General features: G+C 62.0%; 35 protein-coding genes (1 of these 35 only partly in view). 13 read left to right on the plus strand and 22 right to left on the minus strand.

The window, feature by feature from the left end; translation table 11 throughout:
• Positions 1-272: 272 nt before the first annotated feature.
• Positions 273-2,033, plus strand: a complete 1,761-nt coding sequence (locus PLL20_05590; protein HPD29446.1) for a hypothetical protein — start codon at positions 273-275, stop codon at positions 2,031-2,033.
• Between the two features lie 178 nt (positions 2,034-2,211).
• Positions 2,212-5,034 carry a hypothetical protein gene (locus tag PLL20_05595; protein ID HPD29447.1) on the plus strand — a complete coding sequence of 941 codons (2,823 nt, stop codon included), beginning with the start codon at positions 2,212-2,214 and terminating at the stop codon, positions 5,032-5,034.
• Positions 5,035-5,208: 174 nt separating this feature from the next.
• Here PLL20_05595 and PLL20_05600 read toward each other — a convergent pair whose 3' ends face one another.
• The 6 genes from PLL20_05600 to asnB all read right to left on the minus strand — a co-directional run bounded on the left by PLL20_05600 (position 5,209) and on the right by asnB (position 14,094).
• Complete coding sequence (locus tag PLL20_05600) at positions 5,209-6,243, minus strand: hypothetical protein (protein HPD29448.1); 1,035 nt, start codon at positions 6,241-6,243, stop codon at positions 5,209-5,211.
• A complete protein-coding gene (locus tag PLL20_05605; protein ID HPD29449.1) occupies positions 6,240-7,871 on the minus strand; it encodes a hypothetical protein in 1,632 nt (543 codons plus the stop codon). The genes PLL20_05600 and PLL20_05605 overlap by 4 nt, the downstream gene beginning before the upstream one ends.
• Before the next feature lie 224 nt (positions 7,872-8,095).
• Positions 8,096-10,768, minus strand: coding sequence for an AMP-binding protein (locus PLL20_05610; GenBank protein HPD29450.1), 2,673 nt, complete (start codon positions 10,766-10,768; stop codon positions 8,096-8,098).
• Positions 10,755-11,099 (minus strand): hypothetical protein, encoded by a 345-nt coding sequence (locus PLL20_05615; GenBank protein ID HPD29451.1) that lies wholly within the window; start codon positions 11,097-11,099, stop codon positions 10,755-10,757. The genes PLL20_05610 and PLL20_05615 overlap by 14 nt, the downstream gene beginning before the upstream one ends.
• Positions 11,096-12,214 (minus strand): N-acetyl sugar amidotransferase, encoded by a 1,119-nt coding sequence (locus tag PLL20_05620; GenBank protein ID HPD29452.1) that lies wholly within the window; start codon positions 12,212-12,214, stop codon positions 11,096-11,098. Before PLL20_05620 ends, PLL20_05615 begins: the two co-directional genes overlap by 4 nt.
• Entirely contained in the window at positions 12,211-14,094 is a 1,884-nt protein-coding gene (gene asnB / locus PLL20_05625) for an asparagine synthase (glutamine-hydrolyzing) (protein ID HPD29453.1), read from the minus strand. Before asnB ends, PLL20_05620 begins: the two co-directional genes overlap by 4 nt.
• A gap of 352 nt (positions 14,095-14,446) precedes the next feature.
• Here asnB and PLL20_05630 point away from each other — a divergent pair, with 352 nt between their 5' ends.
• Positions 14,447-21,223, plus strand: a complete 6,777-nt coding sequence (locus tag PLL20_05630) for a C10 family peptidase (GenBank protein ID HPD29454.1) — start codon at positions 14,447-14,449, stop codon at positions 21,221-21,223.
• A gap of 59 nt (positions 21,224-21,282) precedes the next feature.
• On the opposite strand, the gene PLL20_05635 is transcribed toward PLL20_05630, so the two are convergent.
• From PLL20_05635 to PLL20_05655, 5 genes are read right to left on the minus strand one after another with little or no spacing between them, the layout of a single operon-like run.
• Positions 21,283-22,320, minus strand: a complete 1,038-nt coding sequence (locus PLL20_05635) for a hypothetical protein (protein ID HPD29455.1) — start codon at positions 22,318-22,320, stop codon at positions 21,283-21,285.
• A 24-nt stretch (positions 22,321-22,344) separates the two neighbouring features.
• Positions 22,345-23,229 carry a hypothetical protein gene (locus PLL20_05640; GenBank protein HPD29456.1) on the minus strand — a complete coding sequence of 295 codons (885 nt, stop codon included), beginning with the start codon at positions 23,227-23,229 and terminating at the stop codon, positions 22,345-22,347.
• Positions 23,226-24,329, minus strand: coding sequence for an SUMF1/EgtB/PvdO family nonheme iron enzyme (locus PLL20_05645; protein HPD29457.1), 1,104 nt, complete (start codon positions 24,327-24,329; stop codon positions 23,226-23,228). The genes PLL20_05640 and PLL20_05645 overlap by 4 nt, the downstream gene beginning before the upstream one ends.
• A gap of 42 nt (positions 24,330-24,371) precedes the next feature.
• Entirely contained in the window at positions 24,372-25,427 is a 1,056-nt protein-coding gene (locus PLL20_05650; GenBank protein ID HPD29458.1) for a hypothetical protein, read from the minus strand.
• Positions 25,428-25,430: 3 nt separating this feature from the next.
• Positions 25,431-26,129 (minus strand): hypothetical protein, encoded by a 699-nt coding sequence (locus tag PLL20_05655; protein ID HPD29459.1) that lies wholly within the window; start codon positions 26,127-26,129, stop codon positions 25,431-25,433.
• Between the two features lie 656 nt (positions 26,130-26,785).
• Here PLL20_05655 and PLL20_05660 point away from each other — a divergent pair.
• The 8 genes from PLL20_05660 to PLL20_05695 all read left to right on the plus strand — a co-directional run bounded on the left by PLL20_05660 (position 26,786) and on the right by PLL20_05695 (position 40,169).
• Positions 26,786-27,223: a hypothetical protein gene (locus tag PLL20_05660; GenBank protein HPD29460.1), complete on the plus strand. Its 438-nt coding sequence runs from the start codon at positions 26,786-26,788 to the stop codon at positions 27,221-27,223.
• An 880-nt stretch (positions 27,224-28,103) separates the two neighbouring features.
• Positions 28,104-29,231, plus strand: a complete 1,128-nt coding sequence (locus tag PLL20_05665; GenBank protein HPD29461.1) for a hypothetical protein — start codon at positions 28,104-28,106, stop codon at positions 29,229-29,231.
• 60 nt (positions 29,232-29,291) lie between these two features.
• A complete protein-coding gene (locus PLL20_05670) occupies positions 29,292-30,527 on the plus strand; it encodes a hypothetical protein (protein ID HPD29462.1) in 1,236 nt (411 codons plus the stop codon).
• Positions 30,528-30,632: 105 nt separating this feature from the next.
• Positions 30,633-31,466: a hypothetical protein gene (locus PLL20_05675; GenBank protein HPD29463.1), complete on the plus strand. Its 834-nt coding sequence runs from the start codon at positions 30,633-30,635 to the stop codon at positions 31,464-31,466.
• A 502-nt stretch (positions 31,467-31,968) separates the two neighbouring features.
• The gene (locus PLL20_05680) at positions 31,969-33,456 is read left to right on the plus strand and encodes an NADH:flavin oxidoreductase (GenBank protein ID HPD29464.1); all 1,488 of its coding nucleotides are present in this window, start codon (positions 31,969-31,971) and stop codon (positions 33,454-33,456) included.
• Between the two features lie 13 nt (positions 33,457-33,469).
• Positions 33,470-34,072 carry a CDP-alcohol phosphatidyltransferase family protein gene (locus PLL20_05685; protein ID HPD29465.1) on the plus strand — a complete coding sequence of 201 codons (603 nt, stop codon included), beginning with the start codon at positions 33,470-33,472 and terminating at the stop codon, positions 34,070-34,072.
• Positions 34,073-34,132: 60 nt separating this feature from the next.
• Positions 34,133-35,944 (plus strand): FAD-dependent oxidoreductase, encoded by a 1,812-nt coding sequence (locus PLL20_05690; GenBank protein ID HPD29466.1) that lies wholly within the window; start codon positions 34,133-34,135, stop codon positions 35,942-35,944.
• A gap of 73 nt (positions 35,945-36,017) precedes the next feature.
• Positions 36,018-40,169, plus strand: a complete 4,152-nt coding sequence (locus PLL20_05695) for a PQQ-binding-like beta-propeller repeat protein (GenBank protein HPD29467.1) — start codon at positions 36,018-36,020, stop codon at positions 40,167-40,169.
• A 23-nt stretch (positions 40,170-40,192) separates the two neighbouring features.
• Here the strand turns inward: PLL20_05695 and serA are convergent, their stop codons facing one another.
• From serA to PLL20_05720, 5 genes are all read right to left on the minus strand, one after another.
• Positions 40,193-41,776, minus strand: a complete 1,584-nt coding sequence (serA, locus tag PLL20_05700; protein ID HPD29468.1) for a phosphoglycerate dehydrogenase — start codon at positions 41,774-41,776, stop codon at positions 40,193-40,195.
• A 347-nt stretch (positions 41,777-42,123) separates the two neighbouring features.
• A complete protein-coding gene (locus PLL20_05705; protein ID HPD29469.1) occupies positions 42,124-44,331 on the minus strand; it encodes a GreA/GreB family elongation factor in 2,208 nt (735 codons plus the stop codon).
• A gap of 257 nt (positions 44,332-44,588) precedes the next feature.
• On the minus strand, positions 44,589-45,251 hold the full coding sequence (locus tag PLL20_05710; GenBank protein ID HPD29470.1) for a TrkA family potassium uptake protein: 663 nt from the start codon (positions 45,249-45,251) through the stop codon (positions 44,589-44,591).
• Between the two features lie 10 nt (positions 45,252-45,261).
• Positions 45,262-46,632, minus strand: coding sequence for a potassium transporter TrkG (locus tag PLL20_05715; GenBank protein ID HPD29471.1), 1,371 nt, complete (start codon positions 46,630-46,632; stop codon positions 45,262-45,264).
• Between the two features lie 111 nt (positions 46,633-46,743).
• Entirely contained in the window at positions 46,744-48,510 is a 1,767-nt protein-coding gene (locus PLL20_05720) for a peptidylprolyl isomerase (protein ID HPD29472.1), read from the minus strand.
• Positions 48,511-48,643: 133 nt separating this feature from the next.
• On the opposite strand from PLL20_05720, the gene folK reads away from it, so the two are divergent.
• Positions 48,644-49,210, plus strand: coding sequence for a 2-amino-4-hydroxy-6-hydroxymethyldihydropteridine diphosphokinase (gene folK / locus PLL20_05725; protein HPD29473.1), 567 nt, complete (start codon positions 48,644-48,646; stop codon positions 49,208-49,210).
• Positions 49,211-49,537: 327 nt separating this feature from the next.
• Here the strand turns inward: folK and ruvB are convergent, their stop codons facing one another.
• The 6 genes from ruvB to PLL20_05755 all read right to left on the minus strand — a co-directional run bounded on the left by ruvB (position 49,538) and on the right by PLL20_05755 (position 55,908).
• On the minus strand, positions 49,538-50,593 hold the full coding sequence (gene ruvB, locus PLL20_05730) for a Holliday junction branch migration DNA helicase RuvB (protein ID HPD29474.1): 1,056 nt from the start codon (positions 50,591-50,593) through the stop codon (positions 49,538-49,540).
• A gap of 6 nt (positions 50,594-50,599) precedes the next feature.
• The gene (locus PLL20_05735) at positions 50,600-51,235 is read right to left on the minus strand and encodes a helix-hairpin-helix domain-containing protein (protein HPD29475.1); all 636 of its coding nucleotides are present in this window, start codon (positions 51,233-51,235) and stop codon (positions 50,600-50,602) included.
• An 8-nt stretch (positions 51,236-51,243) separates the two neighbouring features.
• Positions 51,244-51,786 (minus strand): crossover junction endodeoxyribonuclease RuvC, encoded by a 543-nt coding sequence (locus PLL20_05740; GenBank protein ID HPD29476.1) that lies wholly within the window; start codon positions 51,784-51,786, stop codon positions 51,244-51,246.
• 222 nt (positions 51,787-52,008) lie between these two features.
• A complete protein-coding gene (cysS, locus tag PLL20_05745) occupies positions 52,009-53,520 on the minus strand; it encodes a cysteine--tRNA ligase (protein ID HPD29477.1) in 1,512 nt (503 codons plus the stop codon).
• A gap of 238 nt (positions 53,521-53,758) precedes the next feature.
• On the minus strand, positions 53,759-54,259 hold the full coding sequence (gene ispF, locus PLL20_05750; GenBank protein HPD29478.1) for a 2-C-methyl-D-erythritol 2,4-cyclodiphosphate synthase: 501 nt from the start codon (positions 54,257-54,259) through the stop codon (positions 53,759-53,761).
• Positions 54,260-54,522: 263 nt separating this feature from the next.
• A complete protein-coding gene (locus tag PLL20_05755) occupies positions 54,523-55,908 on the minus strand; it encodes a Gfo/Idh/MocA family oxidoreductase (protein ID HPD29479.1) in 1,386 nt (461 codons plus the stop codon).
• Between the two features lie 548 nt (positions 55,909-56,456).
• Between PLL20_05755 and PLL20_05760 the strand changes: the two genes are divergently transcribed.
• Positions 56,457-57,671, plus strand: partial view of a type IV toxin-antitoxin system AbiEi family antitoxin gene (locus tag PLL20_05760; protein ID HPD29480.1) — the 5' portion only. The gene runs 648 nt beyond the window's last position; 1,215 of the gene's 1,863 nt are visible here — the first part of the coding sequence; the start codon lies at positions 56,457-56,459; its stop codon lies beyond the right edge, outside the window.

Consider the following 57,671-nt stretch of genomic DNA (forward strand, 5'->3'; position numbering starts at 1 on the left):
GCGACGTCGACATGGATGATTTCAGCGCCTTCGAGGCTTGCGCCAGCGGACCTGGCATACCCACTGCGTGTCAGTGAGGTGTCAACCTGCGGAAACACCTCGCCGTGGTTACTGCCAACCGGCGTGTTGCCTGCGGACCCTTCACAGGCGGACGTTCTTCGGTGTTCGTTGGATACGGAGGGCCTTCGCGACCTCGGTGATGAGGCGACTCCGACCTGAGTCGTCCTTGTGTCGTGCGCGCCGGTCGCCCACGGCCGAAAAGGAGCGCTGAGATGAAACGGCGATCACTTCCGATTCTCGCGACACTCTGCTTGGTGCTTTCGGTTGAGGTGCTCGCCGAGACGTGGTGCAGCAGCGCCTATCCCACGGATCCGCCGGCATGTCGTTGTTCGGCTATTTGGTGCGAGGATCTCGACCGGATCTGCAATGGCGCGCCGGCCTGTCCTCCTGCTCCGCCTGAGCCTTGCACGGAGGATCAGGGCTGGAGTTGGAGCCTGATCCGTCAAGCCTTTCCGCGCACGTCCAGGATCAACGACACGGGTGACTTGTGTGGCGTGGAGTTCAAAGGGGAAGATGGGGGTGACTGGGTCAGTTCTCCGCCGCTGGCCGCCAGGTTCCCTAAAGGGCAACTCGGCCAGGCGACCGTTGATCTCATCGATGACATTCAATTCAAATGGGGATCCTCATACGACAGGGTAATCGGCACTGATCAGTTCCCCTTGGTGCTTCGCTTTGACATGTGCGGAGGCAACGAAGAAGGCGAAGTCATTTCCGGCGTGCACGTACAGTGGGACATCGGCGTGATGGAGCTGTTCCTGGACACCGGGTTGCCCAATGGCAACCGTTCGCCGATGGATTACATCCTGGTCGGCTTGGAGGAAGATCCGGTCAACAAACCCGGTTGCGTCAGTTGCTACAAGACATGCCCGGAGGGTTGGACGAACGTGCACAACCCCTGGCCGCACGTTTGCCAATCGTATGAGCCCCGGAGCGAGGCACCGGCCTGCCCGCCGCTCCAGACCAACGTGCGCACGGCAATCGCCATCGGAGCCAATGCCCTATTGGACAACAATCCCTGTCATTGCCAGGCTCCGGAGACCCCCGCCGAGGATAGGGTGAGGGAGGTTCCCACGAATCGCCATTTGTCTTTCTATGACGGCCTGAAATGGCGGATCATCAATCCGGATCACCCGGGGCCCGGAGGCGAAACCTTGGCATGGTGGACGGACCATCCCCATCCCAACAACAGTGACTATTTCGTCCTCGGGGAAAAGACCAACGAGATTATTCTCACGGTCAAGACCGGCACCGTGGATATTACTCACCGAACGAGAATCAGGATTGACGGCCAGTTGCAGTGGGTTGAAAGCCGAGTCACGGGCATTTCACGGAAGTACGTCGGGCCTTTCAACAAGCTCCACGCGGGCGCCTCGATCGGCTGCAGAATGGATAGCAGCGGTCATTGCGTGGGCAACAGATCCTGTATCGCGAACGCATACGATACCTGCAACAGCTCGGGCAAGCCGGAATGGGGTGCCAGGTGGCTGAGTTTTGACAACCTTAGTCTGCGCGGCGGGCTGCCTGACGGGCAGGGAGCATGTTGCTTTGGTGGCGGCAACTGTGCCGTGGGTACTCCCGTGGCCTGCGAGGGTGCCGGCGGGCGCTATGCCGGTCCCGACACCACATGTGAGGACTGCAGGGGGGCGTGCTGTCTGCCGAGCGGTGAGTGTCAGGACACGGATTTCGATGCATGTCCCGGCGTGTTTCGGGGGTTCGGGACCGACTGTGCGACGACCGTCTGTCCGTGCCCAACGCCTTTCGCAGACGCGGATGCGGACCGGGACGTGGACCAGGCGGACTTCGCCAGGTTTCAGGCCTGCTTCACCGGGCCCGGTTCGGAAAGCGTAACCGGCCTGTGCAGGTGCTTTGATCGCGACAACAACGGCCAAGGCGACGGCGACGTCGACATGGATGATTTCAGCGCCTTCGAGGCTTGCGCCAGCGGACCTGGGATACCGACAGGGTGCCAATGAGAGCACATTTCAGGGGAGAAAGCGGTCTGATGCGGCCAAGGTGTGCAGGCGCGAACGTTACGCAGATGTTCAGCAGGCCGAAAAGCCAGGCAGAGGCGTTTGCGGTGGAACGTTGCCGTTGACCGGCAGAAAAAGAGCAGTCGGCCCTGGCGGCCATCACGGAAAGGAGCGACTCGCATTGCGGCAGCGAAAGTTCTCCCGCCATCTTGCGTGCTTCATCGTGGTGCCAACGTTGCTGGTTCCGGGGGCAAGTCTCAAGGCGCAGTTCAACGACGTCCAGACATTTGACGGCACGGTGGGCAGCATCTTCAGCGCTACGTATTGGACCATTGATGGGGGGTGTTCCGGGGCCGTTGTCTTCCGCGATACGAAACGCGGGGACGAGGGATCGAAGTGTCTGCGAAGCCTGCATCCCGTGGGCGTGGGCACCCGCATGATCAGGGATCTCAATCCCGGCCCTGGCAGCTCGATCGTCGGCCAGACGGCGGTCAGCGGAATCGAGGAGGTGGTGCGTCTTTGGATTTCGGCCGATGACGGTTCCGGCGCCACGGGGCAGGAGTTCTACCGCGTCCAAGGGGCTTTGTACCCCGTCACGTCGGTGGAGATGGACATTAACCCCGGTGCGGCCGGCTCGAATCCCGCGAATTTGTTCCGCCAGGAACCGGGCGAGCAGGGTAACGTCTATTTCAGCGCCGACGACGGCGTGAACGGCCGCGAGCTGTGGTTGTGTCATACGACCACGGGCCTTGTAACCACGACGTATCTGCTTGCGGATATCCATGCGGGTCCCGGCAGTTCCGACCCCGGCGGGTTTGCGGTAGTCGGGAACAACATGATCAAGGGCGTGGTCTTCGCCGCAACGGACGAGACCCACGGTCGTGAACTCTGGTTCAGCGATGGGATCACCACAACCCTGCTGAAGGACATCAACACTGCCTCGGCAGGCGCTTCATCTGAGCCGCAGCTCTTGAACACGCTCCTCATTTCCTGGCCCTGGTCCGGACCCTATGATGCCAAGGTTTTCTTCACCGCCGACGACGGGGTTCACGGTCGCGAGTTGTGGAGGACTGACGGAACCCTGGCAGGTACCGGTTTGGTCAAGGATATCGTGGCGGGTCCAGCGGGCTCCAATCCAGCCAGTCTGTTGCCGGTAAAGTTGTATGCCGGTTCCCAACTGTACCCGAGCGCCCTCTTTACGGTGAACAGCGACGGGGTTAACGGTGAGGAGCTCTGGAAGACGGGCGGCGCCTTGGACGGTTCGGATACGGTGATGGTTTACGATCCGGGTCCTGCGGGAAGCCCGAAGAACCTCATTACGGCCGGCGCGCTCTATAAGGGTTTCTTCACCGTCGGCAACAGCTTGTGGAGAACAGATGGCACGGCGGGCGGTACCTACGTGGTCAAGACCTTCGCCTCTCCTCCCTCCAACTTCGTGGCCGTCGGCGACAAGTTCTACTTCACGGCGGATGACGGTACCGGCAAGGGGGTTGAGTTATGGGTGAGCGCCGGCACAAGCTCGTACACAAAGCTGGTCAAGGATATCAACCCTGGCACCGCCGGTTCCTCGCCTGCAAATCTGACCGCCGTCGGCAGCAACCTGTTGTATTTCTCGGCGATTGACGGCACGCATGGCCGCGAGCTGTGGAAGTCCTCCGTCAGCTCAGATTGGCTTACGTTCCCCACGAGCATGGTCCAAGATATCAATCCCGGCGCTGCCGGCTCGGAACCCGGCAACCTCACCGCCTTTGACGGCACCTTGATCTTCACAGCCGACGACGGCATTCATGGTCGCGAACTGTGGCAGACCGACGGTCTCGCCGCACCCAATTACTCCGGTATGAGCTATAAGTGGGATCTCTCTTCGCTGATTCAGTCGAAGGGTGATCCTGCCAGGATCGCAGTCGCGGGCACCGATGAAGCTCCCTTGTCGGTTTACTTGTTATATGATTTTCCCGCGATGGGCGGCCTGGATCTGGGGATGTCGGAGGCCGCTCACCAGGTGAACACGTACGTGGAACTCGCGGACGGTGCCGATCGCGCTCCGCTAGCCATTACTTATGTGGATTGCGGCGATGGCAATCTGCCTCGCCCCCGGGCTGCTCTTACCGACGGCGGCAACCACAACGCAATCGCCTTCGGCATGGTCGCCGTGCTTGACCAGAACCCGTGTGACACCGATCCGCGCGGCGGGGGCAGCCCCGGCGTGCCCTTCGCCTACGCGCCCGCGGTGTACGACGGCCGTGACTGGATTACGATGGACCTCGCTCACGTTCCCGCAGGGGTGCCTACCGATCCTCCCTCTGGCGCCAGCCTGGCGCAAGGTCCATATTCCGGCTTCTTGGCACGGGACGCGAGCCTCAGCACCGGCCTTTATCCCGCCACGATCGACCCGTGGACCACCAAGCGGTTCTGTCACACGAGGATCGACGTGTGGACCAACTATATTCGCGTGACCTGGGCCTCGAAGCAATTGGGCGTTCTCTGGACTGCGACGGTGCCGAGACGCTACCATGGGGCCTTCAAATCGCTTTACCTCGGGAATCGCGGCTGCGCGCAGCCGGCTTACCCGCTCTACCTGGATACCCTCCAGTTGAACGGAGGGTTATTCACGACGTCCATGGAAACTTACGGAGCCTGCTGCAATCATGACACGGGGGTTTGCGTCAGCACCGGCACGGTGCAGGAGTGTAACGGCCTGGGCGGCGAGTTCCATCTTTTCCGGATGTGCGGCGACATTGATTGTTACCGTAACCCGCCGATCCCATTTGCTGATGCCGACCGCGACCACGACGTGGATCAGAACGACTTTGCCGCGTTCCAGGCCTGCTTCACCGGCGAGTCAGGCGGTATCCTCAACCCGGACTGCGGTCTCTTCGACCGCGACGACGGCGGGGCGGGGGACGGCGACATCGACCGCGACGATCTGCTGGCATTTGAAGCCTGTGCTACCGGGCCGGGTGTTCCGTTTGATCCGAGCAATCCCGGGGATTGCGTTCCGTAGAGCCGCAGCGGGCGGGTGCGAGGGCGGCGATTCTATCGTGCAGATCTGCGGACTCAGATGGTCCTAGGCGATCCGGCGCGAGTGGGGGATGGCTGCTTCGGGCTTCAAGCTGACAATCAGATCCGCGACCATTGCCATCCTTGTCGCCCGGTGACGCCGAACGTAACGCACGCCTCAGTCAATCACCTTGATGTCGAACCCGGTGACGAACCGGATCTTCGAGGTGTCGCCGATCGCCGACCACTGGAACTTGCGCTCGTCGAGAATGTTGCACTGTTTGTCAAGCTCCAGCACGGAGAAACTCAGGTCGGCTCCGTATCGGCCGTCGACGGTGACGTACACGCGGTCGTCGGTGACGGCAATTCCGCGGCACCAATTCCGCTCTTTTTCGCCGAGGCGAAAGTGCTCGGCCTGGAGGTCGTAGTTGAAAAGGCCGACGTCGTGCTCGGGCGGTTCGCTGGCGACGATGACCTTGCCGTCGATGCTGGTGAACCAGTAGCGCCCGTCCACATAGTCCCCGTCGTGGATGCAACTGGTCGTGTGGTAGTTGAGCGTACGGAGCTCACAGCGATCGAGGCGCGGGTCCGCGACGATCAGAGCTCCGAGGTTTCTCGACGTCAGCAGGATCTTGCCGTCCAGCTTCTGGACGTGGTTCAGATGATAGAATCCCGTCGAGCCGGACCAGGGCTTGTTCATGAACCGCCAGTCCACCGAATCGCGATCGTCGCGAACGACGCGGAGCGACCGATCGATCCAGAAACGGTCCTCGATGCGGCCTTCATGGTCCATGATGACGACCATGTCCTTGAAAGGCATTGCCAGAATGATGTGTTGGTCATCCGCGTAGATGCGATGCATGTAGCAACTGTAGCGGTTGGAGATGAACCGGCTCACCTGTTTGCCGGCCAAGTCGATCTGGTAGATGCCGTTCCATGAACCGGCGAACAGCTTGTCGCCGACACGGGCAAGGCCCGTGAAGCCGAAACGGGCTCTCTTTTCGAGCACCGGCCGTCCGGCGGGCAGTTCGCCGAAAACGGGGTACGGCAGCTTCCGGAAATCCTCGCCGTCAAACGGAAACACATAACTGTGGACGCGCTCGCCGTCTGAGCGGATCTCCCACAGCGCCGGAACCGGCTTGTCGTTGGCGGCGTCGGCCGGATTGTGAAAGCCGTGCACGAATGAAACGACGAGATTGTTCTTGAAGCTCATATTGGGGCATGTTCTCCGGGATGACGTGATGAAGGGTCCTCGCAAGGTTCGTCACACAGAATCGAGCGGCAAATGGCGTCCATTGCCGCATCCTGCCCCGGACCCAACTCGGCCAGGCTGCGGATGTTGATCGAACGGACATTCAGGTCAAGGACCGTGACCCAGGATATTCGAATATTGGACCGAAAGAACAGGGCGTACGCGTACCGTCGGGCGAGATCCGTCCGCAGTTCCGGGTTCCAGGCGCCTGAGCAGATACCTTCGAGCTTCTCGAAGTAGTCCCGGGCCGAAGTGACGTCGTGGCTGAAGCCTCGCCCCGCATTCCAGCCGCCGCCGACCAGCATCACATGCTTGCCGAGGGCTGCGGCCTCGGCAGCCACCGTCGAAGTGTATACCAAAGCCCAGTCCGACAATCGGGCCACGGCGTGAGCGCTGACGTCCGACTCGGGTGGCAACACGTGGATGTTCGGCGGGAGGCTTGGAAACTCCCGTTCAATCTGTGGAAGCAGCGGGTCGCGGGCTTTCCACAGCTTCTCCGAAGGGTGGATCTTGACCACCAGGTGATGCTCAGGCCGGCGGCAGAAGAAGCGGATCGTCTCAGTGATCCAATCGTTGGCTGACTCGAATGCGGCGACCGTCTTGTTCCGGTCGGCATCGTAGCTGAGGTTCGGGAACATCCCGAACACCTTGCCCGCAATGCGGTCGGGCAGGCCGGCATGTCGGCGGGCTTCGCGAAGATCGGTGGTGTTGGTCTGCCAGTCGGCGCTGCGGTACTCGTAGGGCACGCGTTCACGGCGGAGCATATACTGGTCCAGCGCCTTTTCCTGTTCCGGTGTCAACGGGATGTGCTTCCATGTATCCCACTCCGGCATCATCGCTGAGCGGTTCGGCGGTCGATCATGTTCAAAGCGAATGCTGTAATAGCCCAGGCCTGACCGTATGACGTCCACCGGAATGCCCATCCTGCCGGCCACTCCGCGAATTACCCCCCAATCAACTTTCTTTCCGTCCTCTTCGATAACCTTGTCGACCTTCAACTGTTCGAGGGCTCGGAAGCCGACGGTGGTCATGTACAGAGCCGCCCGGACGAACTGCCGGGCCATGCCGGCGGTCTCGGGATCATTCGCGTCAAAGTAGCCGATCTTGTAGAAGCTTTCGATTGATTGCCGGACGTGCTCGCCGAGAGGAACGCCCCGATGCTCAAACGCATGCAGCGCGTGCAGGTCGACGTCGGCAGCGATCCGGTCGCATTCCTTGCGCTCGGCAGGCGTGATGAACTCGCTGTACCAGCGGCAGGGCAGGCCGATAGCCCTGGCGAAGGGCCCTGAGTTCTTGTGGCACCAGCGGGTGCAGGCGCTCTCGTAGTGGTCGACTTTTCGCATCGTGCAGGCCGGCAAGAACTCATCGCACTGCAGCAAGGTGACCGTTGCCCCCCGCATCCGCAACCCTTGGCCAATAATGCCCATCCGGGAGAAGTGAACCTCGCCCCCGACCACTCCGGCGATCAAGACGTTGCGGTACTTGAGGTCCGGCCAGGGATCGACCGGCAGCGGATCGCAGGCAATCTGCCGAAGCTTGGCGATGAAACCCGGGCCTTTCAGTATCGGAACGCCTACCTTGGTCTTCATATTTGCCCTGCAGGCCCTTTTTCGCAGTCACCTTGCCAGGTCCGCTGCGGCTGGCTCGTCGGGACCTGTTGGATGTAACATCTTGTTCGACAATGAGATACGGCCGCATTTGGGCAGCAAGGCGGTCTCATTGCCCTGGATGGTTTATCGGTCGTATTCCGGCCGTGGTTAAGCAAAGGTCTGTGCGCGGCTGCCCCGCAGGTGGGTCGAACAGGGCATCGGTTTCAAGTTCTGAAGCGCACGACCCGGGCGGGGTTGCCCATGACCACGGCCCAGGCGGGGATGTGGCCTCGGATCTGGGTGTTGGCGCCGATGACGGCGCCGTTACCGATCCGCGCGCCTCGGCCGACAAAGGTATAGGCCGCACCCCAGACGTCCTCGCCGATGTAGACGGGTTCGTGCCGGTAGCCCTGCCGCATGAAGGGCTCGCGGGTAAGGTAGTTGTGTTCCGAGGATATGATGGTGCAGTAACTGGCAAAGGCGGTTCGCCGGCCGATGATCACGTCGGCACCAGCGTTGACGATCGTGCCCATGCCGAGCTGGGCATTCTCGCCAAGAATGATACGGCCGTCGCGGGCGGCAACCAGCCTGACGTTGGTGTCGAGGACGACCCCGTCGTGCAAGATGATGCTGCCGTTCTCTCGGATCTTGAGGTCAACGCCGGGCATCAGCGTTACATCCTCACCGATGGTGATGTTTCTCGGATCGCCGTCAAATCGGAGCATCAGAGGCCCGAGGACGCGGAGGCCCTTGCCGACGCGTATGCCATGACGGCGGAAGACCCAGCGATAGTAGTGTGCCCAGAAGCCCTTGGTTCGCCGGGTGGTGCGAGGGGCCCCGATGAGCAATGGCACGTCGTCAGGACCGTGTGGGAAAGAGTCGAAATCCTTTGGCCCGGGAGCCCCCGTCCGCAGGCGATCGACCAGGTCTGCGATTCTTCGAATCGTATCGATGTTTAGAACGTCGGCCAGTATTGGCGTCGGTATCTGCACCCTGAAGCCGGTTTCGACGGCCGTAAGCAGCGAGACCAGTCCAAGCGAATCGATCAACCCGGAGGTGACCAGCGGCTCGTCGTCACCGACCCGGGCGAACCGACCGGCCCGAACCTGCGACAGGACCTGGGTCACGCAACGTCGGACCGCCGAGAGCGTCGATTCGGCGGTCGTGGCGGCATTGGGGGAGCACGATGCGGATTCCGGCGATCGTGAATCGGCGATCATCTCAATGTATCGGTCGCGATTGACGTTTCGCGAGATCTTTCCCGAGGTGCTCTTGCGCAGCCACATATGTTCGAGCAGGCAGACGTCGGCAGGGGCGACCTCGGTTGCCCGGGCGATACGGGCGAGCACGTCGCGTCGGATCGATTCCCGTTTCTCCGGATCGGTCTCCTGCGTCTCAGCAAGGATGATCAGATCTTCGGTTCCGGACCGCTCATTGGGCACGCCGATGGCCGCGCAACGGCCGGGGATGATGCCCGGCGTCGCGCTGACGATTTCCTCAATATCCTGCGGATAGATGTTCTGCCCGCGGATGATCAGCATGTCGTTCTTGCGGCCGGTAACATACAACTGCCCGTCCGCCACATAGCCCAGGTCGCCGGTGAAGTAGGCACCGTCGCGGAGGGCTTTAGCGGTCGCCTCAGGGTTGTTGTCGTAACGGGTCAGCAGACAGGGCGTGCGGAGAACGATTTCGCCAAGCCGGCGATCGGGCAGCGGCCGTCCCTGGTCATCGACGATAGTAATCTCGGTCTGCGGCAGGGGGGTGCCCGAGCTGATCATCCTGCGGCAGGTTGGCGAATCGGCAGGGGCAGGTATCGCCTGACCGGTTCCGGCGAACGTCGGTCCATCGATGCAGTCGTCGGCCAGCGGGCCGTCAAAGCCGCCCGAAGTGACGGCAAACGTGTTCTCGGCCATGGCATACGAGCTGCACAAAGCGGTATTGCTCAGGCCGCAGGCCGCGAATCGCCGCACAAACTGCTCATGGCTACGACTCAGAAGGGGTTCGGAGCAGTTCACGATGCCGCGAAGGCTCGAAAGGTCAATGCCCGCCAGCTCGGTATCCGTCACGGTCGTTGCCATGAAGCTGTAGGCGAAGTTGGGCAGCCACGACAGCGTGCCGCGGAAGTCGGAAATCGCTTGGAGCCACATGGCCGGACGCTGGACCCACTCGAAGGGGCACATGGCGACCAGAGGCACTTGCCTGATAAAGGGCAGCATGAAGCAGGCGATCAGACCCATGTCGTGATACAGCGGCAGCCAACTGACGATGCGATCGGACGAATCGAGGCGTATGGCATCCGCGTAATGGTCAACTTGCCAGAGCAGTGCCCGGTGCGATATGGCCACGCCTTTCTTGGCGCCGGTGGTGCCGCTCGAGTACTGGAGGAAGGCGATCGTCTCAGGATCGTCGGGCATGTGCCACGCGGGTGCCTCGGTAGTCTTGGGAACCTCGTCGACGACATACGACGGCACGGCCGCATCTCGGAACATCGTAAGAGCTTCCGGCTGATCGCCGAGACGGGAGTAGGTCAGCAGCAGTCTGGGTTTCGCTCCCGCCAGCAGCGAGGCGAGCATCTTGAGATACTCATGCGCTGAGATCTTGGGTGATGGACAAGACCAGAAGCTGGGCACGAACCCGCCCAGAATCGCGCCGATGAAGGATGCATAGGCGTCGAGCGAGTGCCGAAGGATAATGACCATTCGATCGCCGGGGACCAGACCGGCCTGGCGATAGAAACTTGTGTAGCGCCCGGCTTCATTGAGCACGTCGCGATAGCTGAACCGTTCGGGTTCGCCGTCCGCGTGCAGCAGGCAGAGGAACTCCGCGCAGTCGGGCGTTTCGGCGTTCTTTGCCAGCCGTTGGGGAATGGTCGCGGGCATCGTCTCAATGACGCTCATCAAGCCACTCACACAATTCCTGCTGATGGTCGCGGGCATACATCAGGAACCGTTCCATACGGTCCTTCTCGACCAGCATGATGTAGTATCGCCCCTGTTGATTCCTCACCAGGGCGGTCTTGAAGCCCTGGTCGCGAAGCCGGGCGTTTACCGAAGGCGTCGCATAGAAGCCCCAGTCCTTGGCAGTGACGTCATACTCGTGGCCGCGCGGGGTGACGAAGGTTACCATTTCATCGGGATCGAGGAAGACTCGCCCGCAGTCGGAAATCTCGATCGCCCCGGTCCTGCCGACACTGAACTTGCGGGGCGGATTGTTCTCCTCAAACTTCATGTCCACTTCCACTCCTTGATCAGGAAATCCTTGATGACCCAGCGGCCGTCTTCCCTCGTCCAGATGGCGGGGTTGCGGAAACGGTCCTCGATCTGCCGGAATTCATCGACGGTGATACCCAGATACTTGCAGAAGCCTTGAATATCGTCATGCGGCGTCTGGTCGCCGCGCTCGGCGATGATTCGGACGGCTTCCTCGCGCGTCAGGCGACCGTTGCGGATCTCGATGGCCAGGTTGTCCCACAGTCGGGTGAAACCGAACTTGAACCACTTGAAATGGTGATGAACGGAGATGAAATGGCAATCGATATCGGCATAGTCGTAGAGGCCGACGCGGGGTCCTCGAGCGTCGGCCTGGAATCCACGCGCGGTCGCGACCCGCTTGCTTTCCCATGGGTCCCAGGGCAGGTAGTAGCCGAGGAAGATCGACATGATCCGCTTTCCCGAGAACTGCTCCTGCGGCGGCAGGCGGTACGGTTCGAGGTCCTTGAGAGTGAGTTCTTCGTCGACCCAGTCCTCGGCCGTGGTGCCTTGCAGGATTCCATGGCGTCGAAGGGTGTCCGGGTCCCAGCGGTCGATCTCAATTTCCCGGTCGGTTCCGCCGTACTCCATGTAAGGGCTTTCGCCCCAGACGACCATCGGGATATCCATCGCTAGTGCGATCTTGAGCGGTATGGCATACAGGGCCATGTGCATGGGCACCGCCGAGCTGCCCGTCTTGCGCAGGGCCTTGAGCGTGAACCGCCGCTCCACTTCGGGATGAATCGTGAAATCGATATGATCGACGCCCAGGCGGATGAGATTATCCAGGTTGCGTTGACCGATCTCGGTTCGTCCGGGCGTTCGCCACGTGACCGCAAGGATGCGGAGGCCATATTCGAGGCAGACGATTGTCTGCCACGTGCTGTCCTTGCCGCCGCTGACGGGGATGACGCAGTCGTAGCCGAGGCTTCGCCGCTTGGCCTCCGAGATGATCTCTGCCAACCGTTGCTTTCTGCCCGCCCAGTCGATCTCTCGCTTGGCGGCGACTGATTTGCAGGCATTACAAACCCCCTCCGAGTCGAGAACGATTCCAGGGCGGGTGTCGGGCAGGACACAGCGGGTGCAGTACTTCATGATTGTGTGCTCCCGCAGAGTGCCGTATCGCGGTCGGGCGTCACGGAACCCGGAGTGCCGCGGGCCCATTGCTCCAGGAACAGCTTGGCGCTCACAAAGTTGAACAGGAACTTGCTGAAGCTGTTGCTGAGCGTCTCTTCGCCGAGCAGCGCCTCGATCCGGTCGCGGCGGATCAGATCGAAGATCGGCCCCTCCGAGAGCAGGAAATCTCGATCCTCCGGGTCGCGCGGGTCGAAAAGAGCGTGGAAACTCGCGTTGAAGCCTTTCTTCTGCCGGTCGAGGCGAACCTTGTCGTTGAGAATGCCCTTGACCGCCTCGCGCAGCACGTATTTGCCGTAGCCGTCGCGGATGAGGTGCTCGGGCGGAATCGAAAAGGCGAACTGAAACAACCGCGAGTCCAGGTAAGGGCTGCGGTTCTCAACGCTGTAATACATCGAGTTCAGGTCATCTTCGTGGAGGATGACCGGCGTTGCCTCGTGGAACAACTCATTGAGCATCCGGTTTCGCAACAGGGAATCGCAGAATCGCTCCTCGAAGAAGGCCTCCCTGAAGTCGCAGGTGAGCATTTCCGCGAATACGTGGTTATTGCGGTAGATGTGGTCGCGGAAATCCGGGTTGTCGAAGTAAAGTCCTGGGTTCTTGAGGTGCGGGTTGCGAACAAATCGTCCCGGGCCGTCATGCCAGTCGGCAAGCCAGGTGGCGAAGTCCGGATGGTGCCGAACCTCGTACAGGTGCAGGTTGAAATGGTCGTAATAGCCGGTGACCAGCTCGTCGGCGGCCGTACCCGAAACGGCCACCCGAAAGCCCCCGCGAGAGATCATCTCCGAAAGGCACGAGTGGATGCAATAGGTCAACGTGTAGACCGGGGCGTCATGGTAGCGCACCAATTCCTCGAGACGCCGCCGCATGTCCCGGTGCGGAATGCTCATGACGTGGTGGCGGCAACCGAGATCGTCCACGGTGGCCCGGATATTGTCGAACTCGTTGTACCGCTCGTCCTCGTCGCTGATGGAGAAAGTGGTGACGTCGTAGTTGAAGACCTTGGCGGCGATGGAGGCGATGGCCCCCGAGTCGATGCCTCCGCTCAGGCAAAAGGCCAGTGGCACATCTGCCCTCAGGCGTATGCGGATGCTCTCCTGCAGATAGTGACGAAAGCCCTCGACGGCCTCGCCCAGCGTCATGTCGCGAGGCGTGTACTGCGGCACCCAATAACGTTGCAGGCGCGGCCTGAGATCGTCCCGGATCTCCAGGTTCGACGCATACGGCACCTCGCGCACCTCTGTGAAAAACGTCTCCGGTTGCTTGTAGAGCGATTTGTAGCCGTTGACAAGGTAACGGAGGACCTGCCGCTGATTGATCGCCAGCGGTCTGTCGGCGAGGGCTTGAAGAAACTTGACCTCGGACCCGAAATAGACGCCGTCATCGTCGGCGATGTAATACAGCGGCTTCTCGGCAAAGCGATCTCGCGAAAGAAAGATGCGGTGCTCGCCTCGATCATAAATCGCGAAGCTCCACATGCCCTCGAACTTCTCGACGCAACCCGGTCCATAGGCCAGGTATGATTGAAGCAGGACTTCGGTGTCCGACTCGGTGTTGAAGCTGATCCCCCGTCGCTCGAGATCCTCTCGCAGCTCAACGTAGTTGTAGATTTCGCCGTTGAAGACCAGGTGGTGGTCGCCGATGCTGAACGGCTGGTTGGAGCGAGGATCCAGATCGAGGATGCTGAGCCTGGAGTGGAGAAGCACGACGTGAAGGTCGCCATCGCGGAAGACCGTATGGGCCTGATGGTCCGGGCCGCGATTGCGCATCAGGGCCAGCGTCCGGTCGATTCTATCAGGACCGATTTCCGACCGGCCGATGTATCCGGCGATGCCGCACATACGAGCGCTTCCGTGCAGGGCGGACCGCCCAGGCCGCGGGCCGCAAATGGGGGTCCTTTTGAGCAGGGCCACGTGCGCAAAATGCGCACTTGTCCCGTCTTAAGAGTTCACCGTCTTCCTGGCCGACGTCGGCGCAGGGATTTTGCCCCTATGTCCATCGGAACCGTTGGCGGTCTGTCTCCAATACGGCTCGGAAAGTCCCCCCGAACCCGGTTTCCGCGGCCTGCGGCGCCAGCCGAAGGCGAGGTTTGTCTGGCATTCGATGTCCCGGGTTGCTATACTGTAAGTATCGTGGCGGCCAAAGGTTGCGAAGAGGCGTTGCCGGGGACGCGGGGAATCGGGAGCACCAGGCTTGACTAACTCGAAGGACATTGCCGCCGCTGTTCTACTGAGCCTTGGATGCGGGGCCGGTGCCGTTCTTGCCGCACCAGTCGACAGGCCGCGGGCGGCCGTGACCGCCCAAGGCTGGTGGTCGCTTCGCGCCCAGACGACGCTGAAGGGAAGGGGATTGCCGGCGGATGGGCCGGGGGCCCTCAAATCGCTTCGATCGGCACTTTCCTCAAAGACCGCTTTTGCCGTGGAGCAAGGTCGATCTCTTCTGGACGAGCAGGGTGTCGTTCGCGCCTACCAGTTTGACCTGCCAGGCGGCGGGGCCGTCGTTATTGCGGCCGACGATGCCGTTTCCCCCGTTTTCTTCTACTCCTTGGACGGCAAGTTCGACCCCGCTGTGCCGCCGGCGGCGGCGATATGGGATGAGTTTTGTCGGCAGGTGAAGGAGAACGCGTCTCGGCCCGACGGCAACGCCCCCCATACTTCCTGGCGAGTAATCGAGCAGTCATTTGCCGGTCGGCTTGATCCGGCCTTCACAGCGGCGGCGAATCCTATTCCCGACGTCGGCTCATCGGCGATATCCCGCGGGCCGCTCCTGCGGACGCGCTGGCACCAGGATGAGCCATACAACCTCTTGGCACCCGAGCGGCTCGACTGTACTCTTCCGGCCCATTACTGCCGATGCCCGATCGGTTGCGTGGCGACCTCTCTTGCTCAGATCCTTGCTTTTTGGCAGAGCCCGCTTTTCGGCACCGGGGGTCCGGCCGGCGGAGAGTGCTACACCTGGAACAACGGAGATCCTGAATCCTCGCGTTGGCCCTCGCTGTGTTTCGACCGCTCGTGGTATGACGGCCGGTATCTGCCGGTCTGTGACGATGCCGACGCGCCCTTCTACGACTGGCACAACATGTCGGAAACGGTTTCCGCCACGGACCCGTCTGTGATGCAGGATGCGGTCGCCAAGCTGTGTTATCACTGTGCGGTGTCGCTAAAAACGGGTTTCTGCAGCGGCGGGGAGCAGCTATCGGGGGCGATTAGCGATCCGGCCGTGCCTGTTCGCTATTTCGGTTTTGCGGCCGGGGGCTGCCTCATCTCGAAATCAGGTTTCTCCGAAGACCATTGGTTTGAGGAGATCAAGCGGCAGATCGATTTGGGTTGGCCTCTGTGGTATGACGTTCCCAACCATAGCATCGTGGTGGACGGTTATGCCGAGGATATCGTCGGAGGCACGAGCGAACGCCGTTTCCATGTGAACATGGGATGGGGCGGCGCCTCAAACGGGTGGTATCTCATCGGCAGCATGCCCAGGATGCCCGGTTACGAGGGGGCAGTGGTGAACCTTCGTCCGGCCGGTTTCGGCGGGGGCCCGCGAATCAGAGAAGTGGACGCCGACGGTCGATCGGGTGAATACGCCACTATTCAGGCGGCCATCAACGCTTCCACCGACGGTGACGAGATCGTTCTGAGGCCGGGGGTTTACACCGGATGGGGTAATCGGGACCTGGATTTCTGGGGCAAAGCGATCACCGTCCGAAGCGTAAACCCGGACGATCCCGCCGTCGTGGCCGCGACGATTATCGACTGTCAGGGCGTGCAATCGCGACCGCGACGCGCCTTTCTGTTTCACAGTGGCGAGACGACCGGCTCCACCGTGGCCGGTTTGACCATTACGGGCGGGTACGCGCCGACGCATTTGATTGGCGATCAGATCGTCTCTGTGGGCGGTGCAGTTCTTTGCGCCGGAGCGAGTCCCACCATACGGCAATGCGTGATCAGGGCCAATTCCGCCGGGCTGGCCGGAGGCGGGGTCTTCAGCTTCGGCGAGGCCGGCCCCGTCATCCAGCGTTGCGTCATCGCGGGCAACTCGGCTGCCGGCGGTGGGGCAGTTGCAGCCTGGCTTGACAGCAGCCCGAAGTTGGAGAGTTGCCTCCTGACCGGCAACACCGCTTCAGAAGGAGCAGCGCTGCACTACTGGGAGGCCGGCCGGGCGGAGGTTGTCAACTGCACGCTCAGCGGCAACAGGTTGACCGACGACGACGGCCGGATCGTCGTTTGTCAGGGCGGCGACGTCGCGCTGACCAACTCACTTCTATGGAATGAAACGACCGGCGGAGCCCGCGAGATTGCCGTGCGAAACGCGCAGTCGTCCAGCCGGGTTTTGGTGTCACACACCGACGTCCGAGGTGGGCAAGCGGCTGTTGTGGTGGAGTCGGGAGCCGTTCTCGATTGGGCGGCGGGCAACATCGAAGGGAATCCGGGTTTCATCTCCGCGTCCGGAGCCGATGGGGATCCCCTGACGTGGCACGACAATGATTATCGGCTTCTTGATGGCTCTCCCTGCGTGGAGGCGGGTGACAACCTGGTGCTCGCGGGTGAAACCGCGAAGGATCTCGACGGCAACCCCCGCCGGGCCGGCTCCAATGTGGACATGGGAGCTTACGAGTTCGGCTCGTTCGCCGATTGCGACGCCGATGGCATTCCCGACCGTGACCAACAGGACCGCGATCACGACACACGGATCGATGCGTGTGACAACTGTCCCGACAGCCCGAATGCCGCACAAGAAGACTTGGACAGCGACGGTGTTGGCGATGCCTGTGACCCCGATATTGATGATGACGGGGTGAGCAACGGGAACGATAACTGCCCGCGGACGGGCAATGCCGATCAACAGGACACCGACACCGACGGCGTTGGAGATGCGTGTGACAATTGCCCGCTGGTGAGCAATCCCGATCAGGCTGACGCGGACGGAGACGGCACGGGCGACGAGTGTGCGGCCGCCAGACTCTATGTGGATGCGCGCGCCTCGACGCACGGCGACGGGAGGAGTTGGTCGACAGCCTTCGCCAGTTTGGAGAAGGCTTTGTCGTCGGCGGCCGCGTCCGCAGGCCGCACGACGGAAATCTGGGTGGCCGCGGGCGTTTATCGACCGTCTCGAAGGATCGTTCCTGAGATAGACGGTTCTGCCACCTTTGTGATTCCGCCCCGCGTCGGCGTTTACGGCGGCTTCGCCGGCTCGGAGACCGCCCTCGAGGAACGAAGGCCGCTGTTGAACCGCACCGTGCTCAGCGGCGACCTGAAGGCAAACGATGTTCCCGGTAGCGGACGCAGCGGTCCGAGTCGACGCGACAACTGTCATCACGTGGTGACGATCGAGGGGGGGGACGCGACAACCGTTCTGGACGGCTTCGTAGTCACGGCAGGAAACAGCATGACCCGAGGTGGCGGCATGGTCATCCTCGACGGGGCCCCGATCATTGCCGATTGCCGGTTCATTGACAACCAGAGCAGCGATGGCGGAGGCATCTACATCATCGGGGCCGCTCCCCGGCTGACCAATTGTCTCTTTTTGGGGAATCGCGCCGTGAACGGCGGCGGTGTTTACATCGGCAGCGGTGATCCGATTCTGTCCGGTTGCGTCTTCAGCGGCAATTCGTCTTCCTTCGGCGCGGGGGGCCTTTTCTGCGGGCTAGGCAGGACGACGCTGCTCAACTGCACCGTGATCGGCAACAGCACAAGCGCGTACGGCGGCGGGGCGTACATTGCTTCCGGCGCAGCCGCCAACGTCACGAACTGCATCTTCTGGGGCAACATGCGGCAAGGGGCGGCAAGTGCGAAGTCGCAGCTTGAGGTGGCCGGCACCGCAACCGTCGCGCACTGCGCGATCCAGGGTAGCCAGGGGCTTTGGGAAGACCAGAACAACACCTGGCGCAATCCGATGCTTGTAGATCCGGACGGTCCCGATGACGTGCCGGGTACCGAGGACGACGATTGGCATCTCCTGGCCTCATCGCCTTGCGTGGACGCAGGTACACCGCTTGCGCCCGATGCGGTCACGCCGCTCGATGTGGACGGCGAGGCCAGAGTGCGGAATTGTCGCATCGACATCGGCGCTGACGAATCGGCTTTCCATCGCGACTGCAACGGCAATGCGATACCCGACGCCTGTGAGGTCCTTGATGGAACCGGCTCCGATTGCGACGCAAACGGAGTGTTGGATTCGTGCGAGGTCTTCTCACGCTCGCGCCTGCTGGTGACCAGTGCTTGGGGGGATAAGGTGCTCAGCTTCGACGGCACAACCGGCGACTACTTGGGGCCGCTTGTTGATCGGCGGGCGGCCGATCTCCGCGAGCCGCGGGCGATTGCCATTGACAGCGATCGAAGAGTGTATGTGGCCGCCGCGGGCAGCGACAGGGTTGTCGAATACGCGGGCAACAATGGTCTGCCCGTCAGAAGCTTCGCCGGTCCCGACTTGCGTCGCCCGACGGCGTTGTTGTTGGTTGAGCCGACTCTCATGCTGGTTGCCAATGGTCAGGACAACAGCGTGGTGCAGTTCGACCTCGATAGCGGCCGGCCGTTGGGGATCCTCGTTCAGTCTGGTGAGGGGGGGCTGGCGGGGCCGTCGGCCATGCTTCGGTCGCCTGAGGGACATCTGCTGGTGGCCAGTCAGCAGACCAATCGGGTGTTGGAATACGATTGGAAGACCGGTGCGTTCCGCCGGGTCGTCTGCGAAGGCGCTGGTCTGTCCGGGCCGAGTTCACTGTTGCTCGAAAAGGGCCGCAATCTCCTCGTTGCCAGTCGCGATACCGGCGAAATTCTGAGATACGCGATGGACGGCACCTTCTTGGGATGGTTCGTGCCCAGCGGCAGCGGGGGGTTGACAAGGCCCGAGAGTATGGTCTGGGGTCCCAACGGAAGCCTGTTCGTGTGCAACCTGAACACTCACAGCGTGCTCGAGTTTCGCGGCCTCGACGGTTCGCCCGTGGACCATGATCCCGGACGCCCGGGTGTCCAGGCGGCGTTTGCCGTCGGCGTCGGTTCGTTGAGACCTACGGGCTTGGCATTCCTGTATGCCAATGAGTGCAACGGTAACGGCGTGCCCGAAAAGTGCGACATTGCCTCCGGAGCCAGCACCGACTGCAATGAGAACAAATGGCCCGACGAATGCGAAGGCGATTCCGACGGTGACGGTGTCATCAACGGCTGCGATGAAGACGACGACAACGACGGGATCCCCGATGACGGTAATCGCAGCGGCTATGTGGGCGATAAACCCTGCACCGGCGGCGTGCTGACAAAGTGCGATGATAACTGTCCTTACGATCCGAATCCCGATCAGGCTGACCGTGACGGCGACGGACGTGGCGATGCCTGCGATGTGACCGTGTTTGTCGACTCGCGAGCCACCGGGGCGAACGACGGCAGTGATTGGGCCAACGCCTTCACCGATCTGCAGGATGCTCTTGCCGCCGCCGCGGATTCGGATGGACGGGTTGATGAAATCTGGGTTGCCGAGGGCGTCTACCGTCCCGATCGAGGTACCGGCGACCGGTCATCGACTTTCATGCTGGTTCCGGGAGTGCGGATCTATGGCGGGTTTGCGGGAGGAGAGGTGAGCGTTGAGCAACGCCGTCCGCTCCTGCATCCCACGGTGCTCAGCGGCGACTTGGCGGCCAACGATACGTCCGCGTTTGAACCCGCCAGGGCAATCGACAACTGCTATCACGTGGTCACCAGCCCTTCGGCAGTGCTGAGGGGCAGGCCGGCACTCCTGGACGGGTTTGTGATTACCGGCGGTTGGGCGGACGGTCATCCTCCAAATGATCGCGGCGGGGGCTTGCTCGTCGTCAATAGCGGTCCCACCGTGGCTTGCTGCGAATTCAGAATGAATTACGCCCGAAAGTCCGGCGGAGCCGTTTTCAGCGGCTACTACGGCAACCCCGCCATTGCCAATTGCAGTTTCCTTATCAACCATGCAGGCGAAGGAGGGGGCCTGTGCACGGTCTTCGAGAGCAACGCGCAGATCACGAACTGCCTGTTGGCGGGCAACAGCGCCGGACAATTCGGCGGAGCCATACACAGCGAGGACAGTAGCCCCACTATCGTGAACTGCACGATCGCGGCGAACCACGCACGCCTGCGAGGCGGCGGAATCAGCATCGATCGCGGCAACCCGATGGTTGCCAATACCATCGTCTGGGGCAACTCGTTGACCGCCTCCTCCGGCGCCGGTTCGCAGATATTCAGCCCCAAAGGGGGTGAGTTCGTCGCCTACAGTTGCGTTCAGGACGACGTGCCGGGCGACGGTCGCACCTATCGCGGCGTCCAGAACATCGACATGGATCCGCTGTTTGTTCGGCCGGCCGGCGACGGCGGTGACGGCTGGGGCATCGGCGGTAATGACGATCCCGGCAATCTGCACCTGCGCAGCGGTTCGCCCTGCATCGACCGGGCGAACACACTGATGTTGACCGAGAACATGAGCGGTCTGAGCGGCAGCGGCGTTATGAGCGGGCAGGTGCTGCTCGATCTGGCCGGCTTCGAGCGAATCGTGGACGCCCCTGACAGCGAGTCCCCGGCGTCTTTTCCCGGCGCGACTCTGGACTTGGGAGCTCTTGAAAAGCACCCCGACTGCAATGCAAACGGCATTCCCGATGCGTGTGACGCAAGCTGTGGCACGCCCTACGGGCCCTGCGATGTCCCGGGTTGCGGAACCAGCCAGGATTGCACCGCCGACAGGATTCCCGACGAATGCCAGCCCGACACCGATGACGACGGTCTGGCCGACGTCTGCGAATGGTCTTATGGCGATTTCGACCTGGACGGGGACGTGGATCAGAGTGATTATGGCCTTCTGCAGCGTTGCCTTGGTGATCCCGCTTCCGTTCCCCTCGACCCTTCCTGCAGGGGTGTTGACCTCGACCGAGACGGGAAAGTCAACCGTAGCGACATCCTGGTTTTTGTGCGCTGCCTTGTCGGCCCGGACTGTCCGGCGGACCCCAACTGCTTGAAATAAGCATCTCGCGGGTGCGCCGCCTCGTTTAAGGTGGGGGAGGAACGATCGCCCCGACCCCGCTACGACACCTCTGCCGTCTGATGCAGACATGATCGGGCTTGTTCCGTCCGGCTGAGTAGTTGCCGGACGAGAGTTTGCTCGGCGGTTCCCTCGGCGCACCCCGACGTGTATCGTCGAGCGATTTCATCGACCATTTCCGGGTCGGCGACTGTGAGGCGATCGGCATCTTCACAGATAGCGGCCACGCGGCCCAGCGACTCAACCGCCGAGTCAGCGCAGGTCTCGCACGTCAGCCGGGCGATGTCCTCGAACCGACCCTCGCGGTGCCATCGTCTCAGCAACCCGAACCACGCCTGGAATTGAGCCGGCACCTCCGGCGGCGTCGAGTCACAGGCCCAAGCCTGCATCTGCGAGCCTGGCAGTTGCCGGAGCAATTGCGGATCTTGGCCTTCAATCAGGACCAGATGCATTCCGCGCGAAGGCGAAAACCGCAGATCGGTCGAGGCGTTCACGTGCTCACGAAGACTACGCGCCAGACTGAGCATGATCCAGTTCAGCATCGCCAGCGGTTTGCTTTCTCCGGTCAGCACCAACCGGCGGCCTTCAAGAAGCATCGCTGCCGCCGGCCAGATCCACCCAACCGCTTCCGGCGAGGCCAAGTCGCGTGTTCCGGGCGGCAGGACGAGCGGCTCGAGATGCGGAGGCGGTTTGAGCAGCGGTCCGGCCTCGCCAATTACCTTGCCGATGGCCGCGTGCACCGCGCCGGGGTTGCTGTCAAACGACCTGTATGCAGCCTCGTCCAGCAGGGCCATGTGCGTATAGACGCGCTGGCCGCCCCGACCGGTGTGCTCAACGCCGGCGTGGCAGACGTAGCCCACGCAGAACCGCCTGCTGGTCAGCCTGTAGCTCAGCAGGCCCACCGCGTCGGGCCTGCTTTCATACAGACTGCCGTGGGAAGGCGACCGAGCGGTGATCTCCGCTTTTTCGTCGGCTCGCACTCCGCGGCTGGCCGCGACGATGCGGTATCCCTGGCCCGTCGGCGTGCGGATCGAGGTGAAAACGGCCTGGTCGCACACCACCTGTGAAGCGGCGGACATTGCGTCACCTCCGTGTGAAACCTGCTACAGTTGGTCGACGACCCACTGGAAGGGCTCCAGGATACCCTGCAGCGCCGTGTGGAGCGGCACCGGAATCACGTAGTCTTCCTGCGGGGCCGTGGCGTAGCCCAGCGAGCCGACCACGCTGCACGCGAAAAACTCGAAGTTTGAAAGGCGGCTCTCACAGAGGTTCCACAACCGGTTCATGTTGGCCTTCACAAACTTGCGCGGGTCGTCAAAGCAATCGGGGCACTGGTCGGCTTTGCACAGCAGAATGGCCGTCGGCGTTCCGATACGTTGGTTGCGACCGGCGCCGTACATCGTGTCAATATAGCTCAGCATCCTCACCGCGAAGAAGTCGGGCTGCGAAGAGCCGTTGGCGGCCAGGGCCGCGTCCACCAGCAGCATCAACCCCGCCGACTTGTTCAGCAGGCTTCGGATGACCTTGAAGGTATTAGGCGCCGCCACCTCGGCGGCCAGCGATTCGCCCGCGATGTCGGGCATGATCAGATCCACCCACTTGGGTTGCGGGGAATGCTTGTATACCTGGTAGTACGCCCAGTACCACTGGTTGGCTTCCATCGGCGTCTTCGGTGGAAACATCCGCTGGGACATGTTGCTGATGACCGTCTGTTGAAGATCGATCGAGTATGCCCCTTTGGGGATCGCCTCAAAGTCGCCGGCCCGATGGGTCAGCATGTCGAGCAGAAAGCCCAGGTAGACCGTTTTGCCCACGTTGGTATCGCCGATGACGCTGACGATTTGCGGCTCGCGGTCCTGGGCGATCGAGTCGTGTACCAGGGCCATCGGGGCGGCGCACGACAGACACTGCGGCGTCTGAGCGGCATTGATCTCTTCGCAGATCATGCAGCGGTTGGGTGCGATGGTCGTTGTCCCTTGGCCTTTCATTGCGGCCTCCTTTCAGGATCGTTGGACGGTCCTTGGGCGGGCTGTGCCGGCGTCGTCCGCCCGGCCGTGGGCAGATCCGGGGACGGCGGTGTCTGACTGAGAGGCTGATCCTTGGCGTCCAGGTCCAATACGCAACGAAAGCCCACATTATGCATCCGAGCCAGGCTGGCGAGCCCCGTGCGGAAGCAACTCGTCGCTTGTGAGGCGAAATAAGTGTCGTAAGCCCCGCCCCGGATTTCCTTGAGCAGCATGTCTCCCACGACCTGTCGGCCGCAGTCGTCGGTGATCTCGTAGTTCGACGAGTTCCATTCCCAGACGTTGCCGATGAGCTGGAGCACCCCGTTGGGTGCCGCCCCGTTCTCATATTCGGTCACCGGCAGTGTGCCGCCGATGCCCGACGCCCAGATGTTGCACTTGGCAGTGTCCAGCGAATCTCCCCATGGATAGCGGCGTAGTACGTTCGCCGAACTGCGAATGCGCCAGCTTGCCGCCATCTGCCATTCCGCTCCGGTCGGCAGCCGATAACCCGCCCACAGAGCATACGCGGCGGCCTCGTAGTAGCAGATCCCCACGACCGGATGCCGGCTGAAACGTTTGTCGTGCCGGCCGTCCTGCCAATAACGCGGTCCGGGCTTGCCCGTCTGGTCCTTGAAGTCGATGAGGTGCGGCCAGATGTCTTGCGGCCAGAGCTGCAGATCCTCATATCCGCCCGAATCGACGAACTTCTGGTATTGCTCCTGCGTGACGCAGCAGCGGGCGAGGAGGAAAGGCTTGGTCTCGAAGTCCTCCTCGGGACTGCCGGGGAAATCGTTCACCGCCAGGCTGACCGATGCGAATCCCTCGGGAACCAGGGCGAATTGCTCATCGATGGCTTCGACGGCCGCCTGAAACACCGACTGGATCATCGCATGATCCTGCCACTGATCGCGGTTGCGAACGATCGCGCCGTATCGCTCCATCTGAAGCAGCCGTTGGAGGGGATCCTGATCGAGCTTGAGCGGCTCGGCCGGCTGGTAATCATCGCTCCTGCGGTGCGATGGCAGCCCTCGGTTGTTTTGTGGCTGCCGGTTCTTCCTTCTGCTCAGTAGCGCCAATCCCATAGTCGTACCCTTCTCAAGTGGCTCATGCGGCCCGACGGCCGGTCATGCGCCGATTGCCTTCCGCTTGGCATCCCTGCAGAGTTTCTGGAACCGTTCGATGGATTCGCGGGCCTCCTGTTCGGCCACCGACGGAACGTTGCGATTCGGAGCCTTGCCTTGTGCAAGCTCGGTTTCGGACAGCCCATACTGCGGCAGCAGATCGTTCTTCTGTTGAGACACCTTCTCCAGTTCCTGTTGGAGCTGGGTCTGGAGCTGGGCAAGGCTGTCTCGGGCCGCCGCGGCCTCCTGCATCCGGCCGTCCAACTCCTTCTGCATGCTTGCAACAGTTGCCTCCCGCTCGGCGACCGCCTTGGCTTTTTCCTCGATCGAAGCCGCCAGCCGGTTCATTTCCTCCTGTTTCGCCTTGATTGCCTCCTGCTCCTTGACCAGTGCCGCCTGCTGGCTCTTGAGTTGTTCTTCCAGGCCGCCCAGCGACGTCCGCTGTTTCTCCCAATCGCTGCGCTCCTTCTCAAAGTTGCTCGTCGCTTCCGCCAGCGAGGCCTTCGCGGATTCAACCTGCTTCAGATCTTTCTCGATCTCGGCGGCCCGCGCCTCGATCTTGGCCACTTCGGCCTTGAACTGCTGTTCCTCCTGGTCCAAAGCGGCCTTGCGACTGTTCAACGCGGCTTCGTCCCGCGAGATCGCCTCGGATTTGGAACGCACCTGCTCGGACTGCGTGCTCAACTCCCTGGTGAGCGCATCCAGTCGGGCTTGGGCTTCTTTCAGTTCCTGCTCGCGCTTCTGACATTCGGCCTCGCGAGCCGCCAGGGTCTTCTCGCGGTTCTCGTACTGTTCGCAGAGCTCCTGAGCCTGCTGATCGTGGTTCTTCGCTTCCTCGGTCAGGCGATGGGCATAGTCTTCAAGGGCCTTGCGGCACGATTCCAGAACCTGGGCGCGTGCTTCCAGCAGCTCGCGGACGGTCTGCATCGCGGATACGAGGTTCTGTTCCGTCGACTCGATCCTGCTCAAGTCGAAGGAGGGTACCGCGTTCGGTATCGCGGACCGGGTTTCAGTAACCGGCTCCGTGGCTTCCTTTTCTTTTGCTCTGGATCTCAGCATGTCTTATCTTCCCCTTCGGAACCACGACTTCTTGGAAGAGTCCGCTTTCGCGTTGGTCCGAGATGCCTGGTACTGTTCCAGGAGTTCGCGGACGCTCTTGTTATCTCCTCTCATGCGCCGCATCACCCTGATGGCCTTGGCGGTCTCGGGATCGAGGGACGCCAGCAGCATTTCATCTTCGTCCGCCTGTTGTGGCGATTCGGTCTCTGTCGGAGCGTTCGCAGAGGGGTTGGCCGGGTCAACGTACACGCGTATGTGCTTGCTGACCGCATCGCTGCTCCAGTCGACCGGCGGATGGGGCGGCTGATTCGCCGGCAAGGCGGTCTCCGGCACCTCCGACGCCGGTGCCGAAGTCTTTGCCTGGTCCGCGGTCGTGACTTGAGTCCGCGCCCGGGCCTCCGATTGCTGTTCCTCCACGGGTCCGGCCGTTGCCCCTGACTGGGGCTGGTTCTCTGGTTGGCTGTGCGAGGCCGCTCGGGATTCCAGGTCCGCTTGGAGCCGGGCGCATTCTTCGGCCTTGGTCTGCAGCTCTCGGCGGACCTCGGCCTGTATCTCAGCTTGCTCCAGAATCCAGGCCCGCAACTCGCCAAGCACGGCTTTCCAAGAGGCAAGTCCGGCGTCGAGGTCGGCGAATGCCTTGCGCAGGGCCTCATCGGGAGGAGGCACTCGAACTTCCTGGATGTCCTTCACCCTGCTGTCCATCGGTCCCCAATCCCACTTGAGCGAAGCTCCCTGCACGCGAAACCGACGTTCAGAGTGCCTCGTTCGCCAGGCAGTTAAACTGGTGACTCTAGGAAATATACGAAACGTTCTTGCTCGGCGGGACCTAATTTGGGTTATTTGTTTTCCGGTTGCCTGAGGGCACGAAAACCGTGTGCGGGGCAAGGGTGCTCGGTCGGCAGTTATCGGGACAAAGAAACGGAATACTTTCGGACCCTTTCACCACCGCCGGATGATCGGGCGTCCAGCCCGTAGTCCCGAGGAGGCAGCGTCTGGAACCTTACGGCCGAGCATCTGTGCGGCTTGCGCGCATGTTTCCGGATCACAGGGCACTCAGGTTGCGGCCTGCAAAAAGGCGGTCCCCCTTGGCTTCCTCTGAGGTTCTTTGGCGTTGCGCGGCTGGGTGATTGGTTGAGCCTGTTCTAACGACTGATAACGTTTCAACGTCTCGGAATGCCGCACTATCCATATTATCTTCCTTCGCCGCTTTCCTGAGCGGCACTTATATCGTAAATCTGTCTTGCGTTGTGCTGGGGACGAGAGACCCCCCATGTGAGGTCTCGCACGCATCGTGCTGCGATGGATGCCTAAAGGATCAGCCAAGCCGGCCCGGTGTAAGCTGAAAGGTTGGGACTGAGATGACGGAATGGGAAAAGGAATTTGCGAAGAAGATGGAGTTGCTCCACGAACAATCAACCACGTGTCTGGAGCAATTTCTGCAAGAAGATCTGCAAGCTGCCTTCGACTCCATCAGTGCCTTCCTGGCGCAGTGGAAGTTCCACACGTCCACTCCCCAGACTCAAGCGGGTAGGCGGTCATTCAAGTTCGGCTTGACCGAGGACGCTTATGTCATCGTCACATTCCGCCTGGAGGGCGTCGATGTGCTGGAGTGCGAGACCGAGTACGGTCTGCCTGCCGTAGGCAGAGTTACCGGAACGCGGAGTACCTCGAGCCTGCGAAAGGCCGATCAACCGTGGGCCGAAAGCTGTTTCCAGAAGGCTCTTGACGGACTGCTTGTCAAACTGGGCGAGCTGGACGCCAGGAAAAAGGGTCGAGAGCCTGTTCTGGTCGCATAGTCCGTGCTGGTTTCTTACAGGACTCTCATCCGCCGGCAAGGCTCTTCGGTTTGCCGGCCGCGAATGACGCCGGCTGGTTGACAGGGAGTCAGCGATGCTCCCTGTGTTCCCCGCAGGGCTATTCGGGTTTCTTCTGCATACGCGGTCGTTTGACCCACGTGCGACCCCTGTTTGGGGCTCAAAACTGCTTCTGACGGCTACCCGAACGCGTGCAATTTCCACTCGGGCTTCCAAAAAGCCGCTTCCGCATACCTCCGGTGATTTCTCGCGAGTGCCACGCCCGCAGGGCGCCAATAGGGACCGCTAACGAGGTCCTTCGTGTCGCGTATCCGAGCGGGCGGTCGTCAACCCCGTTCCTTGGCTAACAAGGACTTGATGGGGCGGCTCGCACGTTCTGTCAGATAATCTAGAATTTTACCGTTTCGCGGGAATGACCTTGCCTTTGAAGGATTGGCCAGATACGATAGCGGTAGAACCTCAGCGTACACCTCAATCTTTGGGAGAGAGAGGTCAACGCCGAGACATTTGAACGTGGACCGAGCAGGCCGGCTTGTGCAGCGGACCGTGTCTATGGAACGCGCAGGGCTTCTAAAGTTCGGCGGTTTCTGCGTTCAGCCCGCTCCGTCCGGGGGGTCCGAATCGCCGCGAAGGGGGCAGATGGTTCCCGTTTCGTCGGTCGAATCAGGGGGGTGGAATTCCCATCGTACCGGAGGAGTCAATGCGAGAAGATAACCGCGGTGGCAGGGTCCTCTAAGAAGCGGCATGCTGACGCGGATACCTTGTGTGACCGGTTCAGAAGAGACGGCGAGGGGCCAAGAAGGCAGTGGCGCGCAATCGGCTTCGCGTCACAACAAGAGGTGCAGTTCTTATGAGAATACGCATGTCACGTGTCAGGACCAGGGTCGTAAGCGCAGCGATGGCGGCAATGCTTGCCGTGTCGCCGATCGCGGTGATCTCGATGTCAATGGTTGCCGGTTGCGGCGGCGGAGGTTGCTGCCTCCCGACGATTCCATGCAAATGCGCTTTCCAGTTCGCGTCGGGCTTGCTCGCGATCTGGTTGCTCCGGAATAACGGACTCGGAGCGGACGGCATCTCTTGCTGGGATCTCAACGCCAACGGCACCTGTGATACCGCGACCGAGGACGTCAACGCCGACGGCGTCTGCAACGCCCTCGATTGCCAGGGTCTTGCGGGCGAGCCGGGGCAATCCATTCCCGGAATTGACGGTCTCAACTGCTGGGACCTGAACGCCAACGGCGTGGCCGATCCGGATGAAGACATCAACGGCGACGGCGCGTGGGATGCGTACGATTGCCGCGGGACCGCAGGGCCTCCAGGCAGCGACGGCAAGGACGGCAAGAACGGCAGCAACGGTCCGCCGGGGCCTCAAGGACCGACGCGGTTCGATCTCTTCATCGAGGATTTCTTCACCTACGGCCGGATCACGGACGACGTCCGCGGCCAGGGAGAAGTAATCAACATACAGGAACCGATTCTCAGCGCCGAGTACAGCTCGTTCGGCCCGATCGGTTTCCGCGTGTCCGTTCCGGAGATCTACACCGAGGGTAACCCGGTGACGTTGCGGCTGTTCTTCTGGCGCGAAGCCTGGTCTTCCGTTGGTTGCACCACCTTGCGGTTCGACGTTTTCCGATTGATACCGGGCGGGGGAATCGAGCGATATGGAGCCAATCCGGTCTGGCTGCGGCTGGAGCCCGGCAGCATGACCAATCCGGGCATGCTGGTGGTCGATCTGCCATTGAATACGGCACCGGACGGCCTCGGTTTCCCGAACGACCTCTACGCACCCCAGATGCTGGCGTTTGAGATCAGCGTCTTCGGAGTTGGCGACACGGTCTACCCGCCGGATCTTGACGGGGAATACACAGTCCTGGGGGCGGAGATCTTCGAGTCGCTTAGTGCCGCGGATACCGGCCTTTCGGGCGTCACCGTCTTCACCAGCAGTGCCGGCGTAGGAAGCTTCTGCGGAGCCGGCGGTGGAGACCTCTAGGATCAAGGACTACAGGGGAACGGCGGCGTGTGACATGTTGACCCAGAGAGGGTTGAATTCATGAAAATGATGCCGCGAATCAAGGGGAAGGTTGCCGGCCTGACCATGGCCGCACTGCTGGCGGCTTCACCATTGACACTGATCTCGATGTCCATGGTCACAGGCTGCGGAGGCGGAGGCTGCCTGCCGCCCATACCCTGCAAGTGTGCCTTTCAGTTTGCCGCCGGCATGCTGGCGATCTGGTTGCTGAGGGGTGGTCCGGACGGCGTCGGAGCAGCGGGCCTTCATTGCTGGGACCTTAATGCTGACGGAACGTGCGATCCGGCGACCGAGGACGCAAACACGGATGGCGTATGCGACGTCAACGATTGTCGAGGGCCGGACGGACCCGACGGCCAGCCGATTCCCGGTGTGGATGGTTTGCAGTGCTGGGATCTGAACGGCAACGGAATCGGTGAGGCAGAAGAGGACGCCAACGGCGACGGTCTGTTCAATGCACTGGACTGTCGCGGGCCGGCCGGACCTCCGGGCAACGACGGTGCCGACGGGACGAACGGTCAGCCTGGTCCTCCGGGGCCCCCAGGTCCCGATCTGTTCGACTGGTTCATCGAAGACTTCTTCACCTATGGCGAAATCAGCAACAGCGTCACCGGCCAAGGGGAGGTGATCAATATCCAGGAGCCCATTCTGGAGTGGGATGACCAAATCGGTGTCAATCCCATTGCCTTCCGCACGGCGATACCGGAAATCTATCATGACGGTAACCCGGTGACGTTGCGAGTATTCCTCTGGCGTGAGGCGACGGAAGGCCGGTGCACCGTGTTGCGGCTGGACATCTTCCGCGCGCTGCCGGGCCTGGGAATTGAGCGCTACGGGGTGCCGCTCTGGTTGCGGCTCAATGCCGCCGGGCTGACGAATCCCGATATGCTGGTTTTCGACCTGCCGCTCAATGTCCCGGGGCCCAAGGGCGTCGGCTTTGCGAATGACCTCTTTGCCGCACAAATGCTGGCCTTTGAACTCCGGGTGTTCGGGTACGGCGAAGGTGCTGCCTTGGATGCCCGGTACACGGTTCTGGGTGCGGAACTCTTCGAGTCCGCCAGCCCTGCGGACGTCATGCTGAAGAGGGTGACCCTGTTCACCAGCGAGCCGGATATCGATAAGGTCTGTAACGTCTGTGACCCCAATTCGCCATGGCCTGGGCAGTGCGATGACGGCAATCCGGAGACGCTCGACATCTGCCAACCGCTGCAGGAGGGCGGCTGGGGCGAGTGTTATAATATCGTCGTCGGCCCGTAAGCGGGTGTACGGACCGAAATGTTGAAAGAGAGTGATGCGCAGTCTGAGGCACTGGAACGAATCCGGGTCTCAGCGGTATCCAAGAGAAAGTGGAAGGAGAGAGAGATGAGGAGGATCGTATTACTGACAGCATGCGTGTGCCTGGCTGGGGCAGTGTCTTCGGCCCACGCACTCATGCTCTACGGCGTGTCGTACGACGAGCAGATATGGAAGATCGACCGTGCAACGGGCGCGATCGAGCTGTACAAGAACACCCCCGGGCTCAGGTGGTTCGGGGCGACCGACGGTCCGAGCGATGAGTCGTTTTTTGCGACAGGCGACGGCGGCTCGTTGTTCAAGATCGACATTGCGGCCGACACGGTCACCGCGATCGGAACTTACGGCGGGTCCGTCCGGTTGAGGAGTCTGGCCTATGCGGATCCTGTGTCGCCTGCCACCGAGGGCATCTTGTATGGCTCCGATTATCAGAACCTTTACACCATCGATCTTGTCACCGGCGTCGCCACCCTCATCGGACCCATCAAGCCGGTCGGCGAGCTCTTCGTCGGAGTCTGGTCGATGGACTATGATCCGGTGGCCCAGGCACTCTTCATCACCAACCTGGTGAACAATCCCATCACGCATGCAATCACGACGAAGCTGTATACGGTGAATCCGGCCAATGCCGAAGCAACGCTTGTCGGAGAGATCGCCGGCGCACTTCCGATTGCTGACATCTGGTATGACCGCGACTCGGGCAAGATGTTTGGTGTCACTCAGGTGAACGGGCAATTGTATGAGATCGACACGGCCACGGCCGGGGCGACGCCCATCGGCACCGCCCCTGGCGAGAACATCCTTGGCCTTGCCGGTGCGATGATCCCCGAGCCGGGCATGCTCATGCTGCTGGGACTCAGCGTGCTGGGCGTTCTTCGGGCCGGCCGGCGAAGCGTGCGGTGAGTGAGTTGGACTGACGATCCCGGTTGCTCATCCCGAGCCGAAAGGGCATCGCAGAGAAATACCCGCGGCGAAACCTGCGGGTGCGACGTCATCATCAATCAGTAGGTGTACGCCCAGGCCAGTCGGTCCTTGCCAGGGAGCATCGACCGGCTGGCTCTTTTTGTGCGGGTACCAGACGCCCGAACTCTTTTTGAGCCCGGCAAGCCGTGTGCCCCGTTCAGCGGACGCAGCGAGGCAAGACCAGGTATTCTGACACCGTAGGTTTGCCCGAAAGTCTGCCCCGCCATGGTTGCCACAGCGACCAGGGCCGGCTGCTCTTTGGCGTTCAGGCTTCCTCCTTCGTCATGTTCCGGCCATTGAGCCTCATTTGTCTGGGATTTCGTCCTTGGCCCTTTGATTCGTCCCGCCGGCCCCATCCCGGGGTTTTGAATCAGCCGCCGCGACCGTATACTGCTCTCGACGTGTGTATCCGTGAAGATGGTCTCTGGAGAAGGTGAGGCGGATGGCTGAATGGCGGGTCTACCCCAAGCTGGCCCAGTTGAAGGATGCCCAAGAGCTTATTGCTCGCTGGGCGGAACTGGGATACGACATTCCGTGTGACGGGCGGATTCTGACGGCGGCCGAAGGCTCGCCGCTCGCCGAGCCGATGACCGTGTTCGGCCGCCGCATCGGCAACCGCTGGTGCATCCAGCCCATGGAAGGCTGGGACGGGACGCTCGATGGAAGACCGTCGGAATGGACGCGGCGGAGATGGGAACGGTTCGGGAAGAGCGGTGCAAAGCTGATCTGGGGTGGAGAAGCGGTCGCGGTTCGCCACGATGGACGCGCTAATCCGAACCAGCTATGGATCAACTCAAACACCCAGGGCGATATCGCGGCTTTGCGCGAAGTCCTCGTCGGTGCTCACCGCGAGGTCACAGGCGGCAGCGAGGACCTGCTGATCGGTCTTCAGTTGACCCATTCAGGCCGTTTCTGCAAGCCCAACGACAACACGCGGATGGAGCCCCGGATCGCCTACCATCATCCGATCCTCGATGCGCGTTTCGGCATCAAGCCGGATGATGACTCGATCGTGTTTTCCGATGACGACCTTTGGCGGCTGATGGATGACTTTGTCGCGGCCTCGAGACTCGCGGCCGGGGCGGGTTTCGATTTCGTCGACCTCAAGTGCTGCCACGGATACCTCGGCCACGAACTGTTGGGTGGCCATACGCGGCCGGGAGCCTTCGGCGGTTCCTTCGAGAATCGGACGCGATTCATCCGCGAGCTGATCGGCCGCGTCCGGGCTGAAGTCCCCGGCCTTCACATCGGCGTCAGGCTGAGCGCTTTTGACCTCGTCCCCTTTGTCGACGATCCGGCGACTCGATCCGGCAGCCGCAAAGGTGTCGGAATCCCCGCAAGATTCGACCATTGTCTGCCGTATCGGTACGGCTTCGGGATCAACCCCGACAACCCGCTCGAATACGACCTCAGTGAGCCGATCCGTTTTCTCGAGATGCTGGCCGGCCTGGATGTCACTCTGGTCAACATCACCTGCGGCAGTCCGTATTACAACCCGCATATCCAGCGCCCCGCTTATTTCCCGCCGTCGGACGGCTATCAGCCGCCGGAGGACCCGCTGGTGGGCGTCGCCCGCCACATCGATGTCGTTCGTCAGTTCAAGCAGCGGTTTCCTGAGATGATCCTTGTGGGGTCGGGCTACACGTACCTTCAGGAGTTTCTGCCGCTGGTCGGCCAGGCCGTCGTGCGCAAGCGATGGGTCGATTTCGTCGGCATCGGCCGCATGGTCTTGAGTTACCCCGAGATGCCGATCCACTCGCTTCGCAAAGGCGAACTCGACACGCGACGGATCTGCCGGACCTTCAGCGACTGTACCACCGGGCCGCGAAAGGGCCTGATCAGCGGCTGCTACCCGCTTGACGAGGCGTATCGTCACTCGCAAGCGGGTCAGAAGCTCAAGGAACTCAAGAAGGCCGAAGAGGGGGGCTGACGCGAGACGGAGCATGTATAAGCTTTCCTGGCCTAACCGCGTGACCATGACCCGGATTCTGTTGGCAGGCCCGTTCGTCGTGGCTCTGCTTCACCTTCAGGATCCGCAATGGAGTGAGCTTGCCCGCTGGGCGGCGGTCGTCGTGTTCGTCCTGATGGCCATCAGCGACGGTCTCGACGGCTACCTCGCTCGTCGCCTCAAGGCCGAGAGCGCCCTGGGGAGGTTTCTTGATCCGCTGGCCGACAAGCTTGTGGTGCTCTCCTCGGTCGTGCTCCTGGCTCGTGAGAACACCAGCGTTCCCGGCATGCAGCTTCCCTCGACGGTTGCGGTGATTGCCATCGGCAAAGACTTGATCATCGTCGTGGGTTTCTGTCTGATCTACATGATTACCTCCAGCATCTACATCGAGGCCAAACGCCTGGGCAAATGGTGTACGGCCACCCAGTTGTTCATGGTCATTGCTATTCTGCTCTCGCCGAACGTTCCGGGGCCGCTGAAATGGGGGCCGGTGCTGTTGTGGTGGGCGGCGTCACTTCTGGCGATCGCCACCGTCATCCAGTACTTCAGGATGGGTCTCTACTTCATCAGCCGCCACGAGTCCCAGAAGGCCGCCTGAACGCCGAACTGGACCGTGGCGTTGCTTTTCGGCGATAATGGGGGCGGGGAGGTGACCACCATGGCGGCACCCACGCCGAAACTCCGTCGGCGCGACATACTGGCGGCGGGGGCATTTGCATATGGGCTGCTGAGCACCAAACGCAAGCTCGTCGCCGCGCCGCCGGAACACGTCATTGTCGACGTCGAGCAGTTGCGCGAAGTGAGCGTCGATACGACCGCCGAGCCCAAGGAGCAGCACTCGTGCGATATTCTTGTCGTGGGGGGCGGGCTCGGGGGGGTGGCGGCGGCGATCACCGCCACAGATGCCGGTAGAGAGGTGGTGCTCGTGGAGGAGACTGCCTGGCTCGGCGGCCAAGCCGCCAGTCAGGGCGTCAGTGCCCTCGACGAGAACGGCTGGATCGAGACCAGCGGCGGTACGTGCTCGTACCTGGCGTTTCGCAAGGCGGTCCGCGATTGGTATCGACGCAACGCGAAGCTCAAGCCCCAAGCAGCTCGCAAGGAGCACCTTAACCCCGGCAACGGCTGGGTCAGCCGCCTGTGCTTCGAACCCAAGGCGGCCTTGGCCGTGATCGACGACCTGCTCGCTCCGGCGGCCGCCCGAAATCGGCTGCGCGTGCTCAAGCGGTGTAAGGCCTACGCAGTGCGGATGGAAGACGATCACGTGGCCGCCGTGGATTTCGTCCACCTCGACTCGGGCGATCGTTTTCGCGTCAGGGCCCGGTACGCGATCGACTCCACGGAGCTGGGCGACTTGCTCGCGCTTGGTGCCGCCGAATTCGTCACCGGATTTGAATCGCGTCGGGAGACCGGCGAGCCGAACGCTCCCGACGAGAGCGACCCCGAGGACGTCCAGAGCTTCACCTATCCATTCGCGATTGAGCTTCGACGAGGCGAGCGGCATTTGATTCCGCAGCCGGCCGAATATGAGAGAAACGCAAAGCACCAACCTTACAGCCTCGACATCAGCAGACAGACCGGACGTCCTCCCTACGCCATGTTCACGACCCGGCCGGGGACTTATGGTCCGTTCTGGACCTATCGGCGTCTGATCGATGCAAGCCAGTTCGACGATCCGAACTATCGCAACGATGTCGCGATGATCAACTGGCCCGGCAACGACTTCCGCGGCGGCAACATTCTCTCAGGCACGCCCTCGCAGCAGATCGCGCTCCTGCGGGCTGCGAAGAATCTCAGCCTGGGGCTGCTGTGGTGGCTCCAGCACGAAGTCGAACGCGACGAAGGCGGTCGCGGTTACCCCGAGTTCAAGCTGCGACCCGACGTCATGGGCTCGACCGACGGCCTGTCGAAGTTCCCTTATATCCGCGAATCGCGCCGGCTGCGGGCCGTCAAAACGATCGTCGAGCAGGAAATCACGACCGCCGGACCCCGGGCCGTTCACTTCGATGATAGCGTGGGAATCGGTCACTATGGTATCGATATCCACGAAACCACCCGCCCGCGAAAGCTGGACTTCAAGCCGGCACGCCCGTTCCAGATTCCGCTCGGGGCTCTGATTCCGCGGCGGACGCTGAATTTGCTGGCGGGTTGCAAAAACGTCGGCACCACCCACATTACCAACGGCTGCTACCGCCTTCATCCGATCGAATGGGCCGTTGGCGAGGCCGCCGGCGAGACGGCCTCACTCTGTTTCGAGCGAGGTCGGCGTCCGAAAGACATTCTCGCGAACAAGGAGTTGTTGCGCACCCTCCAGCGCCGCCTCGTTGCCCGCGGCGCACCCATCATGTGGTATGATGACCTTCCGGTCGGCGACCCGCGATTCGAGAAGCTCCAGATGCTCCCATTCGAGTCGCCGGAGGTGATGGCCGGAATCCAGGGGAACCTTCACGCCCCGGACGTATCGCCAGGATGATGACGCCCGAAAGAGCCGGATATTGCTCGATTCTTGCTCATTGGCCGGATTACAGGGCAGAAGGAATGCGGTTATGTGGCTGCCCGGCAGGCGGATGATGACGAAGCTGTCGGCGAGAACATGGACGAGTCGGCTCCTCGTCATTTGGGTGTTGATTACCGCGGCGGGCGCCTCCGGGCAACCCGCGGCTTCGACATCGTCGCCGACGGACGCCCAGCAAGATTCGCGCTTCTCTGAGCTGATCAGGAGTGCCGATCGCTACCACGAGTCTCAAGCCTGTCACCTTGAGGCGGAGGCCCTTGAGAAAGCTCTTCAGATGCTGCCGCCGCGCCACGCACAGAGGAGGGAACTGGCCCGGCGACTGGCGGCCGTTTGCCGGTCGGGCATGGGACACTATGCCCGAGCAGAGCGTTGGCTGCAGACTCTTGCGGATGAGTTGCGGCCTCTGCCCCAGGGCATCGATGCCCTCTTCGATCTGGCTGACGCGTACTTCAACCACGGCCGATTGAATGAGGCCTTGTCGGTCTATCGCGAAATCCTCAAACGCATTGTGCCTCCGGAGCCTCCTTACGACGTCGATGACCGCTGCTGGAAAGCCTGGCGCGGTGAGGATCTGTGCGAGTCCCCCCTGGGCAGCGATCCTTTGTTCCCTTCCGACGCTTCGGTCAGCGGGCAGGTCTTTCGCATATCAAACCTTGCACCCAAGGGGTCGTGGGAGGACATCCGAAGATTGCTGGATGAAAACCTGCGATTGCGATTGATGATCCGGCCGGGCCAGGAAGCCGAGGTTTGGACTTCGCTTCGCGCGGAGGCACGAAAGGCAATCAGCAGGCTGCCGGATGACGCAATGCGGAGACTCGTGGCCGCTTATGAACGCAGGCTCGCGGAGCTGGCCGGCGGCAATGACTGGCGGTCGGCCGTTGAGTTCCGGCTCTCACATCCCATTCCGCAACTGGAGGGCGTGCTCGACGCAGCGATTGGCGACAAACTTCTTGACCTCGGCCAACCTGCCCTCGCATCAATCTATTACGGCCGAGCAGTGCAAGCAGCGGGACAAAACGCCGAGCCCATCCTGCTCGCCCGCGAGCTGTTCAGTCGCATACAATCAGGCGAAACCATACCGCTCGACAATGTTCCGGAAATCCGGGTTGGAATCGGCGGGCAGGAGCGAACCCTGAGGCAATGGGTCGAGCATTGGCAGCCGAGGATCTCGCCGGCGCCGTTGTCAAAGCCGGTTCTCGACATCGGTCGGGGGGTCATGACGCGCGTACCGATGCTCAGGGCCACGTGTCCCCTGCTCCAATGGCAGGCGCGGTGGCGCGCGCGGAACTGGGACGACGTCTACCCTTATCTCGACGAGTTCGTCCCCTGTATCGCCGCCGGTTCACCTCGGCGTCTCCTGATCAACATGGGGGACGCCATAGAGGCCGTGGACCTCACGGACGGTCGGATTGTTTGGAGCTTCCTGCCGCCCGAAGAAAACCCGATGCCTCAGCCTGGGCAGGAGTTTCAGGCCCGGGATGCCTACGTTATGTGCGGCAAGAGCAAAACTGCCGTCGTCAACGGCGGCCGAGTGTTCTGCCATCTCCTCTGGGGGCATCACGATACACCGCGAGATGCCGGGGCCCTGTTTGCACTCCGAGAATCGGACGGGGCGATGATCTGGAGCAGTCTGTACGTGCCGCAGCTCGCTGGTATTCAGTTTGCCGCTGATCCGGCCGTCTACCGGGGCGTTGTGGTGGCCGTGGCATGGCGGCCTCGATCGGTCATGCCCATGTTCTTCGTCGTGGGCATGTCCGCCGAGACGGGCGAGGTGCTCTGGCTCAACCACCTGTACAGCGGCGGCTCGATGGTGGCGTATGACAACGAACAGTTCCTTGATCTGCCGACCGCGTGCGGCCCGCCGGTGATTGCCGATGGCGTGGCTTACCTGACCACAGGCGCGGGTGTCGTCGCGGCGGTCGATGTGCTTGACGGAACCACGCTTTGGGCAACCGCGTACCCGCGAGCCCGGGCGATTAACCGGGAGGAATGGGCGGTGCGCATGGCGACCAGCCGGCCGCCCGGCGTCGTTGCGGTCTTCCGTGACGTGGTCTTGTTCGCACCGGTCGACGCGCACCTGCTGCTGGCCGTCGAGCGTTCCACAGGCCGGATTCGTTATATGCATCGGTCGGTGGATCTGCGGGCCATAGCTGCAGCCGACGCCGAGCGGGCCTATGTAGTTGAGGGCACGACGGTGCGCGCCGTTCGTCCCGCCGATGGCCGGACTGTGTGGGAGACGCAACTCGTCACTTCCGGACTTGTCGGCCTGCCTACGCTTGCCGACCGGGGACTCTTGTGTCCCACATGGGAAACACTGTATCTGCTGGATCCAGCCAACGGAGGCATTCTGGCCGAGCGAGATTGGGATCGCGCCCAGGCGTGCGGATATGTGCGCGATTTCGGCGATTGCATGGTTGGAACGTCACAGGTCGGTATCCACATCATCGCTGATCGCAGGCTGGATGACACCGGCGATCGCTGGCTTTCTCCGGAATACGAGCATGAACCACCGGAGTTGAATGTCCGTTCGCGGGCGGGCAACTGGTTGCGGTGGGCGATGCCGGGAATGGTGAATCGGGGCGATTTTGTCCTGAGCGACAGCGATCCGAGTCATTTTCTCTGCCGGTCGGAGTTGCTGCAGATGCGGGATATCGATCCGGTTCCGACGCTGCAATGGGAGCGGCTTTCGCCGTTGCCGTGGGACGGCCGGGTCGCATTCAGTCCCGACTGGGTGGCGGTCTGGAACATAGGGGAGGTCTATGTCCTGGAAGCAGCCACCGGGCGATCGGTGTGGGAGGATCGCCCGCTCGTCCGCCTCGGCCGGCCGATCAGCAGGGTGCTCATCCTGGGGAAGGAGGTGCGTGTACTGCTCGGGGCGGGGAAAGACCGGGGAACTGTTCCCCTGTATGTGTCGTTTGATGGCCGGAGCGGCAGGGACATTGTGCCTTCCACCGGGGTGGATGCACTCTGGTCGGAAAGGCCTGACACTGGAAGGCGGGTCATACCCGACGGGCCGGAACGGCTCATAGAGGCTCACGCCGACGGGTATCGTTACGAGTTCCGTGACAACCGCCTTCGAGCGATCGACCTTTGGGACACGCGCGAGCAATGGGGGAGCCCGACAATCATAGACGACGTCCGCTTCATTGCGCCTCTGTCCGGCGGCGTGTTGGCTTTGACGCAGGCGAGGCTGGAAGGCCATATCCGCTTTCGCGACATGGCTCATATCCAGGTTTTTGACCGTCACGACGGGGAACGGATCAATGCTTTCAGACTCTTCAAACGATGGCAGCATCAGTTTGAACACTGTGACGACCGCGTCATGATCTGGGACATCAATTTCCTCTATTGCGTGCAACCTCCCATTGCGGCTGCGCATGGCGGGGAGCAGGTCACGATCCGCCAGTCGCGACCCGACCCTGACGCGATTGCCGCTCTCCGGCTGGCAAGGGACCTCGAGACGCCTCCCCAAGTAAGCATCGGTACCTTGCAGAGGCCTCCGCATGTGGATGCAGAGTTCTCCGAATGGTCGACGGTGGAACCTGTCGAACTCCGCGACGTGATGGACTGGCGGCCCGATTTCGTTCACCGCAGCCGATGGAAGAGCCGTTTTTATGGCGGCGGCGACGACCTGTCGGCCAAGGTGCGCCTGGCATGGGCGGGTGATTCGTTGTGCATAGCGGCCGACGTGACCGATGATGCGCACGTTACCACTGCCTGCCCCGGTTTGTGGAGGTTCGACAGCATCACATTGCAAATCAGCGAAGGAGGCAGCGAGGATGTAGATCCTCTGATGCTCACCGTCGGCAGCGTCAACGGCATCGTGCGGCTTGAAATGAGCAGTCCGGTCATGATGCTGGCCGCTTCCGACCCGCCCGGGACGGAGCGGCATTGCGAGCCGGGCATTCGTCGCTTCGCGCTGTCTCGGCCGGGTGCAGCGGGTGCAGGGGGACCTGAGGCAACGCTGTATGTGGAGGCGGCGGTGCAGAGGGACGACTTCTCACGACGCACTCGATACGAAATCGCGATGCCGAGGCAGTTGCTTCGTTATGGGCCCGAGTCGTACTGGGATCTGCTGATCAACGATAACGACGGCCAGGGCCGCGAGGGCGCTTTGCAGCTCGCCTCTTCAATCTGGAGCATCGAGGAATCGCAAGCGGCCTGCCTGCGCGGCGGGCGCTGACCCGGACTGTCTTCCGTATTCCCTCAGATCTGTATCTTGCGCGCCATCGTGATGTGCTCCTGCCGGCGGATTTCCTCGACGACATCATCACCGACGTTTCTGCGGACGCGGATCAGGAACATCGACCTCTTGCGCTCCTTGCTGTGCGAAAACTCAAAGCTGTCGATCTGGATCTTGTGCTTGTCCAGCAGCGATGAGATCCCACTGACCACACCCAACCGGTCCTTGCTACGGATGGCCAGGAAGGTGCCCTCGGGCTCCACCTCGAACTCGAAGCCGTCCACGAGGCTGATTCTCGGATGCGGACCGCTGAAGACCACGCCGCCGATGTTGAACTCTCGATCCTGGCCCTTGAAGCCGTATCGGACTTCACTCTCGTAGTCGGTGAAGCCCGGATCACAGATCGCCTCCACCTTAAGGCCGATGCTTCGTGCTCGGTCCTCGGCATTGACGTAGCTGACGTAATCGAGCGAGTTTTTCAAGAAGCCTTTCAGGAACGCCAGCCGCAGCAGCGTGCAGTCGTGCCGGGCGATGCTGCCCCGGTAGGTGATCTGGAGTCGTTCCGGAACCCAGTCCATGAACTGAGCAGCAAAGGTGCCCAGTCGCTCGGCCAGGACCGTATACGAGGTCATGATGTCGCCCCCCTCCAACATCCGAATCTGGGGCATGTTCACCGGGTAATCGACGATCCCGCCTCGCAGGGCGCGCGGTACCTGCACGGCGATGCTCTCGGCCACGCGAATCTGGGCCTCGGTCGTCGAAGCCCCGATGTGCGGAGACATCACCACGTTCGGCAGATCGCGGAAAGGATTCTCGTCGGGCGGCTCGCGCTCCCACGTGTCAATGCCGGCCCCGGCCACGTGACCGGACTTCAGGGCATCCAGCAGCGCCGACTCGGTGACGATGCCGCCGCGGGCCGCGTTGATGATGACCACGCCTTTCTTCATTCGGGCGATCTGCTCGCGCCCGATCATTCCGGTCGTTTCCCGGGTCTTCGGTGTGTGCACCGTGATAATGTCCGACTCGCGGATCAATCTGTCGAGATCCGCCTTCTCGGCCTCGTGCCGCTCGAAGACCTCGTCGGCGATATAAGGGTCATACGCCAGAACGCGCATCTCGAAACCGCGAGCAAACCGGGCGACGCGGTGTCCGACGTTGCCCAAGCCGATGATCCCGATGGTCTTGCCCATCAGCTCCACGCCCTGAAAGCGATGGCGGTCCCAGCCCAGGTGCTGCATCGTCGCGTGGGCCTCGGTCAACTTGCGGGTGACGGCCAGCAGCAGTGCGATGGTCAGCTCGGCCGCTGAGTTCGTGTTCTTGCCGGGCGTATTGACCACCAGAATGCCCTTCCTGGTCGCATACTCAACGTCGACATTGGTCACACCGACGGCGGCAACCGCGATGACCTTCAGCTCCTTGGCGGCGTCGATCAGCTCTCTCTTCACCGGCGTTTCCGATCGTACGATGATGCAGTGGTAAGGGGCGATGATCTGAAGGATCTCGCCGATGGGCATATCGGGATGGAAATCCACCTGCAGGTCAGGCTCTTTCGAAAGCCTCTCAACGCCGTTTGAGTGAATCTTGCCGGTGATCAGAACACGGTACATGCTGCCTTACCTCTCGGTCGCACGTAGCGACAAAACTCCGGGCCGGCCGTCTCGCTTCGAGTCAATTGCTGAACCCCGCGCCGAAATCTTCGACACTGGGCGAGGCATTCTAACGGAAAGGTCGCGGTGCTGTCGCCGCCCGATCCGGCCATGGTTGCATTCTGGAATGTGTGCAAAACGGTAGCGCGTGGTCGCAGCCTTGCGAAGTCCCGCGGACGAAACAGGGCCCAGACCTGCCGGCCCTGGCTGATGCCCGCATCGGCCTCGGAGCAACCTCAGATCGGCGGCCGGCCCGTGGCAACCACTGCCGGCCGCTTGTCGTGCAAACACGTCGCACGGGGTGCACGTCATGGGGCTTGGCCTTCAAGCGCGTTCGTGATGGCCTCGATTCGATAGTTTCCGGGGCCGTTGCCCAGATCCAGCTCAACCGTGTCACCCACGCGAAGGCCGCGCAGCTTCATGCACACCGGTGCCTGGTAGTTGAAGATTCCTCGCTCAACGTCGGCCTCCCAAGGCCCGAGGATGCTCATCTCCCGCCGGTCGTTTCCGTCGACGGCCTGCAGCGTGACTCGCGTTCCGATGCCGACCTCTTCGGTTGATATGTCATTGACCGTCAGCAGACGCCCGATGGCCAGTTCGTTTTGTATTCGCATGACGCGAGCCTGCAGGAGGTCGCGTTCCTCAAGTGCGAACTTGTACTCGGAATTCTCGCTGAGATCGCCCCGCGCGGCCGCCTCGCCGATGGCCTTGGCGTTCTCGGGGATCTTGACCAGGCGTAGATGATTCAGCTCCTCCTCGCGTTTTTTCATTCCGGCCTGCGTGCAGTAGATCGTATTCTCGTCCGTCCATGGGTCGACCCTCTTCTTCGGCGAGATCAGCTCCGGATGGGTGTGAACGATGATCTTGAGAAGATCGGCGTGGACCACCTCGCCCAGACCGTCAAGCCGGTCGATGGTGCGGTGCACGGTCGAAGCGAGTTTCGGTTCCATCTCGGAAATGACCTTCCGAAAACGTGCATACTTGGCGGCGCTCAAGGCCGCGCGGATCTCGCTCCTGGCGTGTCTGAGCACTTCGGCGGAGGTCGTTTCGGAGCGCGTCAGGTTGCCCAGGTGGTCCAGCAGCCGCAGCAGAATCTCGCGCAATGGCATGGCCTCAGGTATTTCCACCGCCGGTCCTCGCCATAGCCAACAAACGGCGTCCAGGTGTCGGGTGAAGTCGCTGGGAATCTGCCGGACCGCCTGTTCGAGGAGGTCCTGGCGACCGGCCTCGATCAGTGATTGGGCGATCACGTCGCAGGCTTCCCGGTGGGCCGGCGGCAGGAGCCGGGCGAAGATCTCGGGCCAATCCTGGGGTCGGGCCTGTCTGACCAGAGCAACGGCCCGCAAGTAGAGCGGGTGCTCCTCGATCGTGCCGAGCAGAGCCACGGGATCCAAAGCTCCGGACAGAATCGCCTTCGCCGGTCCGGCATCCCGCTCGGCAAGGCTTGCTTGCTCGGCCAGCCGGTCGAGAACCAGTGCCTCGGCCAGCGCCTCGGCGGGGGCTCTCTCGCGCACCAGATCGATCCGCGTTTGCAGGTCGGCCTGAAAACGTGCGATGATCCCGGCGTCGGGATCCACCTGTCGGTTCCTGGCTTCTCGAAAGTACGCATCCACGACGGCCATACGTTGATGCGGCGTTTCCGCGGCTGTCCATTGCGGGAGCACCTCGTCCTCAAGTGTCTGCCCCTTGGCGTGATAGGTCAGGATGGTCCTCGCTTTGCCTTCGACCACGATGTTCGGGCATTTCTTGAGGTCGGTCTTGGCCTTGCTCCACCACTTCTTCCAGTCCCGCTCCGGAATGAAACGAGGGCTGAGCAGATGGGCGAGTTCATCCGAGTCAATCCGGCCGCGATGGCTTCGCAAGATGCCGAGAACCAGGCTCGTCGGATCGTTGTCGATCATGTTGCGAATCCCATCGGGATCCATCTGGAGTAGAACGCGGAAATCATTGGGTTCGGCCGGATCATAGGCCAGGGCCAGCGCGTCCGCATCCATGGTCTGTTCTCCGTGGTCGGTGCGGATGGTGTACAGCCAGGCCTTCGCGTCCGCCGCAGTCACCTTTGCGGCATGCTCGTCGGACCGCGAGACGAGGAAATCGCCAACCTTCACGTTCAAGCAGATATCCAGCGTGCGGAGGGCGCGGCGGACCGATTTGCCGCCGCTTAAGCCGGACATGTCGATGAGGTTCCCAATCTCCGGCCGATCGGCGTACACTCTCTGATAGAGCTCCACCGCCGCCTCGCGCAGATCATCACTGTCATCGCAGCGGACGATCATTTCCCTGACAAGATCCAGCAGCTCCCGGGGCTCGGACCGCTCCTGCTTGGTCTCCAGCCACATCCAGGCCAGTGCGCCGGCCTGCTGGCCTTTGCCGTTGCGAGTGAGAACCGCCAGGGCTTCGAGCATTTCTTCGCGATCCTCGCTGCCGGATTCAAGCATGTCCATCCAGAGGTTTTCGAGAGCCTGAATCTCGTTGCGGTTGGCCAGATCAGTCAGTTTTGGCGACAAACTCGTCATAAATGCCCTGCTCCCAATACGTTGCGGCGACGGGTCCCGCGAATCTCCAGGAGACCGTCGTAAGTACTTTCTCCTCCGTCGGCAATCATATCATGGGTTATTCGCGGACTGCTGTCCAGCAGCCCAACGCGAAGCGCCCTGACCAACTTTGACTGGCGGTGCGTTTTACCCTGCCGGCTTCCGGCTTGGTCATCATGTTGAGTCCGCGGCGCTTGGGCACGCCCCACAGGACTTGCACGCGATGAAAAGCAAGCGGATCAGGACTCGCCGGCCTTGCTGAACGCCTCGATATCGGCTTCCTTGCCGATCATCACCAGGGTGTTGCCGCTTTGCAGGGTCTTGTCGGCCGGCGGCATGAACTCAGGCTCAGTCCCTTTGCTCTTCCTGATGGCGATAACCAGGACGTTGTATTGCCTTCTGACGTGAAGCTGGGCGAGGGTCTGGCCGACAAACCTCGGCGGTACGCCGATCTCCACGACGCGATATTCTCGGGAAAGCGGCAGGTAGTCGAGCAGGTCCGGATTGACGATGCGGTGGGCCATTCGTTCCGCCGTTTCCTGCTCCGGGAAGATCACATCCGTGGCTCCGACGGCCTTGAGAATCACCGCGTGGTCTTTGCTTGACGCCTTGGCGTGGATTCGCTTCACTCCGATCTGTTTGAGATGCAGCGTGGCGAGGATGCTGGCCTCCAGATGCTCGCCGAGACTGACGACGGCTTCATCCGTGTCCTTGTTGACGACCGACTCGAGGGCTTCGAAGCTGCGGCTGTCGAGGACGACGGCCTGCTGGACGTCATCGCGTATCGCCGCGACCTGTCTTTCGGACATGTCGGCGGCAAGAACGTCGCAGCCCATTCTCGCCAGCGTCCTGGCAAGATGGCTGCCAAACTGTCCAAGTCCGATGACGCACACTTGTTTCATGGTCAACCTCCTAGCCGATCATCAGCCGCTCTTCGGCGAGCCGGACTGCCTCGGGCTTGTGCTCCATCACAACCAGAGCCGCTGTCAGCGGACCCAGCCGACCGACGAACATGGTCAGGATGATCCAGAGCTTGCCGACGATCGTCAAGGAGGGGGTGATGCCCGTTGACAACCCGACGGTGCCGAAGGCCGAGATCTGCTCGAACAGAATCTGCTCGAGACGGATGTTCGGATCCCGCATTTCGGTGATCGCCAGCACCATAAGCCCGACAAGGTTGAAAACGGACGCGGTGGCGATCAGCAGCCCCGTTCGGCGGACCAGGTCTACCGGTATCCGTCGGCCGCCGATGGTCACGTCCTCCCGACTGCGCAGTCGTGCTCTCAGCCGCGCGGCCCAGATGGCCAGAGACGTGGTCTTGACCCCGCCGGCGCAGGATCCCGGTGAGCCGCCCACAAACATGAGGAACACCAGCCAGAGCAAAGCCGGCACCGGAGACTGATTGAGGTCCACGGTGTTGAAACCTGCCGTGCGGGCGCTGATGGATTGGAAGAGGCAGTGCCCGGCCTGGGCAAGCAGGCCGGGCTCGGAAGCCGCCAGCCCCAGCAGGTGCAGGACAATCGCGCCACCGAAAATCAGGACCAGCGAGGTTGCCAGTACGACGCGGGTGTTGAGTGACCAGACCATCGGACGAGGTTTATTCCTTAGTCTCTTCCACGCACGGCCGGCTAGTTCAAGTATGACGGTGTGGCCGAGGCCCCCGCAGATAATGAGCAGGGCGATGGTGGAGAGGATACCCATGTTGCCGGCCACATCCTGCATATTGCCGCTGAAGGTCGAGAACCCTGCGTTGCAGAAGGCCGAAATGGCGTGAAAGACGGCCATAAAGGCCCCTTCGCCGGAACTCATTCCTGCAGGACGCGTGCAGAAGATGACCAAGGCGCCGGCAGCTTCAGTCAAAAACGTGGTCGACAGAATCCATGCGAGGTTCTGTCGTAAGTGCACGGCCGCGCTCTTCTGATAGAAGGCGTCGTGCAAAGCCGCCTGAGATCGAAAGGAAATCTTCTGGCCGGCAATCTGCATGATGAGGGCCGCGAAAGACATGATCCCCAGCCCGCCGAACTGGATCAGGAGCATAATGACCACTTGTCCGAAGCGGCTGTAGTCCTGACCCGTGTCAACGACGACCAGGCCGGTGACGCAGACGGCCGATGTGGAGGTGAACAGCGCGTCGAGCGGGCTGACTTGCGTCTTCCCGTGGGAGACCGGCAGGCTCAGCAGAATAGTGCCGCACAGGATCAGCCCCGCAAAGGTGCCCGCCAGGAAACGTTCCGGACTGTCGAGGAGCCGGCTGAAGAGAATAAGACCAGGTGGTCTGAGCATGGTGGTTTCCGCCCCGTGGCGCAGCAGGCGCTTTGCCCCGTGGCGTTCCAGAAATAGCATGATCCCACCTCGGCGGCAAGCCCGGCGGATCGCCGGAAGGCCGTCGGGGGATTACTCGGATGTCTCCTGCACCTCCACGACCTCGATTTCAAAACAAAGCGTGGCGTTCGGAGGAATATCCGGCGGGGATCCGGCTGCACCGTAGCCCAGCTCAGGCGGAATGATCAGCACACGAGTGCCGCCGACTCGCATGTCATAGTTCGTCAGGCCTTCCTGCCACCCCAGGATCAGGTCGGTCAAGGTGAAGGTTGCCGGATTGGTCTTGGTTTCGCCGCTGGAATCGAATATCTCGCCGTTTTCGTCGGTCAGACGACCGGTGTAATAGACCTTGATGGTGGAATCTGCTGTCACCGCCGGGCCGGTACCGATCGCAATGTCTTTGTACTGCAAGCCGCTTGCCGTGGTCACGAACTGAGGGGCGGGCGGACGCGCTTCAATCGTCGCGGACGTGATCACGACATCCTCGACGGGCACGTCATCAAATGGGTTGCCGTTGGGATCCTCCCGCGTTTCGGTTGCTCCTCGGGCGATGTCGTCCGCAACGTTCATGCCTTCGACGACTCGGCCGAAAACGGCGTATCCGCTGCGGGGATTGTCCAGGTTGGTGTTGTCGACCAGGTTGATGAAGAACTGCGAGGTCGCCGAGTTGAGATCGCTGGTGCGGGCCATGGAGATGGTGCCCCGGCGGTTGGGACGCGAGGGGTCGAACTCATTGACGATTGGGGCTCGCAACCCGCTTGGCTGCGTCAGATCGGGCAGATAGCCGCCGCCCTGGTCAACAAAACCGGCGATGACGCGGTGGAAAATGGTGCCGTTGTAGAAACCGCTCTGCACGTAAGTGAGGAAATTTGCCACCGTAATCGGGGCGCCCTCCTCATACATTTCAAGTACGATGTCGCCCTTGGTCGTGACCAGGCGGACATTGGGCTCGCTCACGATGGTCACCTTCACCGTGTCACTGTCGCTTTCCCCATCCTCGTCGGTCACCGTGAGTTCGAACGTGTACGTGCCCGTGGCTCCCGGCCGGAACTTGGCCTGTCCGGTGTTCACGCTCGTTAGTGTTACCGACGCCCCCCCGGTTTGGGCCCACGCGTACGTCAGCTTCTTGTCGTACAGAGACTCGCTTCCGCTTCCGTCCAGCACGACGTCCTGATTCAACAAGCCGACCAGATCAGGGCCCGCATCGGCGTCGACGCCGGCGCCAACGTAAGCGTCATTGATGATGATGTCCTCCTGGGGAACGTGGGAGAGCAACTCCGGCGGGTCGTCGTTGGTGTTGCGGGTCCCGGTGGGGGCGTTCCCGATGGCGTCGGCCACGCTCATGCCGCCCGTGTCGACGACGCGGCCGATGACGGTGTAGTCCACCGGTTCGCCCGAGCCCGGCGTATAGTCGAGTTCCGTGTTGTCGGCAAGGTTAATCAGAAACTGCGGGACACCTTCGCTGAACTCGCGAGTCGGCCCATACAAGGAAACTCGTCCGCGCGTGTTGCGAAGACCGTTGGAGGAATCGTTCACCAGCGGCTTCTTGACGTTGCGATCCATGTTCGCGTAGTACTGTCCGCCCACAATCCACTTACCTTGCCGGACGTCGTGGAAAATGGTGTTGTTGTAGTAGCCCGCGTCGACCAGCTCCTTGAACGTTGTCGCGGCCGACGTGTGGTTTGTGAACAGTTCGATGGTCAGGCTGCCGCGCGTAGTAACCAGCTTGACCCGAGGCAGGGTGAGCGGCTCCGGTTTGTCGGGACCGTCCTGCTGCGTACACATCTGTCCAAGTGTCAAGGCGGCCAGAACGCAGATGAAGTATGGATGGCGGGTCATTGTATCTCCTCTTGAGTCAAGAAGACCTCTGGCAAAACGCGTATTATAATAGGCGTCAACCGATGTTCCCAAGCGCGGGGGGCGGGCAGGTGGGAGGCGCAAGGCCTTCACTGGTCGGGAGTTGTCGAGACGGGTGCCGATCTCGGGACCGACCGTCCAGCAGGCGACCGGGGACGCGATCGAGGCTGCAAGCGTGTCGCACGTGGCGTATATCGGGCTTGGGGCCAATCTCAGGGATCGCCGGGCGAACATCCTGGCCGCAACCGACTTGCTGCGCCAGGCACCGAGAGTTGCCAGCGTCAGTCTGAGTTCGCTGTACGAGACCGAGCCGGCAGGGGGACCGGCCGGCCAGGGGATGTATCTCAACGCGGCCGCCCGCGTGGAGACCGATCTGGATGCGAGCGCCCTGCTGGCGGTGCTTCTGGACATCGAGGCTCGGCTCGGACGACAACGGTCTGAGAAGTGGGGCCCGCGGACGATCGACCTGGATCTTCTGCTCTTCGACGATCAGGTCATCGATACGCCCGCACTGACTATTCCCCATCCCCGCATGCACGAGCGACGCTTCGTGCTCGAACCGCTGGCCGAGATCGGCGGCAACGCCGTCCATCCCGTTCTGCGGTTGACCATCCAGCAACTGCTGGATCGGCTGCCGGAGCAGGTGCTGAAGCGAGACGGTCCAGCCTCCCCGCTTCGGTAAGTGACCGGGGCATGTGCGAAGCTTGACCCGAGGCAACGCCCACACGGTCCGTGCCTGAGGCGGACCGCCCTTTCGCGGGCCGCAGCCCAAGGCCACTGCCATCCGGAAACATGCGCAAGCTGCACACACGTCCGGCCGTAAGGTCTGACAGGATAGGCCTGGAGTACGTTATATCAGGCACAGCTTTGGAGCGTCGTTACCACCTGCCCGGTCGAATCTTCATCTTCCAGGCGCTTTCGGAGGTTTTTCCCGCTGACGGGGCAGGGGGGCAGCAACCGCCCGGCCTTTACGCTGGCCGCAACAGCCAATGCCGGTCAGGACGGCCGTTTACTCCGCTTCGTCAAAAAGCGTCTCATGAATTTCCTCGGCCGCGGCGGCCGAAGGAGTGAAGGGCAGGCCCAGATGATCGTACGCCGCCTTGGTGGCCGAGCGACCTTGGCGCGTTCGGATGACGAACCCGATCTGGAGTAAGTAGGGCTCGACGACGTCTTCCAGCGTATCGCGCTCCTGTCCGAGCGTGGCGGCCAGGGCCTCGATCCCCGCCGGCCCGCCCCCGTAAGTCTTGATCAGCGAGTTCAGAAACGAACGGTCGAGCTCGTCAAGACCGAGGTGGTCAACCTGCAATAAGCTCAAAGCCTTTTCCACGACCGCTGCAGTCAGCTTGCCGTCGGCCCGAACCTGGGCGTAGTCGCGGGTCCGCTTGAGCAGGCGGTTGGCGACTCGCGGCGTTCCGCGGGCCCGGGCGGCGATGCGGGCCAACGCCTCTTCCTCCGCCTCGATCTTGAGTTTGCGCGCGGATCGCCGCAGCACCTCGGCCAGGTCTTCCCTCGTGTAGAACTCGAAGTGGAATTGGATGCCGAAGCGGTCGCGCATCGGGGCCGTGAGCAGGCCCGAGCGAGTGGTCGCGCCAATGAGCGTGAACGGCCGAAGGGCAATGTTGACCGTCCGGCCGCCGATCCCGCTATCTATGGTGAAATCAACCCGGAAATCCTCCATCGCCGCGTAGAGAAACTCCTCGACCGACCGATTGAGGCGGTGAATCTCGTCAATGAACAGCACGTCGCCTCGCTTCATCTCCGTCAGCCAATGCATCAGGTCGCCGGCCTTGTTGATCGCCGGGCCGCTGGTGATGCGGATGGTCGCGCCCAGCTCGCGAGCGATGACTTGCGCGAACGTCGTCTTGCCCAGACCCGGCGGCCCGGCCAGCAGCACGTGCTCGAGAGGCTCCTGACGCTTGGTCGCCGCCTCCAGCGCGATACGAAGCTGCTCGACGATCTTCTGCTGGCCGACGATCTCGTCGAGACGCTCGGGGCGAAGCGATTCGTTGAACCGCTCCTCATCCATGCTCATCGAAGTTGTGCTGATGACGCGCTCACGGGCCATGCTCGATCAACCCTCGCTGCTTCGAATGCGGTAAGCCAGATGGATCCACTCGTCGGGCGGGTGCTCGCCGGGGTGAAGCTGCGCCGCCCTGGCCAGCCACCGCTGAGCATCGGCCCGCCGCTCGCCAAGGGCGATCATCACCTCCATGGCGTCGCGCTGCTCGGGTGGCCAGCTTTCCGCGGATATGGCCGCAGACTCAAGCTCGGTCGCTGCGGCCGCGAATTCCGTCACTTTGCCCTTTAGCTCCGCGATGATCTGATCCGCCGCCCGCTTGCCGATCCCCGGCAGCCTGGCCAGGCTGCGGGCGTCGGATGACTCGATCGCCGAGGCCACCGCCGCCACGGGCTGAGACAGCGCCTTGAGGGCCTTGCGGACGCCGATGCCCTTCACGGTGATGAAGCGCTCGAAGAAGGCCCGATCTTCCGGGTGCAGGAACCCGACCAGCCGGGGAATCAGGTTGCCGCCTGCGGCGCTACCCTCGAGGTACTCCATCATATGTAGGGTCCGCTCCTGGCCCTGGCAGGCAGCCAATTCCGCCGCCGCATAGCCGCAGATCAGCACCTCATACCCGACCCCGTCTCGTTCGATGACCATGTATCCTTCATGCACTTCCGAGATGGTGCCGGTCATTCGTACGATCATCGACGGCCTCAGTGAGATAGAAGCTGGTCGTTGTTGCTTGGTGGCACACGAGCCGGCTGCCGTATCACGCACGCGGCACACAGGGCGATCGCCAAGGCGTCGGCGACGTCGGGCGGCTCAGGTATCCGGTGGAGTTTGAGCAGATCAGTAACCGCTCGTTGCATCTGGTCCTTAGTGGCCCGACCGTTGCCCGTGACGTGGCGCTTCACGCTCGTGGCCGGCAGATGGATGACGCGGATATCGCGCTGGGCCGCCTCCAGCAGGATGACGCCCCGCGCATGCGCCATCAGAATGGCCGTTCGCGGCCGGCTGTAGTGTGAGTAGATCTCCTCCACGGCCACCAGCTCCACCCGATGGTCATCCAGCACCTCGGCAAAGCCGGTTGCCAGCTCGGCCAGCCTCAGGGATAGGGCTTCGCTCCGGCTGCAGCGGACCACGCCTGCATCAAGAACGCGTACCGTGTCTTCCTCGTCATCAACCAGGATGACGCCGTATCCGGTCTGCCGCAGACCCGGGTCGACTCCGCAGATGATCTGTGTGGTCGCAGACAACGTATGCCCTTTCGGTAGGCCGCCAGTCCCCCAGGCCCCTGGACTTCTAGACTCTCGGACGCTTGGGTTGTCACGCCCTCAGCGGATGCCCCGCGGCTTGAGCCGTCGAGAGCGCCGCTTTTGTCAGCCGGTTTGCCTCCCCGCCGCTGGCGCGCGAGAATATCCGCCGCTAGGCAAACCCGCCAACAGACTGACAGTCTAAAGGCCCAAGGGCCTAAATGTCTAAGCGCCCTTTCGCCACGTCGTTCCGTCCGGACGATCCTCGAGCTTGATGCTCAACGCCGCCAACCGGTCGCGGATGATGTCGGCCAAGGCAAACTGCTTGGCCTTGCGGGCCTCAGCGCGGACGGTAATCAGTATCTGCATCAATTCATCGACCATCGTGTCGCCGGCTGATACGGGCACGGCCGGGCGCTTCTCGAACAACCCCAGGATTTTGCCGAGGGCTCGGAGCGTTTGCACGGCCTGCATGGCCATCTGCTTGGTTTCAGGGTCGCCGCCCGAATCGAGTTTCTCCGTGTCGATGAATCGGTTGACGGCCGTCGCCAGGTCAAACATGACACCCGTCGCCGCACCAGTGTTGAAGTCGTCGTCCATCGCCTCGATGAAGCGGTCGCGATGTTCCTGGCACTGCTTCACGAAGGCCCGGGCCGACGCGCTCTTCGTCTCCGGAGAAGTAGCCTCGAGGCCTGGTCCCCCGGCGTAAGGATCGCTCCCCGTGATCCGCTGGATGCGATCGAAGAGCCGATAGAACGTGTCGAGCCCCTTCTTCTTGGCGGCCAGCTCCTCATCCGAAAACTCGATCGGGCGCCGGTAATGGGTGCTGAGTACGAAGAACCGGAGCATCTCTCCCGAGTGCTTCGAGAGGAGATTGGTCAGGGTCAACTGATCCATCAGCCGGCGCATCTCCGGATCCGACTTGCTGATCTTCTTGGTGTTGAACCGCGTCAGGCCGTTGTGCATCCAGTAACGGACGAACGGCTTGTCGAAGCAGGTCTCCGACTGGGCGATCTCGTTTTCATGATGGGGGAACATCAAGTCCATGCCACCACCATGGATGTCGAACGATTCGCCCAGAATCTTGGCGCTCATCGCCGAGCACTCGATGTGCCAGCCGGGCCGGCCCTTGCCCCACGGCGAGTCGAACTGCACCTCCGGCGGTTCGCCCGGTTTGGTGGCTTTCCACAACGCAAAGTCGCCCGGATTACGCTTCTCGCCGCTCGCCAGTTCGCGTCCGCCTGCCTGTTGGTCTTCCGGACGCCGCCGCGTCAGCTTGCCGTAGTCCGCGTCCTTGGAAACGTCGAAATACACGTCACCGCCCGACACATAGGCTGCCCCTTTATCGATCAGCCGCCGGCACATGGCAATGATGTCAGCGATAGTCTCGCTGGCCTTGGGCATGTGGTCGATGCCGGTGACGTTAAGTTGCCGCAGGGCGTCAAGATAGCTGGCGGTGACGCGTTCGGCGAGCTCCATCACTCCGCACCCCTGGGCTTTGGCTTCGTCGATGAGCTTGTCATCGACGTCCGTGATGTTCACAACCCACGTGACCTCGTAGCCCTTGAATTGAAGGTACCGCTTGACCGTATCGAAGATGATCGGTCCGACCGCGTGTCCGATGTGACTCGGCTTGTAGACCGTCGGTCCGCAGACGTACATCCCAACCTTGCCGGGCTGAACCGGTTCAAACGGCTCCTTACTCTGCGTCAGCGTGTTGAAGACTCTCAATGGCATAGCAGGTGTGCTCTCGAATACCGATCGTTCGTTACCGCGGCGGCTCGCCCCTCGCTTGAGCCGGCGGGTTCATCCCGCCGGTTTTTCCGCGTTCCTTAACGACCGAGGGGATCAACCCCTCGGCTCGTCAAGATTGTCCTGACGAGCCGGCGGGTTCATCCCGCCGGTTTTTCCGCGTTCCTTAAAGACCGAGGGGATCAACCCCTCGGCTCGTCAAGATCGCGGTCAGAGACCGCTTCTACGTTCTCCTCAGCCCAACAACAACAGTGCAGGCAATGGCCTCCCCCCGGCCGACAGCATCGACGCCTTCGTTGGTCTTGGCCTTGATGCTCACCGCCTCTGGCACCAGGCCCAGCAGCCGGGCGACCTCTTCCCGGATTGCTTTCTTGTGAGGCCCCAATTTGGGCCGTTCGGCGTGAATGATCGCATCCACGTTCACGGGCACGAAACCGCGATCGGCCACCAAGGCTAAGGCTCGCTCCAGGAGTCGGGCGCTGTCAATTCCTCTGTAGGCCGCATCCGTGTCCGGGAACAGTTCGCCGATGTCCGGCAGGCCTGCCGCCCCAAGCAGGGCGTCGATAACGGCGTGGAGCAGGACATCGCCGTCGCTGTGCCCGACCGGTCCTTGGTCAAACTCGATGGGCACATGGCCGAGAACCAGCCGACGGCCGGCCTTCAGCCGGTGAAGGTCCGTTCCAATCCCCACGCGGTCAATCCCGGTCGCTGCCTGATCGTTCAAATGGCCATAACCTACGGTCAGTTCAGGCCGGAATCAAGCTGCAAGCCCCCTTGTTGGCAGAATGTTCGGTCGTCTCTCCAGCCCGGGTTGGCACGGCCAGGGGTGCTGCGATGCCGATGGAAGGCCTGCCACTCTGATCCTGCGCGGCTATCCTGGCAGCCGGCCGGTGACCCGACGCTGAGACGCTATCCGCCCGCTCGGGTGGTTGGCCCGGCCATCAGCGAAACTCGAATACCGTCGATTCTATCGGGGCGGGATCGGCTTCAGGCCTTCAGCCACGAGTCGATGTTCGCCAGGGTCCAGGGCTCGCGCTGCTTGCGGCTGAGCATGGCATTGGCCTCGGCGTCGCCGATGAACTCTTCGGCCTGCGGGTCCCACTTGAGCTTGCGACCGAGCAGCATGGCGATGTTGCCGATGTGAGCGATGCTGATCGTCCGGTGGCCTGTCTCGGCGGGGGCGTAGCACGGCTTGCGAGACTTGACGCAGTCGATGAAGTTGCGGTGCTCGCCGCCTTTCATTCCTTCCGTCCGGGGTACCACCTCGCTCGGGCGGTACAAGCGGATCTCGTTCGGGCCAATCTTCGATGCCAGGATCTTCGGGTCGCCGGCCTGCAACGGGGCGCGCCAGCCCTCAAAGCCGATCCAACCGTCGGTGCCTTCAAACCGGATACCCGGTCCCTTGCTGACCACGTTTAAGGTCACGCCGTTGGCGTATCGGTAGCGGAGGTCGAATTCCTCGGCCGTGTTGAACAGGGCGTCGCGAGGCGGAAACTTCCCGGTGCCTTCGACCTCGATCGGGCCGGTATTCTCGGTGCCGTTGCCCCACTGGGCCAGGTCGATCATGTGGGCGCCCCAGTCGGTCAGACGGCCGCCGGAATAAGCCAGGTTCCACCGGAAGCTGCCGTGGCAACGGGCCGGGCAGTAAGGTGCTTCCGGCGCCTGTCCCTGCCACATTTCGTAGTTGAAGCCCTTGGGCGGCGGCTGCACCTGGCGGTCGTTGAAGTTCTCGCCGCGGGTCTCGTTGCCTGCAGGCAGGGAAACGCGAATGTGTCGTAGCTTCCCGATCCGGCCGTTGCGGACCAGCTCGCACATGTGAATGTAGCTGTCGATCGAGCGGTTCTCCGAGGCGGTCTGGAAGATACGGCCGGTCTGCTTGATGACCTCGCACAGCGCCTTGCCCTCGGCCACGGTCAACGTCAGTGGTTTCTCACAGATGACGTCTTTACCGGCCTTGGCAGCCATGATAGCCGGGATCACATGCCAGTGGTCGGGCGTACAATTGGCGATCACGTCAATGTCTTTACGGTTGATCAGCTCGCGGAAATCGCCGTAGGTCGCACAAGCTTTGTAGTTGTCGCGGCCCAGCGACTCAGCGTAGTGCTCATCGACGCGGGCCTTGCCTGTCAGGCAGCGCGCCTCGTCAACGTCGCAGACGGCAATAACCTGCGCATCGCTGTAGCGGAAGATCTGCACCAGGTTCCAGTCGACGCCGTGCGGCCCGCAGCCGATCAGTCCGTAGATGATCCGGTTGCTCGGAGCCGTCGTCCCATCCTTGCCGAGGGCCGAAGCACGCACGAAGTAAGGCGCGGCCAGACCCGCCGCCGCCCGCCTGATCAAACCTCGACGACTGATCGCTCGATCTGATGACATCTCCAGACTCCTCACGCGACTGGTAGGGCGGCCCTTCCGCCAATAGAGGCGTATCATACCCAATCTGAGGAGGATGTCGCTCGGCGCGAACCGGCCCGGATGGCGACCGCAAACCGCCTCGCCTCCTCCGCCGAGAGCCGAGACCTGATCGAAGGATCAGTTGCGTTTCCCGGGAAAACTGAGAGGGCGGCATACAGGGCAAGCCCTTCTCCGACGCTTTTAAGATGTCATTTCCGTCCGCACACAAAGCCTTGGTTTTGCAGCGGCCTGCAAAACCCAATTGATTCTATCGTAACCGATTGTGCACAAAAGATTTGCGACGATCTCAAAGAGTGGCTCGAGGTTGCATTTGTGCGGCTCCACGAGTCGGGCGCTGCCTTGGCCGACGGGCTGAAACGTCGGAGCAGATGCCCTCACGAACACGGGTTGCGATCGGGGGCGTCGCCCCGCTCAGCCGCCGGGGATGAGCAGGAGAACGGCACATTGGATATCAGGGCTTGGTTTACTCAAATACGTGTGTTGAATGCGCCGTCAACCGGTTGATTTTAATGATGATGGTCACCGAGAACGACATCCTGGAACGGCTTGGCGATCTCTTGGCTGAACTGGCCGGCCTGCCGGTGAAGCCTGTCCGGCAGGGGGAGAAAGCCGATCTTCGGCTGCGCCTCGGGTCGCACCTGCTGGCCGTGGAGGTCAAGACCAATTCCCGAGCGGGCGTGGTTGCACAGGCGGCCGAGAACGCTCGCCAAGCCGCCGACAGCGGGAAGCCGACGGCGATTCCGTTGGTGGCGGTCCCGTTCATGGGCGAGGTTGGCCGCGAGATATGCCGGGAATGTGGTGTGAGTTACGTGGACATGTCCGGGAACGGGGATATCAACGCACCCGGTCTACGCATTCATGTCGCCGGTAAGCCTAACCTGTTCGTGCAGCAGGGTCGACCGTCTTCCGTGTTCGCACCCAAGAGTTCGCGGCTGGCCCGCATTTTGCTTGCCGAGCCGAAGCGATGGTGGCGTCAGGCAGAACTTGCCAGCGCGGGACAACTCGGGGCCGGTTATGTGAGCCGAATCTGCCGCCGCCTGGAAGAAGACCACCTGATCGAACGCGACTCTGAGGGCAGCGTACGGCCGCGCGATCCGAACCTGCTGCTGGAAGCATGGCAGGCTCAGTATGACCTGCGTCGCCACGACATCCGCCAAGGCCATGTCGCGGCCCGATCAGGAGAAGAACTCGCACGGCAGGTTGCCGAGGCGTGCCGGGGACTCGGCTTCGATTACGCGCTGACTGGCCTGGCCGCGGCTTGGTTGCTGGCTCCGTTCGCAGGATTCCGATTGGTCACGGTCTACCTTCGCAAGTCACCGAACGACAAGCTTCTCCAGCGGCTCAAGTGGCACGAGGAAAAGCAGGGGGCGAACCTCTGGCTGATCCGGCCCAATGACGAGGGTGTGTTCCACGGCGCCCAGAACGTCAAGAGCACGGTGTGTGTGAGCCCCGTCCAGGCCCTATCTGGATCTGCGCAACCTGCCGGAACGGGCCGAGGAAGCGGCAGAGCATCTTCGGAAGGAGCGGCTGAACTGGTAGTGAGCAAAGAACGACGCGTGGCCGCCGATTGTGCGCCCGGCTGCAGCGAGCTTGCCCGCCGCACTTGCCTCGAAGTGGCAACCCTGCTTGGCGACTTTTGCGAACAGATGTGTGTCGTCGGCGGCTTGGCGCCGTCCTTGATCATCGATCAGGCCCACCGGGGGGCGGGCGTCGAAGAACACATC

It is taken from the genome of Phycisphaerae bacterium, assembly GCA_035384605.1.
Lineage (GTDB): Bacteria > Planctomycetota > Phycisphaerae > UBA1845 > PWPN01 > JAUCQB01.

Coding starts and splice junctions, on each gene's coding strand:
- PLL20_05590 (HPD29446.1), top strand. CDS start 273: ATGAAACGGCGATCACTTCCGATTCTCGCGACACTCTGCTTGGTGCTT.
- PLL20_05600 (HPD29448.1), bottom strand. CDS start 6,243: ATGAGCTTCAAGAACAATCTCGTCGTTTCATTCGTGCACGGCTTTCAC.
- PLL20_05605 (HPD29449.1), bottom strand. CDS start 7,871: ATGAAGACCAAGGTAGGCGTTCCGATACTGAAAGGCCCGGGTTTCATC.
- PLL20_05610 (HPD29450.1), bottom strand. CDS start 10,768: ATGAGCGTCATTGAGACGATGCCCGCGACCATTCCCCAACGGCTGGCA.
- PLL20_05615 (HPD29451.1), bottom strand. CDS start 11,099: ATGAAGTTTGAGGAGAACAATCCGCCCCGCAAGTTCAGTGTCGGCAGG.
- PLL20_05620 (HPD29452.1), bottom strand. CDS start 12,214: ATGAAGTACTGCACCCGCTGTGTCCTGCCCGACACCCGCCCTGGAATC.
- asnB (HPD29453.1), bottom strand. CDS start 14,094: ATGTGCGGCATCGCCGGATACATCGGCCGGTCGGAAATCGGTCCTGAT.
- PLL20_05635 (HPD29455.1), bottom strand. CDS start 22,320: ATGTCCGCCGCTTCACAGGTGGTGTGCGACCAGGCCGTTTTCACCTCG.
- PLL20_05640 (HPD29456.1), bottom strand. CDS start 23,229: ATGAAAGGCCAAGGGACAACGACCATCGCACCCAACCGCTGCATGATC.
- PLL20_05645 (HPD29457.1), bottom strand. CDS start 24,329: ATGGGATTGGCGCTACTGAGCAGAAGGAAGAACCGGCAGCCACAAAAC.
- PLL20_05650 (HPD29458.1), bottom strand. CDS start 25,427: ATGCTGAGATCCAGAGCAAAAGAAAAGGAAGCCACGGAGCCGGTTACT.
- PLL20_05655 (HPD29459.1), bottom strand. CDS start 26,129: ATGGACAGCAGGGTGAAGGACATCCAGGAAGTTCGAGTGCCTCCTCCC.
- PLL20_05660 (HPD29460.1), top strand. CDS start 26,786: ATGACGGAATGGGAAAAGGAATTTGCGAAGAAGATGGAGTTGCTCCAC.
- PLL20_05665 (HPD29461.1), top strand. CDS start 28,104: ATGTCACGTGTCAGGACCAGGGTCGTAAGCGCAGCGATGGCGGCAATG.
- PLL20_05670 (HPD29462.1), top strand. CDS start 29,292: ATGAAAATGATGCCGCGAATCAAGGGGAAGGTTGCCGGCCTGACCATG.
- PLL20_05675 (HPD29463.1), top strand. CDS start 30,633: ATGAGGAGGATCGTATTACTGACAGCATGCGTGTGCCTGGCTGGGGCA.
- PLL20_05680 (HPD29464.1), top strand. CDS start 31,969: ATGGCTGAATGGCGGGTCTACCCCAAGCTGGCCCAGTTGAAGGATGCC.
- PLL20_05685 (HPD29465.1), top strand. CDS start 33,470: ATGTATAAGCTTTCCTGGCCTAACCGCGTGACCATGACCCGGATTCTG.
- PLL20_05690 (HPD29466.1), top strand. CDS start 34,133: ATGGCGGCACCCACGCCGAAACTCCGTCGGCGCGACATACTGGCGGCG.
- PLL20_05695 (HPD29467.1), top strand. CDS start 36,018: ATGTGGCTGCCCGGCAGGCGGATGATGACGAAGCTGTCGGCGAGAACA.
- serA (HPD29468.1), bottom strand. CDS start 41,776: ATGTACCGTGTTCTGATCACCGGCAAGATTCACTCAAACGGCGTTGAG.
- PLL20_05705 (HPD29469.1), bottom strand. CDS start 44,331: ATGACGAGTTTGTCGCCAAAACTGACTGATCTGGCCAACCGCAACGAG.
- PLL20_05710 (HPD29470.1), bottom strand. CDS start 45,251: ATGAAACAAGTGTGCGTCATCGGACTTGGACAGTTTGGCAGCCATCTT.
- PLL20_05715 (HPD29471.1), bottom strand. CDS start 46,632: ATGCTCAGACCACCTGGTCTTATTCTCTTCAGCCGGCTCCTCGACAGT.
- PLL20_05720 (HPD29472.1), bottom strand. CDS start 48,510: ATGACCCGCCATCCATACTTCATCTGCGTTCTGGCCGCCTTGACACTT.
- ruvB (HPD29474.1), bottom strand. CDS start 50,593: ATGGCCCGTGAGCGCGTCATCAGCACAACTTCGATGAGCATGGATGAG.
- PLL20_05735 (HPD29475.1), bottom strand. CDS start 51,235: ATGATCGTACGAATGACCGGCACCATCTCGGAAGTGCATGAAGGATAC.
- cysS (HPD29477.1), bottom strand. CDS start 53,520: ATGCCATTGAGAGTCTTCAACACGCTGACGCAGAGTAAGGAGCCGTTT.
- PLL20_05755 (HPD29479.1), bottom strand. CDS start 55,908: ATGTCATCAGATCGAGCGATCAGTCGTCGAGGTTTGATCAGGCGGGCG.